General features: G+C 41.2%; 53 protein-coding genes (1 of these 53 cut by a window edge). 24 read left to right on the top strand and 29 right to left on the bottom strand.

Annotated elements, in window-relative coordinates:
* The 5 genes in view from parE to PSH48_RS16370 are tightly spaced (at most 26 nt apart) and all read right to left on the bottom strand, a layout consistent with a single transcriptional unit that may run on beyond the window.
* A protein-coding gene (parE, locus tag PSH48_RS16350; protein ID WP_055254871.1) for a DNA topoisomerase IV subunit B crosses the window boundary here: on the bottom strand, positions 1-1,442 show its 5' portion. It extends 448 nt beyond the left edge of the window; only the first 1,442 of its 1,890 coding nucleotides appear in the window; its start codon is at positions 1,440-1,442; its stop codon lies beyond the left edge, outside the window.
* Positions 1,443-1,468: 26 nt separating this feature from the next.
* Positions 1,469-2,038 (bottom strand): YqiA/YcfP family alpha/beta fold hydrolase, encoded by a 570-nt coding sequence (locus PSH48_RS16355; protein ID WP_004587965.1) that lies wholly within the window; start codon positions 2,036-2,038, stop codon positions 1,469-1,471.
* A complete protein-coding gene (locus tag PSH48_RS16360; protein WP_273611886.1) occupies positions 2,023-2,808 on the bottom strand; it encodes a metallophosphoesterase in 786 nt (261 codons plus the stop codon). The genes PSH48_RS16355 and PSH48_RS16360 overlap by 16 nt, the downstream gene beginning before the upstream one ends.
* The gene (locus PSH48_RS16365) at positions 2,795-3,253 is read right to left on the bottom strand and encodes a DUF1249 domain-containing protein (protein WP_024031550.1); all 459 of its coding nucleotides are present in this window, start codon (positions 3,251-3,253) and stop codon (positions 2,795-2,797) included. Before PSH48_RS16365 ends, PSH48_RS16360 begins: the two co-directional genes overlap by 14 nt.
* A 26-nt stretch (positions 3,254-3,279) precedes the next feature.
* Positions 3,280-3,906 (bottom strand): NUDIX domain-containing protein, encoded by a 627-nt coding sequence (locus tag PSH48_RS16370; RefSeq protein ID WP_004587962.1) that lies wholly within the window; start codon positions 3,904-3,906, stop codon positions 3,280-3,282.
* A gap of 150 nt (positions 3,907-4,056) precedes the next feature.
* Between PSH48_RS16370 and tolC the strand changes: the two genes are divergently transcribed.
* The 3 genes from tolC (at position 4,057) to PSH48_RS16385 (ending at position 7,050) form a co-directional block, all read left to right on the top strand.
* Positions 4,057-5,412 carry an outer membrane channel protein TolC gene (gene tolC, locus PSH48_RS16375; protein ID WP_273607814.1) on the top strand — a complete coding sequence of 452 codons (1,356 nt, stop codon included), beginning with the start codon at positions 4,057-4,059 and terminating at the stop codon, positions 5,410-5,412.
* A 97-nt stretch (positions 5,413-5,509) separates the two neighbouring features.
* A complete protein-coding gene (gene lpxL / locus PSH48_RS16380; RefSeq protein WP_273607813.1) occupies positions 5,510-6,439 on the top strand; it encodes an LpxL/LpxP family Kdo(2)-lipid IV(A) lauroyl/palmitoleoyl acyltransferase in 930 nt (309 codons plus the stop codon).
* Between the two features lie 38 nt (positions 6,440-6,477).
* On the top strand, positions 6,478-7,050 hold the full coding sequence (locus tag PSH48_RS16385) for a TcpQ domain-containing protein (RefSeq protein WP_273607812.1): 573 nt from the start codon (positions 6,478-6,480) through the stop codon (positions 7,048-7,050).
* A 382-nt stretch (positions 7,051-7,432) separates the two neighbouring features.
* On the opposite strand, the gene glnE is transcribed toward PSH48_RS16385, so the two are convergent.
* Complete coding sequence (gene glnE / locus PSH48_RS16390; protein ID WP_273607811.1) at positions 7,433-10,273, bottom strand: bifunctional [glutamate--ammonia ligase]-adenylyl-L-tyrosine phosphorylase/[glutamate--ammonia-ligase] adenylyltransferase; 2,841 nt, start codon at positions 10,271-10,273, stop codon at positions 7,433-7,435.
* Positions 10,274-10,351: 78 nt separating this feature from the next.
* Here glnE and PSH48_RS16395 point away from each other — a divergent pair, with 78 nt between their 5' ends.
* The 6 genes from PSH48_RS16395 (at position 10,352) to ruvX (ending at position 14,777) form a co-directional block, all read left to right on the top strand.
* Positions 10,352-11,245 (top strand): DUF350 domain-containing protein, encoded by an 894-nt coding sequence (locus PSH48_RS16395; RefSeq protein WP_004586847.1) that lies wholly within the window; start codon positions 10,352-10,354, stop codon positions 11,243-11,245.
* Between the two features lie 81 nt (positions 11,246-11,326).
* Positions 11,327-11,803, top strand: a complete 477-nt coding sequence (locus PSH48_RS16400) for a hypothetical protein (RefSeq protein WP_273611887.1) — start codon at positions 11,327-11,329, stop codon at positions 11,801-11,803.
* A 72-nt stretch (positions 11,804-11,875) separates the two neighbouring features.
* Positions 11,876-12,610 carry a 16S rRNA (uracil(1498)-N(3))-methyltransferase gene (gene rsmE / locus PSH48_RS16405; RefSeq protein WP_024031543.1) on the top strand — a complete coding sequence of 245 codons (735 nt, stop codon included), beginning with the start codon at positions 11,876-11,878 and terminating at the stop codon, positions 12,608-12,610.
* Positions 12,611-12,685: 75 nt separating this feature from the next.
* Complete coding sequence (gshB, locus tag PSH48_RS16410; protein WP_029772385.1) at positions 12,686-13,636, top strand: glutathione synthase; 951 nt, start codon at positions 12,686-12,688, stop codon at positions 13,634-13,636.
* A 124-nt stretch (positions 13,637-13,760) separates the two neighbouring features.
* Complete coding sequence (locus PSH48_RS16415; RefSeq protein WP_004586843.1) at positions 13,761-14,318, top strand: YqgE/AlgH family protein; 558 nt, start codon at positions 13,761-13,763, stop codon at positions 14,316-14,318.
* Between the two features lie 9 nt (positions 14,319-14,327).
* Positions 14,328-14,777: a Holliday junction resolvase RuvX gene (gene ruvX, locus PSH48_RS16420; RefSeq protein ID WP_273611888.1), complete on the top strand. Its 450-nt coding sequence runs from the start codon at positions 14,328-14,330 to the stop codon at positions 14,775-14,777.
* A gap of 133 nt (positions 14,778-14,910) precedes the next feature.
* Here ruvX and PSH48_RS16425 read toward each other — a convergent pair whose 3' ends face one another.
* Together PSH48_RS16425 and PSH48_RS16430 are read right to left on the bottom strand one after the other, a co-directional pair.
* On the bottom strand, positions 14,911-16,044 hold the full coding sequence (locus PSH48_RS16425; protein WP_029772387.1) for a PilT/PilU family type 4a pilus ATPase: 1,134 nt from the start codon (positions 16,042-16,044) through the stop codon (positions 14,911-14,913).
* A 9-nt stretch (positions 16,045-16,053) separates the two neighbouring features.
* Positions 16,054-17,094, bottom strand: coding sequence for a type IV pilus twitching motility protein PilT (locus PSH48_RS16430; RefSeq protein WP_004586840.1), 1,041 nt, complete (start codon positions 17,092-17,094; stop codon positions 16,054-16,056).
* A gap of 2 nt (positions 17,095-17,096) precedes the next feature.
* On the opposite strand from PSH48_RS16430, the gene PSH48_RS16435 reads away from it, so the two are divergent.
* The 8 genes from PSH48_RS16435 to PSH48_RS16470 all read left to right on the top strand — a co-directional run bounded on the left by PSH48_RS16435 (position 17,097) and on the right by PSH48_RS16470 (position 24,118).
* A complete protein-coding gene (locus PSH48_RS16435; protein ID WP_004586839.1) occupies positions 17,097-17,810 on the top strand; it encodes a YggS family pyridoxal phosphate-dependent enzyme in 714 nt (237 codons plus the stop codon).
* A gap of 17 nt (positions 17,811-17,827) precedes the next feature.
* A complete protein-coding gene (proC, locus tag PSH48_RS16440) occupies positions 17,828-18,649 on the top strand; it encodes a pyrroline-5-carboxylate reductase (protein ID WP_004586838.1) in 822 nt (273 codons plus the stop codon).
* 26 nt (positions 18,650-18,675) lie between these two features.
* Positions 18,676-19,209 (top strand): YggT family protein, encoded by a 534-nt coding sequence (locus tag PSH48_RS16445; protein ID WP_004586837.1) that lies wholly within the window; start codon positions 18,676-18,678, stop codon positions 19,207-19,209.
* Between the two features lie 57 nt (positions 19,210-19,266).
* The gene (locus PSH48_RS16450; protein ID WP_004586836.1) at positions 19,267-19,710 is read left to right on the top strand and encodes a DUF4426 domain-containing protein; all 444 of its coding nucleotides are present in this window, start codon (positions 19,267-19,269) and stop codon (positions 19,708-19,710) included.
* A gap of 4 nt (positions 19,711-19,714) precedes the next feature.
* Positions 19,715-20,314: an XTP/dITP diphosphatase gene (locus tag PSH48_RS16455; RefSeq protein ID WP_273611889.1), complete on the top strand. Its 600-nt coding sequence runs from the start codon at positions 19,715-19,717 to the stop codon at positions 20,312-20,314.
* Positions 20,311-21,447, top strand: a complete 1,137-nt coding sequence (gene hemW, locus PSH48_RS16460) for a radical SAM family heme chaperone HemW (protein WP_273611890.1) — start codon at positions 20,311-20,313, stop codon at positions 21,445-21,447. Before PSH48_RS16455 ends, hemW begins: the two co-directional genes overlap by 4 nt.
* Before the next feature lie 86 nt (positions 21,448-21,533).
* Positions 21,534-23,366 carry a DUF885 domain-containing protein gene (locus PSH48_RS16465; protein WP_273611891.1) on the top strand — a complete coding sequence of 611 codons (1,833 nt, stop codon included), beginning with the start codon at positions 21,534-21,536 and terminating at the stop codon, positions 23,364-23,366.
* Positions 23,367-23,449: 83 nt separating this feature from the next.
* Complete coding sequence (locus PSH48_RS16470) at positions 23,450-24,118, top strand: hypothetical protein (protein WP_273611892.1); 669 nt, start codon at positions 23,450-23,452, stop codon at positions 24,116-24,118.
* On the opposite strand, the gene PSH48_RS16475 is transcribed toward PSH48_RS16470, so the two are convergent.
* Positions 24,115-24,831 (bottom strand): SIMPL domain-containing protein, encoded by a 717-nt coding sequence (locus PSH48_RS16475; protein WP_004586831.1) that lies wholly within the window; start codon positions 24,829-24,831, stop codon positions 24,115-24,117. The two genes, PSH48_RS16470 and PSH48_RS16475, sit on opposite strands and share 4 nt — an antisense overlap.
* Before the next feature lie 114 nt (positions 24,832-24,945).
* Here PSH48_RS16475 and PSH48_RS16480 point away from each other — a divergent pair, with 114 nt between their 5' ends.
* Positions 24,946-27,618 carry a bifunctional acetate--CoA ligase family protein/GNAT family N-acetyltransferase gene (locus PSH48_RS16480; RefSeq protein ID WP_273611893.1) on the top strand — a complete coding sequence of 891 codons (2,673 nt, stop codon included), beginning with the start codon at positions 24,946-24,948 and terminating at the stop codon, positions 27,616-27,618.
* The gene (locus PSH48_RS16485) at positions 27,615-28,562 is read left to right on the top strand and encodes an ion transporter (RefSeq protein WP_273611894.1); all 948 of its coding nucleotides are present in this window, start codon (positions 27,615-27,617) and stop codon (positions 28,560-28,562) included. Before PSH48_RS16480 ends, PSH48_RS16485 begins: the two co-directional genes overlap by 4 nt.
* A gap of 8 nt (positions 28,563-28,570) precedes the next feature.
* Here the strand turns inward: PSH48_RS16485 and PSH48_RS16490 are convergent, their stop codons facing one another.
* Genes PSH48_RS16490 through PSH48_RS16500 form a run of 3 tightly spaced genes read right to left on the bottom strand, consistent with a single transcriptional unit; the run spans position 28,571 to position 33,705 of the window.
* Entirely contained in the window at positions 28,571-33,076 is a 4,506-nt protein-coding gene (locus PSH48_RS16490) for an EAL domain-containing protein (protein WP_273611895.1), read from the bottom strand.
* A 20-nt stretch (positions 33,077-33,096) separates the two neighbouring features.
* The gene (locus PSH48_RS16495) at positions 33,097-33,498 is read right to left on the bottom strand and encodes a GNAT family N-acetyltransferase (protein WP_004586827.1); all 402 of its coding nucleotides are present in this window, start codon (positions 33,496-33,498) and stop codon (positions 33,097-33,099) included.
* Positions 33,499-33,501: 3 nt separating this feature from the next.
* Complete coding sequence (locus tag PSH48_RS16500) at positions 33,502-33,705, bottom strand: DUF3283 family protein (RefSeq protein WP_004586826.1); 204 nt, start codon at positions 33,703-33,705, stop codon at positions 33,502-33,504.
* A gap of 156 nt (positions 33,706-33,861) precedes the next feature.
* Here PSH48_RS16500 and PSH48_RS16505 point away from each other — a divergent pair, with 156 nt between their 5' ends.
* Positions 33,862-34,560, top strand: a complete 699-nt coding sequence (locus PSH48_RS16505; RefSeq protein ID WP_024031530.1) for a substrate-binding periplasmic protein — start codon at positions 33,862-33,864, stop codon at positions 34,558-34,560.
* Positions 34,561-34,575: 15 nt separating this feature from the next.
* Here PSH48_RS16505 and PSH48_RS16510 read toward each other — a convergent pair whose 3' ends face one another.
* Together PSH48_RS16510 and PSH48_RS16515 are read right to left on the bottom strand one after the other, a co-directional pair.
* A complete protein-coding gene (locus PSH48_RS16510) occupies positions 34,576-34,821 on the bottom strand; it encodes a DUF1289 domain-containing protein (RefSeq protein ID WP_004586824.1) in 246 nt (81 codons plus the stop codon).
* Positions 34,822-34,929: 108 nt separating this feature from the next.
* Complete coding sequence (locus tag PSH48_RS16515; RefSeq protein ID WP_273588899.1) at positions 34,930-36,069, bottom strand: 1-acyl-sn-glycerol-3-phosphate acyltransferase; 1,140 nt, start codon at positions 36,067-36,069, stop codon at positions 34,930-34,932.
* Between the two features lie 430 nt (positions 36,070-36,499).
* Here PSH48_RS16515 and PSH48_RS16520 point away from each other — a divergent pair, with 430 nt between their 5' ends.
* The gene (locus tag PSH48_RS16520; RefSeq protein WP_264390075.1) at positions 36,500-37,444 is read left to right on the top strand and encodes a D-2-hydroxyacid dehydrogenase; all 945 of its coding nucleotides are present in this window, start codon (positions 36,500-36,502) and stop codon (positions 37,442-37,444) included.
* Between the two features lie 294 nt (positions 37,445-37,738).
* Complete coding sequence (locus PSH48_RS16525) at positions 37,739-38,119, top strand: DUF3192 domain-containing protein (protein ID WP_004585870.1); 381 nt, start codon at positions 37,739-37,741, stop codon at positions 38,117-38,119.
* Positions 38,120-38,207: 88 nt separating this feature from the next.
* Here PSH48_RS16525 and PSH48_RS16530 read toward each other — a convergent pair whose 3' ends face one another.
* From PSH48_RS16530 to PSH48_RS16540, 3 genes are all read right to left on the bottom strand, one after another.
* Positions 38,208-39,113 (bottom strand): diguanylate cyclase, encoded by a 906-nt coding sequence (locus tag PSH48_RS16530; RefSeq protein WP_024031527.1) that lies wholly within the window; start codon positions 39,111-39,113, stop codon positions 38,208-38,210.
* Positions 39,097-42,888 carry a PAS domain-containing hybrid sensor histidine kinase/response regulator gene (locus PSH48_RS16535; RefSeq protein ID WP_273611896.1) on the bottom strand — a complete coding sequence of 1,264 codons (3,792 nt, stop codon included), beginning with the start codon at positions 42,886-42,888 and terminating at the stop codon, positions 39,097-39,099. Before PSH48_RS16535 ends, PSH48_RS16530 begins: the two co-directional genes overlap by 17 nt.
* Positions 42,889-42,954: 66 nt before the next feature.
* On the bottom strand, positions 42,955-43,215 hold the full coding sequence (locus PSH48_RS16540; RefSeq protein WP_082874002.1) for a PhoH family protein: 261 nt from the start codon (positions 43,213-43,215) through the stop codon (positions 42,955-42,957).
* 261 nt (positions 43,216-43,476) lie between these two features.
* Here PSH48_RS16540 and PSH48_RS16545 point away from each other — a divergent pair, with 261 nt between their 5' ends.
* Together PSH48_RS16545 and PSH48_RS16550 are read left to right on the top strand one after the other, a co-directional pair.
* Positions 43,477-43,998 (top strand): DUF305 domain-containing protein, encoded by a 522-nt coding sequence (locus PSH48_RS16545; protein ID WP_138611346.1) that lies wholly within the window; start codon positions 43,477-43,479, stop codon positions 43,996-43,998.
* Position 43,999: 1 nt separating this feature from the next.
* Positions 44,000-44,731 carry a MauE/DoxX family redox-associated membrane protein gene (locus PSH48_RS16550; protein ID WP_008109669.1) on the top strand — a complete coding sequence of 244 codons (732 nt, stop codon included), beginning with the start codon at positions 44,000-44,002 and terminating at the stop codon, positions 44,729-44,731.
* A gap of 216 nt (positions 44,732-44,947) precedes the next feature.
* Here the strand turns inward: PSH48_RS16550 and PSH48_RS16555 are convergent, their stop codons facing one another.
* The 12 genes from PSH48_RS16555 to PSH48_RS16610 all read right to left on the bottom strand — a co-directional run.
* Positions 44,948-45,298 carry a hypothetical protein gene (locus tag PSH48_RS16555; RefSeq protein ID WP_248534681.1) on the bottom strand — a complete coding sequence of 117 codons (351 nt, stop codon included), beginning with the start codon at positions 45,296-45,298 and terminating at the stop codon, positions 44,948-44,950.
* A gap of 50 nt (positions 45,299-45,348) precedes the next feature.
* The gene (locus PSH48_RS16560; protein ID WP_273587772.1) at positions 45,349-45,720 is read right to left on the bottom strand and encodes a cation transporter; all 372 of its coding nucleotides are present in this window, start codon (positions 45,718-45,720) and stop codon (positions 45,349-45,351) included.
* Between the two features lie 10 nt (positions 45,721-45,730).
* The gene (locus PSH48_RS16565; protein WP_273587773.1) at positions 45,731-46,153 is read right to left on the bottom strand and encodes a hypothetical protein; all 423 of its coding nucleotides are present in this window, start codon (positions 46,151-46,153) and stop codon (positions 45,731-45,733) included.
* The gene (locus PSH48_RS16570; RefSeq protein WP_008467861.1) at positions 46,137-46,802 is read right to left on the bottom strand and encodes a methyltransferase family protein; all 666 of its coding nucleotides are present in this window, start codon (positions 46,800-46,802) and stop codon (positions 46,137-46,139) included. Before PSH48_RS16570 ends, PSH48_RS16565 begins: the two co-directional genes overlap by 17 nt.
* A complete protein-coding gene (locus tag PSH48_RS16575; protein ID WP_008467859.1) occupies positions 46,795-47,130 on the bottom strand; it encodes a DUF2933 domain-containing protein in 336 nt (111 codons plus the stop codon). The genes PSH48_RS16570 and PSH48_RS16575 overlap by 8 nt, the downstream gene beginning before the upstream one ends.
* Before the next feature lie 9 nt (positions 47,131-47,139).
* Positions 47,140-47,493 (bottom strand): cupredoxin domain-containing protein, encoded by a 354-nt coding sequence (locus tag PSH48_RS16580; protein WP_273587774.1) that lies wholly within the window; start codon positions 47,491-47,493, stop codon positions 47,140-47,142.
* An 11-nt stretch (positions 47,494-47,504) separates the two neighbouring features.
* Positions 47,505-49,748 carry a heavy metal translocating P-type ATPase gene (locus PSH48_RS16585; protein ID WP_273587775.1) on the bottom strand — a complete coding sequence of 748 codons (2,244 nt, stop codon included), beginning with the start codon at positions 49,746-49,748 and terminating at the stop codon, positions 47,505-47,507.
* 101 nt (positions 49,749-49,849) lie between these two features.
* A complete protein-coding gene (locus tag PSH48_RS16590) occupies positions 49,850-50,263 on the bottom strand; it encodes a MerR family transcriptional regulator (RefSeq protein WP_273587776.1) in 414 nt (137 codons plus the stop codon).
* 305 nt (positions 50,264-50,568) lie between these two features.
* Positions 50,569-50,991: a hypothetical protein gene (locus PSH48_RS16595; RefSeq protein WP_273587777.1), complete on the bottom strand. Its 423-nt coding sequence runs from the start codon at positions 50,989-50,991 to the stop codon at positions 50,569-50,571.
* 147 nt (positions 50,992-51,138) lie between these two features.
* Positions 51,139-51,990 (bottom strand): formyltransferase family protein, encoded by an 852-nt coding sequence (locus PSH48_RS16600; RefSeq protein ID WP_249364203.1) that lies wholly within the window; start codon positions 51,988-51,990, stop codon positions 51,139-51,141.
* Complete coding sequence (locus PSH48_RS16605) at positions 51,978-52,664, bottom strand: heparan-alpha-glucosaminide N-acetyltransferase (protein WP_138611682.1); 687 nt, start codon at positions 52,662-52,664, stop codon at positions 51,978-51,980. Before PSH48_RS16605 ends, PSH48_RS16600 begins: the two co-directional genes overlap by 13 nt.
* Positions 52,664-52,926, bottom strand: a 263-nt coding sequence (locus PSH48_RS16610; RefSeq protein WP_273611897.1) for a copper resistance protein B, incomplete at its 5' end; no start/stop codon positions are given. The genes PSH48_RS16605 and PSH48_RS16610, both read right to left, overlap by 1 nt.

Consider the following 52,926-nt stretch of genomic DNA (forward strand, 5'->3'; position numbering starts at 1 on the left):
AGGCCGGTTAAATCAGTTGAGTCTGGGTCAATACCCAGCGCCACCGAAATATCATGCACCTCTTGCGAGGCTAATATTTGCCCTGATTCAACTTCCCACGTATTCAAAATTTTACCGCGCAGTGGCATTATTGCCTGAAACTCACGATCGCGTGCCTGCTTAGCCGAGCCACCTGCTGAGTCACCCTCTACCAAAAATAGTTCTGTACGGTCGTTATCGGCGGCACTACAGTCGGTTAGTTTACCGGGTAACGCAGGGCCTGAGGTAACGCGTTTACGCACTACTTTTTTCGCCGCTCGCAATCGGCGCTGTGCATTTGAAATACACAGTTCAGCAAGCAATTCTGCAGTGTCTGTGTGCTCGTTTAACCATAAGCTAAATGAGTCTTTAACCACGCCCGATACAAACGCTGCACATGAGCGAGAAGAAAGCTTTTCTTTAGTTTGGCCGGCAAATTGTGGGTCTTGCATTTTTACCGATAACACGTAGCTACAGCGCTCCCAAATATCATCTGGGGTAAGCTTTACGCCACGCGGTAATAAGTTTCTAAATTCACAAAATTCGCGCATTGCTTCAAGTAAGCCTTGGCGCAAACCATTTACGTGTGTACCACCTTGTGCGGTAGGAATAAGGTTTACATAGCTCTCCGCAATCGACTCACCGCCCTCAGGTTGCCATACAACAGCCCAATCAGCCCCTTCAATCGAGCTTGAAAACTCGCCTACAAATGGGTCTTTTGGCAGTACTTCAAAGCCTTTAACAGCTTCAATTAAGTAATCCTTTAAGCCTGTTTCGTAAAACCATTCTTGCGTTTCTTTAGTTTGCTTATTAACAAACTTAATGCGCAAGCCTGGGCATAAAACCGCTTTAGCTTTTAATAGGTGGTTTAATTTAGTAATTGAAAAGTTAGCTGAGTCAAAGTAACTCGCATCGGGCCAAAATCGAACGGTTGTACCAGTGTTGCGCTTACCAACAGTGCCAATGACATTTAAGTCTTCAACTTTATCGCCGTTTTCAAAGGCCATTCTAAATTGTTGAGCGTCGCGCCTTACCGTTACTTCAACACGGTGCGATAACGCATTTACAACCGAAATACCTACCCCGTGTAAACCGCCCGAAAACTGATAGTTTTTGTTAGAGAATTTACCACCTGCATGCAGCTTGGTAAAAATCAGCTCCACCCCAGGAATACCTTCCTCAGGGTGAATATCTATAGGCATACCACGGCCATCGTCTATAACTTCAAGAGAGTTATCTTCGTGTAAGATCACATCAATTTTAGTGGCATGGCCCGCCATGGCTTCATCGACACTGTTATCGATAACCTCTTGGCCTAAATGGTTTGGACGTACCGTGTCGGTATACATACCAGGGCGGCGTTTTACCGGCTCTAATCCATTGAGAACCTCAATGGCTTCGGCGTTATAATTTTGCTGACTCATAATTTTTATCTTTATATGCGCTTAGGCTAATTTGTTTTAGGTAATTTAAGAAACTCTACAATACTATCTAAGGTGCGTTCAAAACCAACAAAGCTGTGATCGCCACCAAACTCAACTAACTGTTTGCATTGTGAAAAATAATTTACTGCGTGTTGATAATTTAACACTTCATCTCCCGTTTGCTGCAACAAATAGAGCAATTCGGGGGATGTTAATTTAGGCACATACAATGCTTTTAAAGCATCCATGTGGCTGGTATTTAACTCATAATGATAATCTTGATACGGATTATAATTGTGGCCAATAAGCGGCGCTAATAAGTTAAACGGTGCTACTGCTGGGTTTATTAATGCTGCTCGCAGGTTATAACGCTGCGACAAGTAGGTGGCATAAAACCCACCTAGTGAGCTCCCAAGTAACGCGGTATCTGGCGTTAATAAATGCTCAAGCTGTAAAATAGCTTGTAAGGGCTCGTGATTTAAACGCGGTACGCAATAGTCAACGTCATAGTTTGCCATAAGCTCGCCAAAGCGCACAGCTTTATATGATTTTTCAGAACTATTAAAGCCATGAATATAAATTACGCGTTTAACCATACAACATCCGTTTTAACTGTTAAAGCATTGTCCTGTGTAGTTAAATGCAACATTCGATAAGCGGGGCCGTGGTTTTCTTGCTGCCATTGCGGGCAATTTTTTGTAAATTGCACCGAACTGGCGGGCGTTGCATAAATACTCAGCTCTCTAAAAGTTTGCGTATAGTGATTATGCACATGACCGTGCAGCAACGCCGCTACATTAGCATTATTAACTAACACGTTTAATAATTGCGGGCCGTTTTCAAGCATGTGTTTATCAAGGTAGCCATTAATAGCAAGCGGGTTGTGATGACAAAACACCACATGCTGTGATTGCGAACTTGCTAAACAATCCGCGATTTCATTTAAGTGCTCACTAGACACCCACCCTGCAGGTGTAGGGCCTTTTGAATTTATAAGTAGCAGCTCAAATCCTTGTGCGATTATGCGTTTAGCCGACACTATTTGCCCACCACTGATGCGATTAAGCATGGCAATCTCATCATGATTGCCTGGTACCCAAAATACTGGGCAGGTCAAATCAGCGTTATTAATAAGCTCGGCAAATAATAAATAAGACTCAAAACTATGATCTTGTGTTAAATCACCACCAAATATAACCGCATCTAATGACTGCGAGGCCATGTGCGCTAATGCTTGTGCAAAATGTGCGGCGGTGTTTACGTTAAAGTACTCAGCGTTAGGGTCGGCAAATAAATGGCTATCGGTTATATGCGCAACACGCAGCGATAAGCGGTTAAAGTGATAATGCTCATCAAACCAAGCCATTGTTTATATCCCAGTTTAGTACTGCTCGGCCATGCTCTACACAGGCTACTAACCAGTCATATAAAAATGCATTAAGTTGATACTTTTCATCTTTTTGGTGCATTTTAGGATTTGGATAACCATAAGATGGCTTTATCCGTTGATGGTAATCGTGGTGAATAATTTCAGCCACTTTTGCATCTTGATAAAGCCTGACTGTTAAATACAAAGGAGAAACGCCTTTAACCATCCCTGTTAGCTGTTTGATAGAAATATCCAGTGTGTACTTAGCACTATCGTCAATGATAATGGCAAATTCACTATGACCTAATTTAACTTTACGCACACTATTAGCGCTGCGCTCTTTAGGTAATAGCTTTGAAAGACGTACGTAATTATGCTCGCAAAGCGTCATGTACTTTGGGAGGCTCTGAATATATCGTTGGGTTGCTAAAAGTGCTGTCAAAGTACCGCCGTATTAAAAAGTTAAAATTATGTCCACTTACTGCTTATTTTTTCACGATTTAACGCCAACCACTGTAAACAGATTACTGTTGCCGCGTTATCTATTTCACCGTTATTGAGGCGCGAAAGCGCATCATCAAGGCTTAATATATGGGTTTTAATGTCTTCACCTTCGCTTTCAAGGCCATATACACCACTTTGCACTTGGCTTAAATCTGCCCGCGCTAGGTATAAATGTAAGCGCTCAGTGGTACCGCCCGGACTTGAAAGGTAAGAGAGCATAAATTCAAGATCAGTAAGCTCAAGCCCAGCCTCTTCATAGGCTTCTTTTTTTACCACCCCTTCGTAATCGGTACTGCCATCGGTCATACCGGCAATACATTCTAGCAGCCAGGGCGAGTGTTTGCTGTTAATAGCGCCAATACGTATTTGCTCTATTAAAAGTACACTTTGCGTAGTTACATCATAAGGTAGAACAGCAATGGCATCGCCCCGCTCTAGTATTTCGCGCTTTATAAGTTGCGATGTACCACCATTAAACAGGCTATGCTCAAACTCATACATATCCACCTTAAAAAAGCCATTATACAGACTTTTAACTGCTTTTAAGCTCACATCTTTATGTGTAAATTGAACCAAGCTTTTATCTGCCATATTATACATCCCGCTTATTTAAACGATTAAAGTTTGTTAATATATTCTGTTACATTTGAACATACAGTTTTACTAATTTCTTTTTTAGTTATTTAGCAAAACACGTTACCATGCTTTTAGTACAAAATTTGTCTAAGGACTGAACCTAACATGAAAAAGAACATCCTTGCAGCGCTCGTTAGTTTGTCGTGCGCATTAGGCACAACCACAGCAAGTGCTGAAGATTTAATGCAAGTTTTTGAAATTGCTACTGCTAACGATCCCACTGTTTTAAAAGCAAAAGCCCAAGCAGATGCGCAATCTTACGAGAGCGATTTAGCAATGAGTGCATTATTGCCGCAAATTGGCGTAAGCATGGGCTATGAAAAAAGCGATTCTACCTCTTTTCAGAGCGTTGGTGATTTAGCTGACCAAGTTAAAATAAACAGCGATACCGACCAATTCACGCGTGGTGTTAGTTTAAGCCAAACCTTATTCGACTTAGGCGCATGGAATACACTTGATATTGCCGAAAAACAAGCGCTGCAAGCCAATGCGCAATACGATAACGCAAAACAAAACTTAATTGTGCGCGTTGCTGAAGGCTATTTTAACGTATTAAGCGCCATTGATAACCTTGAATTTGTGCAAGCCGAAAAGCGTGCTATTGAACGCCAGTTAGAGCAAACAAAACAGCGCTACGCAGTTGGCCTTACAGCGATTACAGATGTTCACGAAGCGCAAGCACAATACGATAACTCGGTAGCACAAGAAATTATTGCCAGTAATGCCGTTGAAACCGCACGCGAGCAACTGCGTGAAATAACCGGTAAGTACCACGCAAAACTTGATTTTTTAAACACCGAAACATTTTCAACAGTAAAACCGGTTAAAAAATCAACTGACTTTGTAAAAGTAGCTGAGAACAATAATATCAGCTTACAAGTGGCTAAAGTCACGGTTGATATTGCTAAAGATCAGATCACGCTTGCTAAAGCTGGCCACTACCCAAAGCTAACACTTGATGCCAGCTACGGTGATTCTTTAACTGACCAAAATATAAATGGTTTAAGCTTTAACGACCAACCACGCGCCGACTCAACCTCGGTTGGCGTTAATTTAAGTGTTCCTCTGTACACAGGCGGCGCAACCGTAGCTGCAACTAAACAAGCCCGTGCGTTTTATGTTTCAGCCAGCCAAGATTACGAAACAAATTACCGCGCCGTAACGCGTACCGTTATTACCTCATACAACCAGGTTGTATCAGACATCGCGACTTACAAAGCTCTAGAGCAAGCTGTGGTATCAGCGCAAAGTGCGCTTAAAGCAACAGAAGCTGGCTTTGAAGTAGGCACGCGTACTATTGTTGATGTGCTTGTAAGCACGCAAAACTTGTATGATGCTAAGCGTAACCTAGCTGATGTACGCTATCGTTATGTGTTATCTACGCTTCGCTTAAAGCAAGCTGCAGGTACACTAACAAGTGCCGATTTACTGGGTATTAACCAAGGCTTAAAAAAAGCCTAATAAGTTAAAAAGTAACGTTTAAAGCCAGCCATTGCTGGCTTTTTGTATTTTATAACACTAAGCGTTAAACTAGCGTTTTTATTTTAGAGAGTATTTTGTGGTCACCTCATCTCCTTTTAAAGCCTCGTTTTTAGGCCCTCGTTATTGGCTAACGTGGATTGGCGTTTTCTTTTTGTATTTGATTTCGTGGTTGCCACAAAAAATTCAGCTTAGCTTAGGTAAGTTATTAGGGCGCTTAGTACATAAATTTATGAAACGTCGTCGCCATATTGCCGAGGTTAATATAAAGCTGTGTTTTCCTGATATGAGCGAAGCCGAGCAACAACAGCTTGTGCTAAAAAACATGGAAAACACCGGAATAGCCATGGTTGAAACTGGCATGGCCTGGTGGTGGCCGCAGTGGCGCGTTAAAAAAGCGTATGGCTCTATCAAAGGATTAGAGCACTTTGAGCGCGTGCAGGCTCAAGGTAAAGGCGTATTGCTATTGGTGCCGCATATTTTACATTTAGAAATGGCGAGTCGTGTTATGGGCACCAAATGCCAAGGGCTTGGGTTTTACCGCCCACACAACAATGCACTCATGGAATACTTTACAACCAATGGTCGCCTTCGTTCTAACGAGTATTTAATTGGACGAAAAGACGTAAAAGGCTTGTTAAAGTCACTAAAAAATAAAAAGGTGTGTTATTACCTACCCGACCAAGACTACGGCCGTAACCGCTGTGAATTTGTGCCTTTTTACGCAGTACCAGATACAGCCACAACCACAGGTACATTACTTTTTGCAGCAAGTAAACACTGCGAAACCATGAGCCTAATTAGTCGTCGTGATGAGCACGGTAAATACCATTTAGAAATAGTACCTGAGCTTGAGAACTTCCCAAGCGGCGATGATAAAGCAGATGTAACACGTGTAAATAAGCGCGTTGAGCAATCAATTAACGCAGCGCCTGAGCAATACATGTGGCTGCACCGCCGTTTTAAAACACGCCCAGATAAAAATACTCCTTCTTTTTATAAAAAGTAGTGGTATAAATAAATAATGATAATAAATGAGCATGAGTTATGTGGTTTTGGGTTAAGCATTTAATACTAGCAGTTGCATTAATTTTACTGGCTATCTATGTGTTAGTCGGAGCGGGACCATTGTTTGACATAAAAGAGACTAAAAACGCAGCTGCCGAGGGGCTTTCTCGCTTTTATTCGTCTATCCGTAACCAAGTTAAATCCGATAAGGAGCGCGATAAGTTTGTACTGCAGCTTAAAAAGCCAGAGCAAACACTTGATCGTGTTTTAGCAGAGCGCGGCAGAGCCGTTGACCCGATGCCTGCTAGCTGGACAGGAACAAGTGAACCAAGACGCTTTGAAAACGGCTCAACGTTAAAAGACGTACTTAACCAATACGCTAAAAGCGAAGGTATTCAATTATATTGGTATTTGAGTAAAGACTACGTTGTAAAAGATTATTTTAGGGTTGATAGCAGTTTTACCTCAGCGCTTTACCAAGTTGGTAGTGCAATTAATGATGACTTTGAAAATGAAGTTTATACTTTTTTTTGCTTCAGACAGCGCGCAGCGGTGATCACTGAATTACCTTCTGAATTTGTGCGCAGCAATTGTTTAAAGCTTAATACTTAGCAGCGTAAATAAACCAAACCCACACATAATAAAAACCCAAGCCTGTGCTTGGGTTTTTAATGTTTATGTTTCGAGGGCGTGTTGAACTTTGATGGTTGAATTTGCAGCATCATGTTTGGTTTTTAGGCAAGACAGAGCCTATGAAGTGTGGTTATTCCACATAAATAGGCGATAACGCAGCATAAATGCCAAACATGCGCTGCCCTTCGGGTTCTGCCTAGGGGCGATAAACTCTTTGTTGCCTACATGGATGTAGGTAAGGGGCGTGAGCAGGACGCGGAAGCTTTGCTCAGTTTTTACTTATTCTTACAGGGATGTAAGTCATTAGAATAACGCAGGAGCAGTTATCGAGCCCACTAGGTTACAAACCTCGCGCCGCGATTTAATCGTCCCTAGATTGAACAAATTTCAATCCGCAAAGATCAACACGCCCTAGTTCAAATATTGCATTCCAGCATGCCGTTACACTTTCTATATCGGTTTGATACTCCTTACGCGACACCAAGCGACCTTGCTGATTTAGGCTTAAAACGTGGTAACGTGAGCGATAATCAATATACGCCTGGATTAACTGCTGCTTTTGGGCTTTAGTGATACACCCAATCGCGGCAGCGTCTGTAAGTATTCTTACATTATCGGAAAACACCGTTAGCTGGCTAAACTGATTTGCGTTTTTGAGCACTAGGTATTGAGTTATAAATTCAATGTCGGTCATGGCGCCTACATCTTGTTTTAAATCAAATTGCTCAGAGTTTCCCTTAGCTAAGTGCGTGCGCATTTTTTCGCGCATTTTAAGCACATCCTGTTTGAGTGTATCTACATCACGTGGGGCACATAATATCTCTTTACGAATTTGTGCAAAGCGCGCTCTTAGCTCATCTTGGCCTAATATAACGCGGGCGCGCACAAGCGCTTGGTGCTCCCAAGTCCATGCTTGGGTTTGCTGATAATGATTAAAGCTCTCTAAGTTAATAGCTAATAAACCAGAGGCGCCTTCAGGGCGCAGGCGTGTATCAAGCTCATACAATATGCCCGAGGCGGTACGGGTATTAAATAAATGCATTAAGCGCTGTGCAAGTTTTAAATAAAACTGTCGTGAGGTAATCGATTTATCGCCATTGGTGCTGCTATTACCGTCATGATTATGCACAAACACAAGGTCTAGGTCGGAGTCGTAGCCTACTTCAAAGCCGCCCGTTTTACCGTACGCAATAACGGCAAAGCCTTTGTGTTCATCATCTGTATTTGGTGGCATGCCAAAGCGCTTAACCGTGTTATACCACGCTATATTAACGGCTTGGTCTACCACAGCCTCGGCAAGAGCCGTTAAGTGATCGCTTACTTTCATAACATCAATCACACCAGTTGCATCGGCAGCCGCAATACGTAATTGATGCGTTTGCTTAAACTGCCTAAGCGCTTCCATTTGTAGCTCTAGGTCGTCGTGTTCTATACGTAAAAAATATTGCCGTATTTCATCTTTATAGGCGCTCAACGGCGTAGGTTTGTAAAGCGCAGCAGGGTCTATTAGCTCATCAAGCAAAATAGGATAACGGGAAATATGCTCCCCTATCCATTTACTATGGCAACATAATAAAACAAGCTGCTTTAGCGCACCTTGGTTTTCGTAAAGCAATTCAAGGTAAGCAGTACGCGATACAATTTTATTTAAAATTTGGCATACCAAGGTAAATGTTTCACCACTGGCATTAAAGTCACTGAGCTGTTTGAGCAATAAAGGCATTAGTTTGTCGAGAATATCTCGCCCGCGATTACCTATATTTACCTTACTCAAACGTTGTTTAAAATCATGAAGTGGTACTTGCCACTGATCTTTTATGTCGTTTAAAAAGCTAACATCACCATGATCCCAAGCACTTATAAACGCACCTTCGCAGGTATCAAGGGGAACGGTTTCCTCCCCTATCACCAATAAAAATTCATCGTGAATTTTGGCCATGACCTGCTCAATCTCGCTCATGGTATGGTCAAAGCTTTCAGACTCGAGTAAGTAATTTAAGCGCTCTTGATTAAGCTCATCATCGGGCAGAGTTTGTGTTTGTTGATCGTCAAACATTTGCAAGTATTGCTCTACTTTACGTAAGTGTAAGTAGTTGCGCTTTAGCTCATTCGCTTCTTGCTCATCCATCGCTTGGTTTAACGTTAACTGCTCTAAGGCGTACAGTAACGATTGGGTTTGTAAGTTAGCTTCTCGCCCACCACGCACCATTTGCAAAGCTTGTACAATAAATTCAACCTCGCGAATGCCACCAGCACCTAGTTTTATATTGTTGGTCAGGCGTTTTCGGCGAACCTCTTGAGCTATCATAAGCTTCATTTTTCTCAGCGATTCAATCACCGAAAAATCAATATATCGACGATAAACAAAGGGCTTTAAAAGTTGAATAAATTCATCCCAATATTGATTGGGTGTGCCAATTAGCCGCCCTTTTAACATGGCGTAACGCTCCCAATCGCGCCCTTGCTCTTGGTAGTAATCTTCTATGGCGTGAAAGCTCATCACTAAAGGCCCACTTTCACCAAATGGGCGCAAGCGCATATCAACCCTAAATACTTGGCCATCACCGGTTACTTGATTAAGTGCATTAATCAGTTTTTGCGCTACTTTGGTGTAAAACACTTGGGCTTCAATGCGTTTACGCCCACCTTGGGTCGGTACATTGCGCGGATAGGCAAAAATTAAATCTATATCTGATGAATAATTAAGCTCGTGGCCGCCCAATTTACCCATGCCTAAAACCATTAAAGGCAAAGAGTTACCTTGCTCATCTAATGGCTCCCCTGCTGTTTTTGCCGTTTGCGCATGAGCCCATCTATTTGCGCTATTAATTAGCATATCAGCTAATAGGCTTATGTATTTTATGCTGTCACTGATTGGGTTATCGCAACACAAATCGAGGTACGCTACTTTTAACCAGTATTTTTCTCGGTACTGTCTTAAAATCTTATTGCACTGGTTTTCATCTACCTGCTGCAAGTCAAGGCCGTCGAATGGCGCGGGCACATCTCGGCTAAATTGCTCATCGGGGTTTATTAACCAGTCTTTTAATTGAGGTTGCGACTCTAAACTACGAAAAGCAAAGTCGCTCAAAGCACATAATTTTACAACTTCTTCTTGTATAGGTTGCTGCGGATACAGCTGTGCAAAGCGTGTTGAGCCAAGTTTTTGTAATTGAATAGAAAGTTGCATTTTGTTACTCATCAATCCTCTCTTTTATATATGCGCTAACCATACTAGAATAACTAAAACCAAGAAAGGTTATCTCTACTTAGGATCAGCATGTCATATTTATCATTATCTAACACTAGTTTAGTTGCGATTGCCATTAGTTTTGCGGTTATATGCATTACTATTTTTAGTCTTAGAATTGTCGCTCAAATAAAAGCAAAACAGGCACTTAAAGATGAACTAGCGCAGCATGATAATTTTGCAATGGGGATTAGTTTCGCCTCAGAAATTACCGTGGTTATTGCCACTATGGCATTTTTATTTGATGAAATAAGTATGAGTACGGCACAACATAATCCATTAAAAGTGGTTATTTTAATTGTTCTATTATTTACATTTATAAAAGTCGGACATTTAATTCATAGAAAATGGATATTACACAGATTTAATGAAGAAGCTGCTATATTAAAGCAAAATGTATGCGCTGCATTGGTTGATTCTGGTATGTTATTAGCCAACTGTATTATTGCACTTGGCTTGTATACCTGGACTCATGCACAAGGGTTTAGTAACTTACTTATTGCTTTTGTTAGCTTTTTTACGCTACAAGGGATGTTTGCGCTAGATAGCAAAATCCGTGAATACCGCTTCGCTAAAGCAAACCAAGGTGCGTCACTGCAAAGTAACTTTAACCTAGAAAACACCTCTATCGGCATTAGATACGCAGGAAAATCAATAGGTTTAGCCCTAGCCGTGTATGCTGGATTATCTAGTGCGGCCTTTCAAAATGGAAAAATGGTCGAAAATATATTTACACTGGTAATGCATTGCGGTGTAATGTGGGTGTTATTATATTGTTTAAGTTTTGTAATAAAAGCAATTTCATTACCCAATATTGATGCCGCTTTAGAGGTCGACCATCAGGACAATATAGGCATAGCATGCATTGAGTTTGCTGTTTTTTGTGCTATAGGCTATTTACTTATTAGCATGTTTTCACTTTAACGCCACGCTATTAAATAAGTCGCCAAGCGCCCCGTATTTAGTTAACTGGCATAACACATTTGCATAAAGCAACGGGGCCCTATGTCATTTGAAGTAACTAACTATTTGTTAATTGATATAGATAACGAATTTAGTCGTACATTTGCCGAGTATTATTTTAAGCACGCGGCACCCAATACACCCAGCACCTTAATAGTTGCAGGCAGTAACACCCGTAAGCTGGTAAAAATGATGTTTGACGAACTCATTAAAGACTATTGCTATTGCGACCTAGAAAACGAAATTAGCGTATCTGAACTGGCCACTTACCTACACGAGCACCACGATATTCAGGGCGTGTTATTTAATAACACCGACTATCTACTTGCCGACGACAAACAACGTTTTATATATAACTCCCTGCATGAAAAACGCTACGTAGTTAGCTTGGACGACAACGGCTATACATTTAATCGTATTACTGACGAAGGCTTTAAAAATCACTTATCGTGCGATACCGATATTGCCGAAACACCTAAAGATTTAATCGCACTTGCCAAGGCACTTAAACAAAAATAAATAATTGCGTACAACGCCCTGCTTACTTACCATAGCGCTATACACCTTTACGCTATAAAATAAGTGACCCCCATGCGAGTACCTCATATTTATCAGGCATCGAGTATTGCCTTAAACACCCCGGTTTCTTTAAACGACGATGCAGCGGGCCATATTGGCCGCGTATTGCGCATGAAAGTAGGCGAACATGTGTCTATTTTTAATGGCGAAGGCGGTGAATACTTCAGTGAAATTATTGAGGTAACTAAAAAATCAGTTGTTGTTATGCCACAACGTTTTGATGAGCATGATGTCGAGTCGCCGCTTAAAATTCATTTAGGGCAATGCGTATCACGTGGCGACAAAATGGACTTTACCATCCAAAAATCTGTTGAGCTTGGTATTAGCGAAATCACCCCTATTTTTAGTCAGCGCTGTGGCGTTAAACTCAGTGGCGACCGGTTAGAAAAAAAACACCAACAATGGCAAAAAATTGCAATTTCAGCCGCCGAACAATCGGGGCGTAACTTTGTGCCAGTTGTTCACACACCGGTTGATTTAAAGCAATGGCTTGAACAACAAACAGACGCCATTAAGCTCACTTTGCACCCTCGTGCCGAGCACAGCATTAAAACAATAACCGTTCCAAGCGCCGGTGTACGCTTTTTAGTAGGCCCTGAAGGCGGCTTTACCGATGAAGAAATGCTGCAAACTAAAGATCAGCACTTTGTTGATATTCGCTTAGGGCCGCGCGTTTTACGAACAGAAACGGCCGCTTTAACGGTCTTAAGTGCATTACAATTACAATTTGGCGATTTAGCTAATTGAAATAGCTCAATGGCACCCTCATATTAAAACTATTAACACTCTAGTAGTCATTATAATTAGATTAAGGCACAGCGCATGGCGATAAAGTTAGGTATTATTTCTGATCCTATTAGTGGATTTAACATCAAAAAAGACACCGGTTTTGCAATGATGATGCAAGCGCAAAAACGTGGCTACGAAATTTACTACATGGAGATGGATGACTTATCGCTTCGCCAAGGTAAATCGTATGCAACCGCAGCAAAAGCGCAGGTATTTAACAACACCGAAAAGTGGTACGAACTTGAAGAAAAAACCACAATTGCGCTTGCCGACCTAGACGTTATTTTAATGCGAAAAGATCCACCGTTCGATACGGAGTACATCTACGCAACTTATATCTTAGAGCGTGCAGAGCAAGAAGGTACGTTAATTATTAATAAACCACAAAGCCTGCGCGATGCTAACGAAAAGCTATTTACAGCGTGGTTTAGCGAGCATACGCCAGATACGCTAGTAACACGCAGCCAAGCTCAAATACGCGCGTTTTTAGCTGAGCATAAAGACATTATTTTAAAACCACTTGATGGCATGGGCGGCGCATCTATTTTTCGTATTAAAGAAGATGATGCAAACATTGGCGTTATTTGCGAAACCTTAACTGAGCATGGTAGTCGCTTTGCCATGGTGCAAAATTACATTCCAGAGATCAAACAAGGTGATAAACGCGTATTGGTTGTTGATGGTGAAGTTATTCCGTATTGTTTAGCGCGTATTCCACAAAATGGTGAAACCCGCGGTAACTTAGCTGCGGGCGGCCGTGGTGAAGCCCGCCCCCTTAGCGAGTCAGACCTTAAAATAGCTCAAGCAGTTGCCCCTACGCTTAAAGAAAAAGGGTTAGTGTTTGTAGGGTTAGATATTATTGGCGACAAGCTCACCGAAATTAACGTAACAGCACCAACCTGCGTACGTGAAATTGAAGCCGCTTACGATATATCTATTACCGGTATTTTGTTTGACGCAATTGAGCGTAAGCTCGCTAAATAAAAACCATTTAAAAGTCCATTAATTTAAGTATTTCATACAATTAATGGACTTTTTATACGCTACGTATATATCTATGCCATACTCAAAGTTCAATAAGTATTCATAAACTAAAAGGGTGAAATCTATGCAATCATTAGAAAATCATTTTTTAATCGCTATGCCGTCGATGCAAGACCCTTTTTTTAAACGTGCCGTTACCTATATTTGTGAGCACAATGAAGATGGGGCTATGGGATTGGTGATCAACCAGCCTATTGATGTGACCGTTGGTGAGCTTTTAGATAAAATAGAAATAGACAACGACAAAACCCAACAAGCCGCGCAAGTCTCTGTGTTTGCAGGTGGTCCGGTTAAAACCGACCGAGGTTTTGTACTTCATTCACCTCAGCCAGGCTACTCTGCAAGCCAAAAGCTTAGCAGTGATATAATGATCACCACATCAAAAGACGTACTTGCCAACCTGACCACCGCCCACGCACCTGAGCAATTTATTATTACGCTTGGTTATTCGGGCTGGGAGCAAGGACAACTTGAGAAAGAGCTTTTAGATAACAGTTGGTTGATCATTAAAGCCGATCCGAAGATCATTTTTGATACACCGGTAGAAAAACGCTGGGAAAAAGCAGTTTCGATGCTGGGCTTTGATGTTAGCCAACTTTGCAGCGAAGCTGGACACGCTTAAAGAACGATAATGACGAAAAAAAACCTTAAGCCGCAAGGCCAGCGCACCGTAATGGGCTTTGACTTTGGCACCAAAAGCATTGGTATTGCCATAGGACAAGAACTAACAGGCAGTGCGTCTAGCCTAAAAGCGGTAAAAGCCCAAGATGGTATTCCTAATTGGGATCATATTGCGGTTCAAGTTAAAGAGTGGCAACCCGACTTAATGGTCGTCGGGTTACCCCTTAATATGGATGGTACTTCGCAAGAGGTAACCTTTAAGGCTAAAAAGTTTGCTAACCGCTTACACAATCATTTCGGCATACCGGTGCAAACACAAGATGAGCGACTCACAACCGCCGATGCTAAAGCGCGTTTATTTGAACACGGTGGCTATAAAAATGTAGGGAAAGGAAATGTCGATAATATGTCGGCAGTGATTATTTTAGAGAGTTTTTTTGAAGCCAGTTATGGTGAATAAGTAATGCCGACTCCTTTAATTACGTAATCTATTTTAAAGGTCGAAAAACACCGCAGTGGTATAAAACGTTATAAGTAATTTTATCCATAATAAAAGCGCCCAGCGGCGCTTTTTTTATGGATAAAATACAGTGTTAATTGCTGTTTTTATCATCTAGTCCATCAATGGTTACACCTTGTAAAAATCCTGCACCTTGTTGCTCGTTATTGCGCAGCTTAATCATTAAGCGTAAATCGTTTGGCGAATCAGCATGATGTAGTGCATCGGCGTAATTAATACGTTGCTGTTTGTATAGCTCAAATAAGGCTTGGTCAAAGGTTTGCATACCCATTTCTTTAGATTTAGACATGGCCTCTTTTATGCCACCAATATCCCCATTTTTAATTAGCTCTGCCACCATGGGTGAGTTTAATAATATTTCAATCGCGGCTACACGCCCTTCCCCATCAGAAGTGGGAATAAGTTGCTGGGCAACAATGGCGCGTAAATTTAGCGCTAAGTCGTACTTAAGCTTGTCGTGTTTTTCTTTAGGGACTAAGTGCATAATACGGTCAATGGCTTGGTTGGCATTATTAGCATGCAATGTAGCCACACATAAGTGACCCGTTTCGGCAAAGCTCAGAGCGTATTCCATGGTTTCTTGCGAGCGTATTTCACCAATTAAAATAACATCGGGAGCTTGGCGTAAAGAGCTTTTAAGTGCCGACTCAAAGCTGTCGGTATCAAGCCCTACTTCGCGCTGAGTAATAATACTTTTACGGTGCTCGTGTACAAACTCAATCGGATCTTCAATGGTGAGTATATGGCCACGCTGATGACGATTTCTGTAGCCAATTAAGGCAGCCAGTGAAGTTGATTTACCCGTGCCAGTACCACCAACAAACAGCACTAACCCGCGTTTTGACATAATCACATCGGTAAGGGTAGAGGGCAGCCCTAAATCACTTATATCTGGTATTTGCGTTACAATGCGGCGAATAACCATACCCGCTCTATCGCGCTGCCAAAAAGCCGATATACGAAAACGCCCTTCGTCTGTGGCTATCGCAAAGTTACACTCTTTAGTGGTATGAAATTCGTTTTTTTGTTTATCGCTCATCGCTGACTCTACAAGCGCAAGCGATTGCTCATCACTTAACTTATCGTCGCTAAGAGCGATAAGCTCACCATTAATTTTTGCACTGACTGGTAATTGGCTAGAGACAAATAAATCCGAGCCTTTTTTATCAATCATTATGTGTAAAAAGTGATTTAAAGATAAATTCATAATATGTCCTTAGCCACCAAACTGGGTTTTATCTTGGGCTTTTTCTTTTGCGGCTGCGGTTGTCACAATGCCGTGATTAACTAAATTATTTAAACATTGATCCATGGTTTGCATACCGTGTGATGCACCCGTTTGAATAGACGAATACATTTGTGCAATTTTATCTTCACGAATTAAGTTACGAATCGCCGGTACACCAATCATAATTTCGTGCGCGGCCACGCGTCCACCGCCAATTTTTTTAAGCAGTGTTTGCGAAATAACGGCGCGCAGTGACTCAGAAAGCATTGAGCGCACCATATCTTTTTCTTCACCTGGGAATACATCAATAATACGGTCAATCGTTTTTGGTGCCGAGGTGGTATGTAGCGTACCAAACACTAAGTGGCCGGTTTCAGCGGCGGTCATCGCAAGGCGAATGGTTTCTAAGTCACGTAGCTCACCAACGAGTATTACATCCGGGTCTTCACGCAGCGCGCTGCGCAGTGCATTAGAGAAGCTGTGCGTATCTCGGTGTACTTCACGTTGGTTAATAAGACTGAGTTTATTATCGTGTACAAATTCGATAGGATCTTCAATGGTGAGGATATGGTGATGTTTTGTTTGATTTATATAATCGACCATAGCCGCAAGCGTTGTTGATTTACCCGAACCAGTTGGGCCGGTAACCAATACTAAACCACGCGGGTTATCTGATATTGTTTTAAAAATATCTGGCGCACCTAAATCTTCAAGCGTCAGTACATCGCTAGGGATTGTACGAAACACCGCTGCAGGGCCGCGGTTTGAGTTAAATGCGTTAACACGAAATCGAGCAAGGTTAGGCACTTCAAACGAAAAATCCACTTCTAGATTTTGTTCGTAGTCCTTGCGCTGATTATCGTTCATAATGTCGTAAACAAGGCTGTTTACATCTTTGTCTGCAAGTGCAGGTATATTAATGCGGCGAACATCACCATCTACGCGTATCATAGGTGAAACACCTGACGATAAGTGTAAATCAGATGCTTTGTGTTGCACACTAAACGCTAATAATTCGGTAATATCCATTTATGACTCCACAACTAACTGATAAATATATGGTTACAATAGCAGAACGACTCACATCCGCCTACGCTAGAATTGCCAGCGCGGCTAAAAATGCTAAACGTAGTAGCGACGCTATTACGCTACTAGCAGTATCAAAAACAAAACCAAGCGACGATATTATTGCTGCCTACGAGCATGGCCAGCGCCAATTTGGTGAGTCTTATGTTCAAGAGGCTGTAGATAAAATAGCTCAACTACACACATTTAGCGACATCATTTGGCATTTCATTGGCCCTATTCAATCAAATAAAAGCGCCCTTGTTGCTGCACATTTTGATTGGGTACAAAGCGTAGATAGAATAAAAATAGCTAAGCGTTTAAACAGTCAACGTCCAGAAAACCTAGCGCCTTTAAATGTGCTTATTCAAGTAAATATAAGCGCCGAGGAGGCAAAGTCGGGCTGTAGCGTAGAGCAAATACCCGAACTAGCTGAGTTTATTGACCAATGTGAGCAACTCACTTTGCGTGGTTTAATGGCTATTCCGGCTAAAAGCGACGATCCGAGTGAGCAAAGTCAATCTTTTGAGCAATTACAAACTTGCTTTGATAAACTAAAGGCCCAATATCCTCATATAGATACGTTGTCGATGGGGATGAGCAATGATGTTGAAGCCGCCGTTAGCGCAGGTTCAACCATGGTGAGGATCGGCACAGATATTTTTGGAACTCGAACTTAAAAGGTGATAACAGACATATGTCAGATAAAACAATCGCATTTATAGGCACAGGTAACATGAGCTACGCCATTATTGGTGGCATGGTAAAAAACGGTTTTAATGCAAACAACATCATTGCTACAAACCGCAACCAAGAAAAGCTTGCCAAGGTAGCAGACGATTTCAAGGTGAAAACCACCAGCGACAATAACGAAGCCTTACGCGATGCTGATGTCATTGTATTGTCTGTTAAACCCCAAATGATGGGCGATTTATGTAAATCGTTTCAAGAATCGGGTATCGACTTTAGTGATAAACTGTTTATTTCGGTAGCGGCTGGCTTAACCGTTAAGCGTTTACGCGAAATGCTTGGCCAAAACGTTAAAATGGTACGTTGTATGCCAAACACGCCATCGCTACTAGGGCGTGGTGTATCGGGTTTATTTGGCGCAGATGAAACAGCCGAAGAGCACGACTTTGTACAACAAGTATTTGAGTGCACAGGTATTGTTGTTTGGGTAGAGCAAGAGTCGCAAATTAACGATGTCATTGCTGTGACAGGTTCATCGCCCGCTTACTTTTTCTTATTTATGGAAGCCATTGAAGAAAAAGCGAAAGCACTTGGCTTTAACGATGAAGATGCGCGCCGCTTAGTACAGCAAACTGCGCTGGGTGCAGCCGAAATGGCATTGAGCCAACCAGAGATAAGCATTTCGCAATTACGCGCTAATGTAACTTCTAAAGGCGGCACCACCCATGCTGCGGTTGAGCATTTAAAAGGCGAAGGCCTAGTGCAAACAGTTAGCGATGCAATGGATGCGTGTATTGCGCGTGCAATGCAAATGGAAAAAGAACTTTAAAATTACTTTTTATTGAAGGTTACACTATGAATGCCATGCAATTTTTGATCAGTACCCTGTTTGATTTGTTTTTAATGGTGGTACTACTGCGTTTTTGGCTACAGTGGGCAAAAGCCGACTTTTACAACCCAATGAGCCAATTTGTGGTTAAAGCAACGTCGTTTGCAGTTAACCCGTTACGTAAAATTATACCCGGGTTAGGTGGGCTTGATTTAGCCTCTCTATTGCTGGCATTTATTGTAGCCGTTGCCAAAATTAGTACTTTAATGCTGGTGATATACGGCGCATGGGCTGCGCAACCTGTGTTTATACAAGCACTTATTACCGTACTTAAAGAAGGCTTAAACCTTGTATTTTGGGTATTGATTATTCGCGCTATTTTAAGCTGGGTAAGTCAAGGTTATAACCCAATAGAAGCGGTTTTCCATCAGCTTACTGAGCCAATGCTCAAGCCACTTCGTAAAATTATTCCACCAATGGGTGGCTTAGATTTATCGGTGCTTGTACTAATTATTGGTATTCAGTTTTTACAAATGCTGCTAATGGACTTTTTAGCCTAAATTTTTTGTTATAAGCAAAAGAGGCCCTTTGGCCTCTTTTTTATATAGGACATCATAATGAACCGTTTAATTAAGTTTTGCTTTATTAGTTTTTTAGCCTTTGCTTTTAATGCCCACAGTGAAGACATGCAAGGCGCACAGTACAAAGAGCTGGGCCCTTGGCAAGTGCATTACATTGCTTTTCCATCTACCTTTATTCAGCCGCAAATAGCTAAAACATATGGCCTTGAGCGTAGTGGTTATAAAGGCATTGTTAATATTTCAGTACTGAAAAACAATAGCGATAAAACCGCGCAAACCGCTCAGCTCAGCGGTACGGCAAAAAACCTACTCGGCAATAAGCAAGCCCTTACTTTTAAAGAAGTAAAAGAAGGTGAATCAATTTATTACCTTGCGCAAGTAGACTACACCAACGAAGAGATTTTACGTTTTGAGATAAACATCCAGCAAGGTAGTCAATCTCAAAAACTCACGTTTCAGCAAAAATTTTACGTAGATTAAAAACATGACCAAAACATTAGTGCTTGCCACAGGCAACCCTGGCAAAGTTAACGAGCTGGCCAATATGCTTAGCCCGCTTAATATAAATGTGCTTCCGCAAAGCGATTTTAACGTAGGCGAAGTGGCCGAAACCGGCACCACCTTTGTAGAGAACGCGATAATTAAAGCCCGCCATGCTGCTAAAATTACCGGCATGCCAGCCATTGCAGATGACTCAGGCTTAGAGGTAGATGGCTTAAATGGTGCACCGGGTGTTTACTCAGCTCGCTTTGCCGGTGAAAGCGCCAGCGATCAAGACAACATAGATAAACTACTTAACGAATTAGCCGATAACCCAAATCGTAAAGCCCGCTTTTGGTGTGTGCTGGTATTAATGCGCCACGCCGATGACCCTACCCCGCTAATTTGTAGCGCAAGCTGGGAAGGCGAAATTACACAAACCCAAAATGGCGAAGGCGGCTTTGGTTACGATCCGGTATTTTTTGTAGTAGAGCAAAACTGTACCAGCGCCGAGCTCACCAAAGAGCAAAAAAATGCGGTGAGTCATCGCGGCCAAGCACTTAAAAAGTTATTACTAGAGCTACAAAGCAAAGGCGGCCTGTGAACCTTCCACCACTGAGCTTATATGTGCACGTACCTTGGTGCGTGCAAAAATGCCCCTATTGCGATTTTAATAGCCATGGGCAAAAAGGCGACATTCCTGAAGCTGAATATGTTCAGCATTTAATTGACGACTTAAAAGCCGATTTGGACTTGGTGCAAGGGCGTAAAATTCACAGTATTTTTATTGGCGGCGGTACACCAAGCTTATTAACTGGCGATGCATATACCCGCTTATTAAGCGAAGTCGATAACCTAATTGGCCTAAGCGACAACTGCGAAATAACCCTTGAGGCAAATCCTGGTACCGTAGAAACCGGGCGCTTTAAAGAGTACGTTAAAGCGGGTATTAACCGTATTTCTATTGGCGTGCAAAGCATGCAAAACGACAAGTTAAAAGCACTTGGCCGTATTCATGGTGCCGATGAAGCGCACTACGCTGCAGAGCAAGCTAAGCAAGCCGGGTTAAATAGCTTTAACCTTGATTTAATGCATGGCTTACCGGGGCAAAGCCTTGACGATGCGCTGAGCGATTTAAAAAAAATAATTGCTTTAAACCCGCCACATATTTCCTGGTATCAGCTCACTATTGAGCCTAATACACAATTTGCATCCAAGCCGCCAACTTTGCCACAAGATGAAACCCTATGGGATATTCAAGAGCAAGGCCAAGCACTACTTGCTCAAGCCGGTTACATACAATACGAAATATCGGGCTATGCCAAGCCAGGCTTTCAATGCCAACATAACTTGAATTATTGGCGTTTTGGCGATTATCTCGGTATTGGCTGTGGCGCTCATGGTAAGGTGACTGATGCAAAAACCGGCATTATTACCCGTACTGAAAAAATTAAGCATCCCCGCGGTTACATGGATATGCTTAAGCCGTACTTGTATAAAAGCTGGCAAGTAGAGCAAGACGATTTAGCCTTTGAATTTTTTATGAATCGCTTTCGCTTAGTCGAGCCTTGCCCTATTGATGATTACAGCGCGCTGACTAATCAGCCATTCCAAAGCCAACAAGCAGCGTTAACTAAAGCAATAAATGCAGGTTTGTTAATACAAGAAAACGGCCACTGGCAAGTTAGCCTCAAAGGGCATCGTTTTTTAAATGACCTGCTAGAATTGTTCGTGTAGTGGTTTTAACCACGCGCGATAAACATAAAATACAAGCAAATAAATATAATACACCCTAATGGGTTTCTAACAACAAAGGGAAAACAATGCGTAAACTTACCTTTATTGCAGCAGCCGTGAGCGTTGCTATTTTAGCCGGCTGCCAGCAGGCACCACAACAAACAACCCCGGCGCCTGCAGTGCAAGCGCAACCTGTGCAAAGCGAAATCGACAAAGCGAATGCGTTTTTTGAAGATACCTTTAACCGCGATGTAATGAACAGCCCGGTTTATCAAACTTACATGGGTATTAAAAAAGATTACGATAAATGGGATGACGGCAGCGAAGAGCAAAAACTAAAAGACCTTGCGCAAGCAAAAGAAGACTTAGTTACTTTAAATGCTATCAACCGCGACCTGCTTGATGATGCCACTAAAGTAAGTTACGACTTAAAAAAACAAGACCTAGAAAGCTCGATTGCTGATTTTAAATGGCGTTACCATAACTACCCGGTTAACCAAATGTTTGGTACTCACTCTATGGTGCCTGCGTTTTTAATTAACCAACATTCAATTAGTAATGTTAAAGAAGCTAAAGATTATATTGCGCGTTTAAACGGTGTACCTACTGTATTTGATCAGCTAATTACTGATTTAGAAACCCGTGCTGATAAAGGCATTATTGCGCCTAAATTTGTGTTCCCACATGTTATAGATTCGAGCAAAAACATCATTCATGGTGCGCCATTTGAAAAAGGTGAAGACTCAACACTATTAGCCGACTTTAAACGTAAAGTAAGCGCTCTTAAAATTAGCCAAGATGAAAAAGATGCCTTAATTAGCGATGCAACTGATGCATTAAAATCAGCCGTTAAGCCTTCTTACTCTAAGTTAATTAATTACTTAGCACAGCTAGAAAAACGTGCAGATAACCGCGATGGCGCATGGAAACTGCCTGACGGCGAAGCGTTTTACAATAACGCACTTAAGCGCACCACAACAACTGACTTAACCGCTAAAGAAATTCATGCCATTGGCCTTGCTGAAGTAAAACGTATTCATGATGAAATGCGTGAAATTAAAGACAAAGTAGGCTTTAAAGGCGATTTAAAAGCGTTTATGCAGTTTATGAAAACGGATAAACAATTTTATTATGCCAATGACGAGCAAGGTAAACAGCGTTATTTAGATGAAGCCACTGGCCTAATCAACACCATGAAAACTCGCCTAGATGAGTTATTTATTGTTAAGCCAAAGGCTGACCTTAAAGTTAAAGCCGTTGAAGCATTCCGCGAAAAAGCAGCAGGTAAAGCATTTTACCAACAACCTGCACCAGATGGCTCACGCCCTGGTATTTACTACGCAAACCTTTACGACATGGAAGCAATGCCAACGTACCAAATGGAAGCATTAGCGTACCATGAGGGTATTCCGGGTCACCACATGCAAATTGCTATCTCACAAGAGCTTGAAGGTGTGCCTAAGTTTCGTAAGTTTGGTGGCTACACCGCTTACATTGAAGGTTGGGGCTTATACTCAGAGTACATTCCTAAAGAAATGGGCCTTTACTCAGACCCATACTCAGACTTTGGTCGCCTTTCAATGGAATTATGGCGCGCATGTCGCCTAGTGGTTGATACCGGTATTCACGCAATGAAGTGGACTCGCCAAGAGGGTATTGATTACTACGTAAATAACACGCCTAATGCCACATCTGACGGTGTTAAAATGGTTGAGCGTCACATTGTAATGCCATCGCAAGCGACAGCTTATAAAGTGGGTATGCTTAAAATTTTAGAGCTGCGTGAAGATGCTAAAAAGCAACTAGGCGATAAGTTTGATATTCGTCAGTTCCACGACGTTATACTTAAAAATGGCCCTGTACCACTTAACGTACTAGAGAACTTTGTAAACGAGTGGGTAGCAAGTAAAAAAGCTTAATACTTGGTTATAAATAGAAAAAGGTCGCTGATGCGGCCTTTTTTGTTTTATAGTAATAAAAACGCTCAGAGGTAAAGTTAATAATGGATTTAAGCATACAATTACTTAATGCGCGCATTGCTAAGCATCAGCTAGGCGAGCTCGATAACGACTTTAAACAGTTAAGCCCGGCTCAGCAAACATTACAGCTAAACCACCTTTGTGAAACCGCTTTGCGGATGAGTATTAAATACGACTTTATGCAAAATGTGGCAACACGTATTTTAACAACCAACACCCCACCAGCACCTTTTATCAACCAATTAACAACGACTGATGCTTTAACGTTTTTTACACCCGCATTAAAAGAAAATAACGGCTTTTTAGCACAAGACAGCCAAGGAAATAATGTACTGCACAATGTATTTAAACACGCCAATGCTCAAAAGCTGGCGTTTAACTATGTGCGCTCATTAATGCTATTTGAATCTAACGATAATTTAGTAAAAGCCCTTGCACAAACAAATGCTCGTGGCCTTACCCCTGTTGCCTGTTATATCGCCTATGCTGATAAACCTAGCACACCAATAAAGCATGAATTTTCAGCATTATTAGCGCTTATGGAAATAGAGCAAAAGCAAAATCCAACCGCTAAACAGCAACTGGCAAATATATTAAAAGGCGCTGATATAAACGAAACCAGCATTTTACTTAGCGCTGCTTACCTACAGCGCTCAACCGCGCAAATTGCCCACTTAGTTAGAGCAATTTAGTCACTTAAGTAATATTCAACACTGGTGACCACCCTCACCTTTTTGATATGTGGCGTGTTTGAATCGCGATTGCTAATGCTAAATTGCCCTTGGCGAGCGGATTTTATTTTACCCAGCGTTGAGTTCGAATCTTTAGCAAATTTGTTGGCAACTTCACGGGCTTTTTCTGTAGCCTCTTGCACCATTGCAGGCTTTATATCGTTAAGGCCGGTAAATAAATACTCAACTTTGGTTTCGTAACTATTTTGCACAATGGCAATGCCCTGTTTAGCTAATTGACTCACTTTACTCAGCGCATTTTGTACTTTGTCGGGCGCGTTCGAATACACAATAATATTAGCGCGTACCAAGTAACGAAACTTTTGATTATCGTTAGCGTATTCACGGGCTTGCTTATCAATAATCGACTGGCTACCCGTGCTTATTTCGTCATCATCAAAGCCATGTAGCTTTAAAAATGCAATAACAGCATCGTTTTTTTGCTCAACCCGACTAACCAGTTTTTCTAAGTCGTTGTCTGCATCGCTGTATTGCAGCGGCCAAATTACCGTATCGGCGCTAACTTCACGCTCTGCTAACCCTTTAACCTGCACACTACGTTCCATGCTTTTTACATCTACTGCGGCACTTTTAATAATAAAGCCTAATAAAATTAAGCCTATACTTAGGCAAATTGCGGCTATAACGGTGTAAAAACCGGGTGTTTTATTCACAAAAAACTCCTTGATTGATATCAATAATAAGTATCTATGCGCTCGAAATAACACAGCAAACAGGGTACATTGAGACTATAAATAACGCAAAATATAATCAGCCAAGGATATGCCATGAGCTTAAAGCGCATCAGCCAATTTTTTAATCCGGCCTCAGTAGCCGTTATTGGCGCCTCGAATACCCCCACACGCGCGGGGTTTGTGGTTATGCGCAATTTATTGCAAGGTGGGTTTAAAGGGCCAATTATGCCCGTAACCCCTACCCATAGTGCGGTACACGGTGTGCTTGCCTACCCTGATATTGCCGCGCTGCCCAAAGTGCCCGACTTAGCCGTTATTTGTACAAATAAAAATACCTTACTGAGCATTATTGAGCAGCTAGGTGAACTTGGCTGTAAAAGTGCAATTGTGATTGCTGATGGGCTCTCATTGAGCCAAAAAACAGCCTTAAAGCGCGCTGCAAATGCCCATCACGTTACTTTGCTTGGGCCTAATTGTTTAGGGCTGCTTATTCCGCATATTGGCCTTAATGCCAGCTTTTCTCACACAGTTGCAGCACCAGGGAAACTGGCATTTATATCGCAATCCGCAGCGGTGTGTTCCACTATTTTAGATTGGGCTAAAAATAAAGAAATTGGCTTTTCGTATTTTGTTTCGGTCGGTGATTGCCTAGATATCGATTTTGACGAGCTGCTCGATTTTTTAGGCCGCGATGCTAAAACCAAAGCGATTTTGCTCTACATAGATAATATTGAGGATATCCGCGGGTTTATCTCGGCAGCGCGGGCAGCGGCCTTTAGTAAGCCGGTTATTGCCATTAAAACGGGCAAAACCGGAGCAGGCGCACTGGCTGCTGAAATTCATACCGGTGGCAAGCAAAGTTCTGATGCAGTGTACGATGCGCTTTTTCAACGCGCCGGTATGTTGCGTGTTAGTGATCTGCGCGAACTTTTTGCAGCCACGCAAACACTCGCTATCCACCCTAAATTACTAAAAGTTGAGCAGTTAACCATTTTAACCAACGGCGGCGGCCCTGGGGTTATGGCGGTAGATGAGCTTATTTTAAATTCGGGTAAACTTACCCAGCTTAGCGAGCAAACGCGATCCGCACTCAATAAAGTTATTCCGCAGTCAGATACTACATCTAACCCTGTCGATATTTTTGGCGACTCTGCTCCGGCGCGTTACAAGCAAGCATTAGAAATTTTACTTCGCGCCGAAGAAGTTAAAAACTTACTTATTATTCATACCCCTTCGGCACTGGCACCAAGTGAAGACTACGCCGATATGATAGTGCAAACCTTACAAAAAATACCAAAGATGGCGCGCCCTTATGTAATGACCAACTTTATGGGTGAAGATGCGGCTTATGCCGCGAGGCGTGTTTGCTCTAACCACACTATTCCAACCTATCGCACGCCTGAGGGTGCGGTTGGCGCATTTATGCATTTAGTTAGTTATCGTCGTAACCAAAAACATTTAACGCAAACACCCGAATCAAATACCGATGATGCAAAAATAAATAAATCAGCGGCCACTACGCTCATTAACGAATTTTTAGAAGAAGAGCAAAGCTACTTACCCACTCATCAAGCAAGCCAAATTCTTAGTCATTATGGTGTTGAGTGTATTCAAACAGAAGTAGCCTACACGCCCACAGAGGCGCGTGAGCAAGCAATTGAATTAGGCTTTCCGGTAGCGTTAAAGTTGATTAGCCCAAGTATTGCCTCAAAATCAGAAGTAGGGGGTGTGGTTCTTAACTTAAACGATGCAAACGAGGTTGAGCAAACCGCCTTTGCCATGCTGATACGAATTAAAAACACCTACCCAGATGCTGTTATTGAAGGGTTTTCATTGCAAAAAATGGCGCCGCGTACCGGCGCTAATGAGCTGCGAATCGCCATTAAAACTGAGCCTAATTTTGGCCCTGTTATATTACTTGGTGAAGCGGGTAATGGGTTAGAGTATGCCCAAGCAGCCGTTGCTTTGCCGCCGCTTAATATGAACTTAGCTAAATACCTCATTGCAGCAGCAAACGATAAAGGCGTATTAAAAGATCGTATTTTGCCAGAAAAAGTCGACAAATATCGCTTGTGCGCCCTGCTCACACGTATATCTCAACTTGTTGTCGATCAGCCCGATATAAGTGCCATGGAACTTAATCCTATTTTAGCCAGCAATGGGCAATTTTTAGTGCTTGATGCCACCATTAGTGTTAATCGCTATCAGGCACGCAGCGATCGTAAACGTTTGTGTATTCGCCCTTACCCTATTGATCTTGTAGAAGAAGTAACCCTTAAAAATAATACGCGAGCTACATTAAGGCCTATTCGTCCAGAGGATGAAAAAGCCCACCAAGAGTTTGATCAATCACTCAATAAAGAAGATCGTTACAAACGCTTTTTTGGTGAGCTGCCCCAGTTTAACCACGACCAGCTCGCAAAAATGACGCAAATAGATTACGACCGAGAAATGGCCTTTATTGTATGCCAGCGCTTTGAAGGTAAAAGCCGTACCCTAGGTGTAGCACGCGTTATTATGGACCCTGATAATTTACATGCTGAGTTTGCAACCGTGGTTCGCTCTGACTACCAAGGCTTAGGTCTTGGCAGGCTGCTTATGAGCGCTGCAATAAATCATTGTAAGCGCCAAGGCGTAGAAGTAATTGAAGGCATAACACTGCCTGAGAACACCGGCATGATTGAGCTTGCCCGTAAGTTAGGTTTTACAATTAGCCGCGATTTTGAAGAAGGCAGTATTAATATGCTGTTAAAGCTAAACACATGAGTAGCACAGCAAGACAAACGTTAGCGCAGGTATTTGAAGGGACTGGCGATTACCGCAAAGCGGGGCATATACTCGATACCGCGCTGATTGCTTTAATTATGCTTAACGTTATTGCCATTGTGTTGGAATCAGTACCGAGTATAAACAAAGTATATTACCCGCAGTTTTTACTTTTAGAAGTTATTTCGGTGGCTATTTTTAGCCTTGAATACCTTGCAAGGCTTTGGGCCTGTGTCGATAAAAGCAAATACGCAACTATAAAAGGTTCAAATGCAAAACGCCGGCTGCATTATTTTTTATCACCTTTGGCTCTCATCGATTTAATAGCCATTTTACCCAGCTTGTTAATGTTTGTGTTTCCTCTGGATTTGCGTTTTTTACGTGTATTAAGGCTTTTAAGAGTATTTAAACTTACTCGTTATTCACGTGCAATGCAGTTGTTATTACAAGCATTTAAAGACGAAGCGAGCTCGTTACTGGCCGCGTTTTTTATTATGTCGGTACTGCTAATACTTGCCTCCTGCGGTATTTATTTATTGGAGCACGATATTCAGCCAGATAAATTTGGCTCTATTCCTGCGGCTATGTGGTGGGCTATGGCGACCCTCACTACGGTTGGGTATGGTGATGTTGTACCGCTAACGCCACTTGGTAAACTATTTGGTGGTGTAGTTACTTTGGTGAGCATGGGAATGGTGGCAATTCCTACAGGCTTGCTTGCCTCAAGTTTTTCGGAGCAAATACGTAAACGCCGGCAATTTTTTGAAGATGCCGTACATGAGCAAATTCACCAAGGCAGTTTAGATGACTCACAGCGTTTGCACTTAGAGGAGCTGCGCTACAAGTTAGGTTTAAGTAAGCTTGAGGCCAATAAAGCAATTAAAACGCAGCTTAATCAACGCAACAGCCATTTATTTTGCCGCCACTGTGGTAAACGCCAATAAGCTTATTTTTACTGGTTAAATATGTTGCCCCAATCTTGTTTGATCAGTGCGGGAACAGCTTCTTTAGGTACTGGCTTACTAAATAAATAGCCCTGAAAATGCTTACACCCTAACTGCTTTAAAAACTGCAGCTGTTGTTTGTTTTCAATGCCCTCAGCCACGCACTCTTTACCTAAGCTATGAGCTAAGGTAAGCGTTGATTGAATAATGGCTTCATCATCCGAGTCCACGCCAATATCTTGCACAAAGCTTCTATCTATTTTTAGTACATCGATAGGAAAACGCTTTAAATACGTTAATGAGGCATAGCCTGTTCCAAAGTCATCCATGTAGAGCTTACAGCCAAGCTTTTTCAGCATTTCCATACTGTGCAGCGCATGTTTAGAGTCGCGCATTAAAATAGACTCGGTGATTTCAAACACTATGGCTTCTGAGGGCACATTAGCGTGGCTCAGCGCTTTATGTATGTCGGTTACAAGCTCTTCGTATTCAAAATCAAGTGCTGAGAGGTTTATCGACAAGTACAGCTGAGGTGAAATCTCACGCCATTGTTTAAGGGCTTGCAACGCACGGGCAAAGGTTTGCAGCATAATTTTTGTTATTAACCCTATGCTCTCAGCCGCTAAAGAAAACTCTTGCGTGGGCACTAAAGTGTTTTCTGGCCAGCGTAACAACACTTCAAAACCTTCGGTTTTTTGAGTGTGCGCATTCACTATAGGCTGGTAGTAATTGCAAAACTCTTGCTCTTGATACGCTTTAGTTAGCAAAGACTCTAAATGCAGGGCTTTTTGTACATGCTGATTCATCTCCTGCTTGTAAAACTTATAACTGCTTTCGAGCGACTCTTTTGCATGGTACAAAGCTATACTGGCAGCTTTTATCAGCGCAGCATGATCTGCGGCGTCATCAGGCGCTATTGCTACCCCGATACTTAAATTAACGTTTACCACCTGGCCATTAAATTCCATATTTTGGCTTACAGAGTCTATTAATTTAGAGCAAATAAGTAATACTTCTTCAATTTGCTGCACATCTTCCACCAGCACCACAAATTCATCGCCACCAAAGCGCGCAACACTTGCAGAAGGACGCAAAGAGCGCTTAATGCGCTTAGCCACTTGCTTTATTAGCTCATCAGCCGCTTCACGTCCAAATGAGTCGTTAAAGTATTTAAACCGCTTAATGTTTATGTGCAGCATAGCTACTTTACATTGATGATTTTGCGCTTGCTCAATCGCATGCTCAACCCTGTCGTTAAACAGCATACGGTTAGGCAAACCGGTTAATGAGTCATAGTTGGCTAAAATATGAAGCTCATTTTCAGCCAATTTTTGCGCATGAATGTCGGTTAAAATAATAACGTAGCTGCTTAAACGGTGTTCAGTGTCGGCCACTGCACTTATTTTTACTAACACATGACGCTGCTCACCATTGGCTAGGGTGACTAAGTCTTCACAGGAAAAATGCTCACCCACATTTAGCTTTTGCATTATCCGTAAGTAGTCAAAGCGATTACTTCGCGATATACCTAAATTAAGGGCGCGGCTAGAGCGTGGCTCACTAGGAAAGTTAAAGGCCGTTTGCAACGATTTGTTAGAGGCGCGAACCGTAAAGTTTTTATCAAGAATAAATACCCAATCACGGGTTTGCTCAAACGCAGCGGTAAATAAACGGGCATGCTCTTCAAACACCATTTCGCGGGTCATATTGGTGTAAGTACCCGCTACTTTTTTAGGAAGTTGTCCGCTCCATTCCACCACTTTGCCAAAGTCTTTATACCAACGCCAATAGCCTTTAGCATGGCGTAACCGATAAGTGCAATTAAAGTAGCCTTTATCGGTCGATAAAAATTCTAACCATTCTAATCTGAAAAGCGCTTTATCTTGCGGGTGAATTTTAGCTAGGTAGTCATCTAGGCTCACGCTTTCTTGATCATACCCCAGTTCATTACATAAGCGCGGCTGGTAAATACTACTCGATGTAGACTGCCAATCCCACATGCCCGACTCGCTGCCCTCTAAGGCTAGTTTTAATCGCGCTTCACTTTCTTTACTTTCCTTATTAGCGGCCAGTAATATGCGCTGAATTTTGTTACGGCGCATTACCCAAAAAGCAATAAATGCGATAAACAAAACACCATAAAGCACCATAAAATATGGCGCTCGCCACAGGGGATACTTAACACGAATTTTTAGCGCTGCTGGCGGCGTGTACTCGCCGGTTAACGGATCTTTAGCCCATACTTTGAGCTGGTAATTACCTGGATTTAATTTAGGGAATAACACCCGATTATTATTACGGGTGTAGGTTTTTTGGCCGTTATCAAGCTGGTACTCATAAATTATGCGCTCTTGATAGCTAAACGCCATCGCCGAAAACGCCACCTCTAAACCGATATCATCATGGTTGAGGACTATTTCATTTAATGGCTGTTTTAAATCGATAGATAAGTCGCGCGACATTAAATCAACTCGCGTTATATTTACATGATCAATTAATGAGTGGTAATTTTGATTTTCCATCGGATGAAAATATGTAATGCCCTTTAAGCTGCCATAGGCAATACGCCCATCGCTTAAATGCGCCATGGCACTGCTGTTAAACTCAGCAGAAAGCAGCCCCTCAGATGTAGTAAACTGCTGAAAATGAAGTGTTTCTGGGTTTAGTCGCCATATGCCTTTATGGCTACTCATCCAAATCATGCCATTATCATCAAGCACCATGTCATAAAGTAAGGTACCTAACTTATTTTTTTCTAAGTCAATCGTGTGTACCAATTTGTAACTGGCTGCATCAAGCCCAATCAAGCCAAAATTAGATAGTGAAATCCATAAAATATTGTTGTTATCGACCACGTAAGAAAGCACATTAATAGCCACGTTATCGTGCTGTTTTGGCACTTTATAAATGGTGTTTAACGCTAATGTGGTTGGGTTTACCTGGTATAAAATACCCGCATTAAAAAACAGGGGCATATCAGGCTTGGTTGCCAGCGCTGGCGAAAAACCATGCGCCAAAAACGGCTCTATTTTGCTAAAGGCCCCTTCTAATCGGGTGATCTGCTGAGTATCAATATTATATACAAACATACCGTGATCTGAGTGCACATAGTACAAATCACCGTTAGGCATTAAGGTTACGCCGTGTACCCAGCCTTCTATGTAGGCTCTATTGTTGGGGTTTGTTATTGTTGGCTCGTTAATTTGATGCGTTATGGGGTCAAACTCAAACAGCCCACGGTTTGTATGTAACCAAAGCTTTTGTTTATAAGGAATAATTTCATACACGCTAAATTCGGTAGTCAGTAAGTCTACTTTGTGGTTTTTTAAGTAAACTTGGCTGGTGTTAGTGGCTAAATCAATTTCGGTTAAGCCATTATGCGTTGCCAGCCATAGGCTGTTGCCATACTCCGTAATGCCCCAAACCGAAGGATGAGAAAGGCCATCGCCACCCAGTTTACTACCATCTATATTGCTAAAGTGATAGGTATTATTAGACAGATAAAATGCACCATCGGTTTTAGTAGCGAGCCAATACCCCCCCGATTTATCTTTTACCATGTCTATCATACTGGTATCAGATAGGCTGTATTTACTTTGTGTAATACGTGTGTTTTTTACCAACTCTTTGGTATTTAAATCAAATTTAAAGAGCCCTTTATTAGTCGCCAGATCTAGCTTTTCGCCTTCGTTAATGATGCGCCATACATTTAAATCGGCAATAACGGCTTGGTTTTTAAATGCTATGTCGGGGCGTTCAAACATGCCTGGCAAGTCGCTAATATCAACTTGATACAAGCCTTTAACGGTGCCTACTAACAACTGATTATTTTTAATGACCGAAAACGATTTAACGTTGTTTTGATAAATATGCTCAGCTTTGCTTTTTAAATGCTGCAGCGGCCTAATTTGCTCAGAGGCGATATCAAATACAAACGCCCCATGGCTTGTGCCTATAAAAATATACCCATTGTAATGAAAAAGCTCTCTGACTAAGGTGTTTTCGTATTCTTTAGGCAGCTCAAATAGGCTGGTTATTTTACCTGTTTCAATATCTAATTTAGCAAAGTCGCGACCACGCCCAATCCATAAGGTTTTGTCATCAACCGCTGCCATACTAAATACCGACTGGCTTAAAATTTGTTTTTCGCTGGTAGGTTGAGAAATAAATTGCTGGTAGGTGTCGGTACTTGGGTCGTATTTAAATAAGCCGGCAAGTAACGAGGCTATCCAAATATTGCCTGCGGGGTCTTGGTAAATACAATCAATTATGGCTTCTTCAAGCTCGCCATTAGGGCCATTAATTGAAACAACTTGATAACCATCATAACGGTTTAACCCCCCTTCGGTAGAGAGCCATAGGTAACCGTTATCATCAAGCAGCATAGTGTTCACATAGCTTTGCGACAGGCCTTCACTGGGGGATAAACGTTTAACCTGTGCGCCAACATGGCAACTAAATATAGCGATTAAAGCTATACAGCAACTAATGATCCAATGAACGCCTTTACTCATGGCTTGATCCGTTGTTTTTGTTATAAGTATTCGAGAGCGACTATATTTCGATGCGTATAAATATCAAAAAGTGCTTTTAAACCAGGAGTATATGTTAATACTTGGTTAAAACCAAGACTCGTATATAAAGCTGTAATATTTTTATAAGCAAAGGTGTAAAGCGGCATGCTTTGCTGTTTTATAGCGGCGCATACAAGTTGCTTTGCCAGCCCTTTCGCACGGTGCTGCGGGGCAACAAATACGGTCGATAAAAATAAAAAGTCGTGTTTATTTTGTATTCGACACGCCGCAACTATCTGCATTTCACTGTAAACAACCCAAACCTGATCTTGCTTATTAGCACGTCCTCTTACGCTATACAGTGCATAAAACTTATTAACTAAAGGAATCTTAAGTGTGTCTAACTTTTGTACTGTGTACATATATTAGCTTAGCATTAACGCCAAATACTGCTCAAACTGTTGCTTTAAAAACGTTTGCTCTGCCACTGGGCGGCTATGAATCGTGTTATAAACTTGCTCACGTGTCTTTTTATTACGTTTAATTTGATAAGCCCAAAATGAGGCTTCGTAATCTAATTGAATCTGGTATTTTTGCTCTCGGGGTAAAGCACATAAATTAAAACTCACAACCACTCCTAAGTACGGTTAGTTATCCGCATTTATTATACGTATATTTGAAACCATTTACTGTTTAAAAAGCAACAAACATGGGCAAAAACCAGACTATTTTGGTATTATTCGCTGCGTTCATTTGCCCTGTCCTCATTTTAAACGGAAGTAACCTTGCAGATACAGCTCAATGCTTTGTTTTTATTAGTCGTTTTATTTTTTAGTAAAATTACACTCGCCAATCACAATAGCGTTATATTTAACCGCCCGGCCGACTCAGCTCAAGCAAGCTATGCGCTCGCTTTACTCACATTAGCCTATAAAGAACTTAATTATGAAGTACACATAATTGATTTTAATCGCCAAAATGCCTTATTAGCAGCCAATAATGGGGTATTAGATGGCCAACTTGGCCGCGATATAAGTATAGAGGCGGACAATAAAAACCTGATCAGAATTAACTACCCACTGTTTGACTATAAGCTTTTACTGTTTAAAAACTGCCAACCCAATACACTCGATAAGCTCGATAGTATTGCGGTTTTATCAGGCTATCCAGTTCAGCACCATTACTTAAATGAGCATAAGTTTAACGGCAATATTATTGAAGTAAAAAATATTACGACCCAACTTAACTTACTAGCCCAGCATAAAGTTGATGGGGCAATTATGCTCGACTTTGTGCTTAAAGCCGATAACTTTTCCCTGCCAGAGACCTGTATGCAAACCCAGCTGCTAAGTACGTTTTCGCTCTATCACTATGTACATAAAAAGCACGCGGCTTTGGTAAGTAAATTATTGAATGCTTTAAATAAACTACACGATAACGGCACTAGCCGCGCATTGCGCGCAAAATACAATTTAAAACTCTAGCATGTACAACAAGGTTTAAAATTCAAAGCCTTGTTGTTTATCTAAAGTGGCTTGTGATTGCGCAGCTTGGCGCTTTTGTAAATACCGTTTGTAACGTTGCTGGCATAAGCTAAGTACTTTCTTTTTTTGCGCATTGCTTAACGCATTCCAATTAAAACGCTCATCCCGGCTTCGGTAGCAGCCTTTGCAATAACCTCGGTTGTTTACTTGGCAAATACTTTTACAGGGGCTTGGAATATCAAATATTTCAATTTGTTGCATTGCACCCCCTAAGTAGATTAATTGCTTTGTATGAGTATAGCGTTATTTATGCACAAAAAAAAAGCAGCGTTTACGCTGCTTTATTACGCTATTTGCCAACGCAGATGCCTAATGGCTTTGCTCACATACTTTGTTTGTGATTTCAGTTTTGCGTTGAAATGGCTTTGCATACATAGCTAAAACAAGTGGCTTTAGCTCTTCTGGCACTAAGGCTAAACGCTGCTCAAAAGTGGCGGTATCGGGCTCATCAATAACTGCTTGCTTGCACCCACCGGCAATGTAATTTCCTGGGTGTAAGTAAAAAGACTCAACAATGTGCTTATCAATTGTTTGCGCCAGCTCATCAGCATCATCGCAACCGCTTTCAACCGGTTGTCCAAATGCTAAATGCACATGCCCTTTAGCAGAGCTAAATCCTTCAACAATACTTGCTATGTCTTCGCCTGCTGATTTTACGTATTCACCGTGCTGCTGTTTATGATAAAGCTCTTTTGCTTTAGAAATTGCACAAGGCTCATACTGATAAGAAATAGACACCGGAACAATTTTTAACTCTTTAATGTACTCGCCAAATTCTTTCTTTTGTTTACGACCATTAAGTTGCAGCATTTTTAAAAGCGCCGGATCTGTTTGATCAAAGCCGTCTTTTGCACGCCCTTCTTTTTGCGCAATCCAAATAGAATTTCCTGCTGTTAACGAGTCATAAATATACGACGACAACTGCGTAAGCGCCTTAAGCATCTCTTTAGGTGCTTTGGCTGAGCGCTTAACGATAAAGCTTTTATTTAAACGCATCAGCTCGGTTATATACGGTATTTGCAATAAGTTATCACCAATTGCTATACGCACCGTCTTCATTTTATATTGATACAAACCCCAATTAACAAGTGCAGGGTCCAGCACTATGTCGCGGTGGTTTGATATAAATAAATACGCCTGCTGCGGGTCTAATTTGTCTAAACCCGAAAAGGTAACTTTTGAGGTAGTGCGTTTTATAAGTTTATCTAAATACTTTGCAACTTCGTTTTGTACATCTTCAACGCTCGTAAATTTACCCCATTTTTTTCGTAACTGGCTTCTCACCAGTGTACGAGCAATAAAAGGCATAGCGGATATAAAGCGCGGTAAGTTGTACTTTGCTATTACATCTATAAACGCATTATCGTTAATTAAACGCGCTAGCGAGGCCGCAACTTCATCGTCGTTGTAAGGTCTTATGTCTGCGTACTTATCTTCTAATTCACTCATTACTGCATCTACAATGTTAAAAAAACGGCACGCAAAACGTACCGTTTATATATAATTTTGATTATAACTCAGCCACTCTTAAATAAGAAATAGCCATTTGGTTATGCTTATTTGCGAGCCATTTCAGTCTATGACCACACAAAAAGGGGTTGGTGCATTGTTTTTTAGTTTTATCAACGTTAATAAGGCTTGTTGACCTTTCACAGGAAAGTGAGTTCAACCTCAATTGATAAACAGGCCCCAGCGATATAGCCCGCTAAAATATCATGTTATTTATATTTGAGTGGGCAGACCAGCCAATTTAAACTTTTATCAGCAACCTGACTTTTTGTACTAAGCATTTGGTAGTAATAGCATTAACAAAGGTGTGTATTCGTAGTACCTTAAACGCTCTTGCCATTTTACGGTACGCATTTAGATAGGACACACAATGAAAATCACCATTCTCGATAACGCTACTTTAGCTAAAACCTCGTTAACTTGCATTGAAGAACTAGGTGAGCTAACTACTTACGAACTTACGTCACCTGAGCAAGTTGTTGCTCACAGCCAAGGCGCGGACGTCCTTATTACCAACAAGGTTGTGCTAAATCGCGATACGATAAGCCAACTTAAAACGCTTAAGCTTATTTGTGTAAGTGCAACAGGCACTAATAATGTTGATTTAAACGCCGCTGAAGAATTTGGTATTGCCGTTACCAACGTAGCAGGCTACTCAACCCCTTCGGTTGTACAGCACACGTTTTCGTTAGTGACTAATTTATTAGGTAATACACACCGCTACCAGCGCGACTGCCAGCAAGGCGCTTGGCAAAAAAGTGAGATGTTTTGCAGATTAGATTACAGCTTTAATGATTTACAAGGTAAAACATTTGCCATTATAGGTGGCGGAACGCTAGGTAAAGGTGTGGCGACAGTAGCGCAAGCTTTTGGAGCCAATGTAGTGGTTGCAGAGCGTAAAGGCGCCTCTTGTAGAGAAGGCCGTACACCTTTTGAAGAAGTATTAAAAACCGCTGATATAATTAGCGTGCACTGCCCGCTTACTGATGAAACACGTGATTTAATTTCGTTAGATGAGCTAAAAATGATGAAACCCAGCAGTATTATTATCAATACCGCCCGTGGTGGCATTATAAATGAAGCCGACTTAGCCACAGCCCTAGAGCAAAATTTAATTGCCGGTGCGGGAGTGGATGTACTTACTAAAGAGCCGGCAGAGCCTTCTAACCCGCTAGCTAATTACACAGGCGAAAACTTGCTTCTTACACCTCACATTGCATGGGCCAGCACAGAGTCTATCGTGCGCTTAATTAATGAGGTAAGTCTAAATATTGCAGCCTTTACTAACGGCGAGTCTCGTAACCGCTTGGTATAATAGCAATTTGCAATAATAATTAGCGCATTGAGGCTAGGTTTTACCTGCCTCAAAGTCGCTCATCCTATTTAGTAAATAGCTGTAACGTGTTTTCGCTATGCTAAATAAACGCAGGCTAGCTTAATCGTTAAAAAACCTAAAAAGTGGCTGTTTTTGCTAATGATTTTTATAATTAATCACTTAAAAACAGCCATCACAATCTAACCCTATGAATTTTATAACTTTGTTATATTGGCCTATTACTTGCTCCTGATAAGTAAATAATTAAATTAAAACTCATCAAGGACTATAACAATGAAAAAATCACTTTTAGCTGCTGCACTTATTGCTCCGTTTTTAACAGGCTGTGTTATTGCCGTATCAGATGGCGAAGCAGAAACGCACTGGGCAGGTAACGACTCATCAAGCTGGCAACATCAGCATAAAAAAAACCGCGAAGCGATTGCAGATTTAACAATGGATAGCAGCTACCAATCTGTTTTAGCGCAATTAAAAACGCCAAACTTTACCGAGCTATTGAAAAAAGACGATGATGTGTATCAGGTACTGTTTTACGTGACTAACAGCATTCACTCTGATGGCAAAACAACAAAAGATGAATGCACGCCATTGGTATTTAAAAATGATAAATTGGTGGGTATTGGTGAAAGCGCACTGGGCATGATCACAAAATAATCGCTAGTAGCGTAAAGCAGCCCTACTTGGTAATAACATTAACGTGTGGGGCCGATTTAAATAACGCTTTAATATAAACACAGCCACATTATAAGTTAAGCGCAACCACCTGATCTCGCCCTGCATCTTTTGCGGCATATAGCCCTAGGTCAGCTTGTTCGAGTAAGGCTTGTTCGGCACTTGCATTGCCGTTTTCCATACTGGCAATGCCAATACTGATTGTTATGTGATCTGCATTTAACGAAGCTTTGTGCTCTATATTGAGGCTGTTTACTGCTTTTCTTAACTTTTGGGCAAATGCTAATGCCTGTTGTTTATTAACATCGGGTAATACCGCAGCAAACTCTTCCCCCCCGTAGCGGGCAATAAAGTCAGTACTACGCTCACATTGCGCTGCTAACGCCTGGGCAACCTGCTTTAAACACTCATCCCCCGCTCGGTGGCCATAGCAATCGTTGTAACGCTTAAAGTGATCTATATCCATTAATAAAACAGACAAACACGAGCCATTACGTTTACTTCTGCGCCATTCACGAGAGAGGTTTTCATCTAAATAACGCCTGTTGGGTATTTCCGTTAAACCATCAATTGAGGCAAGCATTTCTAACAAATCATTTTTTTGCTTGATCAGTAATTGGTTGCGTACCCTCACTTTGACTATAGACGCATTAAAGGGTTTAGTGATGTAATCCATTGCACCTAACTCAAGGCCTTTTGCTTCATCGGTGTGGCTATTATTAGCCGATATAAACACAATAGGAATAGACTGAGTAATAGGGTTTTCTTTAAGCTGTACAAGCACTTCATAACCATCAATGCCTGGCATCACCACATCTAAAATAATTAAATCGACCTGATTAGATTTAATAAAGGTGAGCGCTTTTTCGCCGCTTTCGACTAAAAATACGTCATGCTCCGTGCCCAGTGTTTTTTCAAGCACCAGCCGGTTAAGGGGATCATCATCCACAATCAGTATTTTAGCTTTTTTCGACATCCCGTCCCCCTAAGGTTTCAATAAATATAATCACTTGCTTTAGCTGAATGATTAGCTCTTTTAAAGTGTGCTGAAGCGGCTCGTTAGTTGTTTTAAGGTGCGTTTCACATTGTTTTGCACACAATGAAAGCCTAATAAAACCTAAGTTACCCGCCACGCCTTTAATGCTATGCACTAAGCGTACCACTTCATCTCGCTGGGTGTTTTCTTCAATTTGTTCTAACTGCGTTTCACACAGCTTCGCAAACTTTCCGACCATGGTTGCCAGTAAATTTTCATCAAAATTAAACTGGGTGAGCGCAAAGCTTTGGTCATAAAACTTAGGTTTTATAAAGTCTACGTCTCTAATTGCATCTAACAGCACAGCTGCAACCACAGGTTTAGTCAAATGCTTATTCATGCCGCTACTAAGTGAGCGCTCAACATCTGCAGGTTCACAATGTGCTGTTAAAGCAAAAATAGGCAGCTGGCGCGCGTCAAACTGTTGGCGAATCAATTGCGTTGCTTGGCAACCATCAATATGCGGCATTTGCACGTCCATCAAAATTAAATCTGGCTTTAATATTTGTAGCAGCTCTATTGCATCTGGCGCATTGGTAACCGTTATTACATTTATATGGGCCTGTTTTAGCACACTACTAATAATATCTAAATTAAGCGGGTTATCATCAACCGCCATGATAAGTAGACCCGATATATCTTTTTTTACTTCTTCATTATTTTCAGCGGCTTTTGGTGGCTCCGCCCCCGCATTAGCATTTAAGCTAATCAAGCGCTGAGCTAACGCCGTAGCTTTAACATGTTGTGCGTTAATTTGCGTAGTACAAGGCAATGCTAAAGTGTGTTCGTGATTCACCACAACCACAGTGGATGAGTTGCCGCTGAGCGTTTCGTGTATAGATTCAACCTTTAATAAATCGTTCAATGTGGTTTCATCAATAATCAGTTGCTGTGCATCAGCAAGCTTTATTGGGTAGCGAAGCGCCTCTTCTAAATCAATAGCTACCACTTGTGAGTAGGCATTAACCACTTCATTTAGCTGTACAGTGTCATCGCTGACAATGGCTAATGTATTAGGTATAAATGCACTATTTTTAGCCGTATCTACCGCAAGCGCTAGAGTAAAGAAAAACTCACATCCACGGCCTTTGTCGCTATTAATTGCAATTTCGCCGCCCATTAAGGCTACACCATGTTTAACTATAGCAAGTCCAAGCCCGACCCCTTGGTGAATACGCGTAGAAGATTCATCGCCTTGAGTAAAAGCATCAAACAGTCGTCGTTGGTCAGCCTTAGCAATACCTACACCACTGTCTATTACGTGAAAACAAATACGTTGCTGATCTAAAAGGTCATTTTCTTCAAGCACCATTTTTAAGGTAATACTGCCTTTATTAGTAAACTTAACGGCATTGGTAAGTAAGTTACCTAATATTTGTTGCAAACGTATTGAATCCCCCACCAGCGCGGGGTTAATGAGTGGATCTATTTCAATATTAAAGCTTAACCCTTTGTTTTGGCACAATGGCGCTGTTAAGCTCTCGCAAATATCAATCAGTTCAACTAAGCAAAAAGGCACCGGTTTTATTTGCGCTTGCGCACTTTCTACACGGGCAAAATCGAGCATTCTGTTTAGCATCAGCAACAAGCTTTGAGCTGCGTTTTTAGCTTGCTTAGTTTGTTGCAGCTGCTTATTTTTTAAGCCTTGCTCTACTATCATATCTAACAGCCCTAACACAGCGTTAAGAGGGGTGCGGATCTCATGGCTTAGATTAGCAATAAAGCGGCTTTTAGCTATTGTTGCGCGTTCTGCGTCATGCTTAGCTTTAGTCAGCGCACTTACATCTTGAATATGAATAACATAATAAGAGGGATCACGGTTTTCATCCCACACCAGCGACACACTCAGCTGCAGCCAACTTGTTAGTTTTCCTTGTGAGAGCGTTAAATGATAAACCCGTTTTTTATCATCTAATAAGTGACAAAGCGCATTTTTTATTTCTTGCCACTGCGCCTCATCAAACAGCATTTTTAGTGGCTCACCAGTTAAAATATCTTGCTGTGAAAATAACTTACGAGCCGCTTTGTTAACTTGTAATATGGTGTGCTCAAGCGAAAGTAACACCACACTGTTTGCTGCAAACTCTATTGCACTTCTAAATTTAGATTCTGACGCTTTTAACGCTGATAGAGTTTGCTGCTGCTCAGTAATGTCTCGCCCAATTCCCATAGTGCCTAATAAGTGCTGGTGCTCGTTATAAAATGGGGCAATCGTTAATTGATACGATTTGTCGGTGCTATCTATGCGTTGCTCAATGCTACTTTTGGTTTGTAAAACTTGCTTTTCTAGTAGGCTTAACTGTAAATCGTCGCTGTCTAAATCTTCAATACGCTTACCGACTAGGATGGCTTGCTCTTTGCCTACATAGGCTTCAAATGCTTTATTACAACCTAAAAAAGAGCCATCAATATTTTTAAAGTAAATAAGATCAGGCACACTATTTAGCATTGTATTTAATAGCGCTAGGTGTCGCTCTTTTGCTTCGTAGCTGCGTTTTAGCTTTTGAGATTGCAGCTGTAACTGCTCATCAAGTTCTTTATTAGCTTCTTGGAGCGACTCAACTAACTGTGCATTTTTATCAAATACATATTTAACGCGAGAAAACCAAGGCTGCCAATTTAAAGGAATGGGGTAATTAGAAAGCGCGGCTTTAGGGGCTTCATTTTGTTCAAAGTATTGCATTAAATGAGTCATTGGCCTAACAAAAATACGTTGGCTTAACCAAAAAAATACCGCAAACATTAAGCTTAAAAATAACGTTAAAAACGCAAACTCTAAAAGAACCTCATACCTAATTGGCGTGATCACTTTTATTTGCGGCTCATAAAAGGCGGCATGAATGGGCAGGTTCCCCATTGCTTGCATAAAAAACTGCGCATTTGTGTTATTGACTAAGTTTATTTTTTCATTGTCATGGGCTAATTCAGGCCAATAATCTTTTAAGGCTGTTGCTTCATTTAACTGTTTAACAGAGCTGGCTATCACTTGATGCGACTGGTTCATAAACACATATTCGCCTTCGCTTGGTGCCACCTTTTTAAGCCAGCTAGACATGGCCTCTAAATCGTATATTAAAATGATGTAGTCTGACGAATTAGGTTGTTTTTTACGGCCAATAGCAAAATAAGCGCTATCGCGTATTTTAACAATGGCGCTTGAGGTAAGCTGGCCAGGTATAAATGTGGGCTTAAAATTACCATTTAAAATTTTATTAAGCATAGTGCTTTGGCTTTTATTACGCCTTACCACATAGGCAAACCCCGAATCATCAACATAGGCAACAGCCGACAACGATTGCATAAGCGATAACGCGGTATTAAACGTTGGGCTTAGGGTTGTAGCTTGCTGCCATTGGATCAACGCGCGGTTAGAAAAAGCAAACTGCCCTTTACCGACTATTTCGCCTTGGCGCTTGCTAAAGTGGCGGTAGTAGTAATTGTCGTATTGATTAATACCTTCTAGTAAGTTGCGATTGAACTGCTCAACACTAGGCTGCTGATACGATATAAAGGCATTGTCAAAAAAGTCATTTACCGAGCTCATTATATGGCTAACTTGAGCCGACACTTGCTCAAAATCGGCTTGACGTTTTTCTATGGCGCGCTCAACTTTTATATTATACAAGTGCAAACACAGTAAAAATGCCACAAATAAGGGAACAAATAATGCTACAAATAAAGAGCGGTAATAGTCTTTTAGAGGTAAAAATTTCAACGTTTTGCCTAAGTTTTAGCCCGATAGTCAGCCACTAGACTATCGAGCCAAATTGTTCTGCGCAAGTTATAAATTTTCTTCTGCAAAGGAGGCTAAACGGCTGCGCACTACCCCGTTTAAATTAACTGTTGCACTGCCTTCAAAGTCTTTAAAACGCTCAACAATATAAGTAAGGCCGGAGGTAACGGGGGTTAAGTAGTTACTATCTATTTGCGCTAAATTACCGCTACAAATTAGTTTTGTTCCCTCGCCACAACGGGTAATAATAGTTTTAAGCTGAGATGCCGTTAAGTTTTGGCTCTCATCCAAAATCACCCCCGAATTGATATAATATTTGCCATTTGTTGAAGCTCAGCTTGTAGTGCTTTGAGTTCTCCCATTAGATTGTTAACTAAAGCCAATTTAGCCTGTGTCTATCATAAGTTCAAAACTTAAACTCTAGATATAAGCTGAAATTGAGTCAATCGTATTACAAATACTCTTATTGATACTGGCTCATTACTTGCACTTTTTCGAGAACATGACCACATGTAGAGAATAATAGGCTAACAGTGGGAAATATTTACACTATCAATGTAAGGATTACTTATGAAATACTCAAGATTTGCTGCAATGATCATCACCTCAACCATTGCTATGTTTGTAATGATGTATCTCAACACTTACGCAGTATCACATATATGGTTTAGTGAAACGCGTATCTATATGGCGTTGTATATGGGAGCAGGTATGGCAATGATCATGCTGGCCTTTATGCTTGGCATGTACAGTAACAAGAAGCTCAACATGGCTATTTTTCTATTGGCGACAATACTGTTTGCCATATGTCTTTATCTTGTTCGCTCTCAAAGCACAATTTCTGACAGTGCCTACATGAAAGCGATGATTCCTCATCACTCCATTGCTATTCTTACTAGTGAGCATTCAACTTTGGAGGATGTACGCGTGCGTGAATTGGCAAATGGTATTATTAAAGCCCAACGAAAAGAAATAAAAGAAATGGAATGGCTGATTAAAGATATTTCTGAAAATGGAAAGGTCAGCTCACAAGCTCAGGCTGAGCAACGACCGCTCCCAAAGTTTGAAGGCACACTGAACAAAGGAGACTAAGATGACTAAGACAGCTACCCTGTACAGAATGGTCACTGACGAACATATCTGCCCCTATGGTTTAAGGTCGAAAGATTTGCTGGAGAGGCAAGGGTATGATGTAGAAGATCATAAGCTCACGTCTAGACAACAAGCTGATGACTTCAAAGCTAAGCATGATGTCAAAACTACGCCACAAACCTTTATTGAAGGAAAGCGTGTCGGAGGATACGATGACTTAAGAGAGTATTTTGGTAAAGATGAAGCAGGTCAAACTGGCACAACCTACACGCCCGTTGTAGCCATTTTCTCGATAGCTGCACTTCTTGCTGTCGCATCTCAACATTTTGCTTCCGGCTCATTTATCTCCATCAGAACACTGATGCTATTTATAGCTTTTTCAATGACGCTCTTAGCGGTGCAAAAACTGAAAGACCTATACAGTTTCACAAATTCGTTTATTACTTATGATTTACTAGCGATGAGATGGATAAGATATGGTTATATTTATCCCTTCATTGAAGCATATGCAGGTATTGGTATGGTTGCCCAACTACAGCCTCTCGCAGTGGCACCATTTTCATTGTTTATCGGCACAGTTGGAGCAATTTCAGTTTTCAAAGCCGTTTACATCGACAAACGCCAGTTAAAGTGTGCCTGTGTAGGCGGCGATAGCAGTGTGCCACTTGGATTTGTATCACTATCTGAAAACTTATTTATGATCGCGGGAGCATTGATTATGCTGCTGATGTAAAGGTATAGCTCTATTCGGCGGCCCCTTAACTGTTAAGATTAGACCTAGGATGCCAGCCCACACCTTTCTAATTCATATGTAACATTTTTTCTGTCGTACTGGCATCAAGATAACCAGAACTGAGCAAACAATCTCAAAGGTTGTACAAAATAACACTAAAGTTTTTTCATTAAGTTTTATTGTTATGCTCTTGTGGTGGCTTTCGCCACCACTTTATTAGTTTTCAAGTTCCACCATATCTTTCGCTGCAATGTCACCAGACACTAGCTTTACAGTTGCGAAATGATCATTCACAATTTTAGTAATTTGTACCGTTCCTACCTTTTCGATAGTGTAGGGATCTTCACCTTCACTCAATACTATTCTTTCATGGAATCTAATAACACTGTATTTTTGCCCAACCTCTGCGCCATGCTTAGCACCAATACAGATTAGAGTTCGATTATCAGAACTTTCTACTACCTGACCTCTCATCATGTATTTATGATAAGAAGTGGTATTGGAACAACCCACTAAATATAAACCGAATGTAAGCAATAAAAGAGCTTTTATATAGGGTGTTTTCATCACTGTTACCTCATTTGACTAACTAATTATCTATACACTTTTTTATGAATTCATTTGTTTTTCCGGCCAGCCCCCGAAGGTGCTTGATGACAACTCCAAGGCTTATGAACAGAGTTATCTTTGATGTTCTGATCAACAAATTTATAGTAACTTTCTTTAGTATGTGTCCACCAATCATCATGAACATCTGCGCCATACTTACGGATTACCTCCTCAATCCCATCAAGGCTTACGTTTGCGGCATCATAGGCAAGGTGTATTTCACCTTCTTTGATGTTGTAACTAACTTCATCTATACCAAAAAGCTGATCTATTTCTTTTACTAACTCGTCACAGCTTTCTTCTGTGACATTGCTAAGCTTTAGATTTCGAACAACTAAATTTTGCTCTCTAACGCCAACTCTATGATTTAAATCGCTCATGATTTTTCTCCTAATGTTTGTGTGAATGCTGTTGATTGCTATCTTTCATTTTTTCCATTTTGCGGTTCATCTGCGGCATCATGTTCCCCATCATTTCTAAATGATGTTCAGCCATCTTGATTTGTTGATGCATTGGCATTTCTTCCATGTTTTTATGCATGGATTGCATCATCTTCATCATTGAACGGTGATGTTCAACCATCATCTGCTGTTGCTTTTCAGGATCTTTTTCAGTTTTAATGGCATGGACTTCCTTTTTCATTTCCATCATCTTTTTGTGCATTTCTCCCATGTTCTCATGTGGTATTGCCATGCCTTGATGCATATCAGCTTTGTTCGCACCTTCATGTTTATGCTCATTGTTTTGGGCAAATGAGCTAGTAGTTATCAGTAGTGAACTAATAAATAAAATTGATTTAGTTAACGTTTTCATGATTTTTACCTTCTACACTTTTATTAAAATTTGGGATCCAACTTGGTGTCGATTCCATATACCTGTGGTACTCCGAACCAAACTCAGCAATCGCTTGTGCTTCTTCGCGTTTCGCTAGCTTGACGTAAACAACGACTAAGATCGGAAACATCGCAAGTGTTGGGATTGTCGGCCACTGCAATAAAAAGCCGAACATGATTAGAATGAAAGCTACATACTGTGGGTGGCGACACCTTGCATACCATCCAGTTGTAGCCAATTGATGATGTTTTTGCGCGTGATGCAATACATTCCATGCTGAAGACAACATAAAGAAACCTGCAACAATTAACACCATACTCACTATATGAAATGGGTCCCAATGGGCATCACCTTGAAATCCAAAGAAAGTATGTAATAAATGCCCATTTTCATGCGCAAAGAAATTTACTTCTGGATAGGTCTCCGTCAGCCACCCCGACAGAAAATAGATAGTTAAAGGAAAGCCATACATTTCAGTAAATAGGGCAACAATAAAGGCAGAGAACGCGCTTAGACTTCTCCAATCAGTTGATGTTTTTGGTTTGACAAAACTAAAGGCAAAAAAGATAAAAATTGCTGAGTTCAGTATCACCATTGACCATAAGCCATAATCATATGTTTCATTCATCACTGCTCTCCTTTTTATGTGATTCCTTACGTGCCTTTTCTAACCCTTGTATGTAGCCATCGCGATAGGCTGCATTTTTATCCGTGAGTTCTTGAAAGCTCTCTTCCTTTTTTTCATCAGGCGCATGTGAATGATCGTGACCATGTTTACCATGACTGCCATGCATAAATACGTGCATCAAGGGGCATAGCAATAAAATCAAGTAGGGAAGAAATTGCAGCATATGTTGACCATGCTCAAGCACTAAGAAGTAGGTCACTGCGGCAATAAGTGCCAGTGCAGCCCAGCCTGTAGGTGTTGACCAAAAATTAGGGTGTTGATTTTTCATATTGCCCTCCTAAACGACTTTTAAGACACCGCGATACATTTGCATCTGACAGTGAAACTCATGCTCTCCCGGTGATAAGTTCAATAGGGTAATTTGAGTAATTTCATTTAATTTAAGCTGTTCGCTTATATCCAATGAAGGAATAAGCATTATTTCAGCGCAGGGGGATTGATCTTTGCGCATAAACTTCAGAGTGACAGGTTGGCTAGCAGACACCTGAATTGAGGATGGGGAATACACGCCACCCCTCACTTCAATGAGTACTTCATTACCTTGAACGATTGTTTTATTGGGTTTATATAGCCAAAACCACCAAACAATCAGCGCGATTAACATTAAGCCTAATAAGTTAATAACCATCATTGTGATTCTCCTTAATGCTCTTTTGCTTTAAAAAAGCGAAGTCGATTTGCATTTGACACTACAGTCAATGACGAAAACGCCATTGCAGCACCTGCAATTACAGGGCTAAGCAGAATGCCAAAGAAGGGATATAGAACCCCCGCAGCAAAAGGAATCCCGGCTACGTTATAGACAAACGCGCCAAACAAGTTTTGTTTGATATTTCGTAAAGTAGCTTTGCTAACCGCTATGGCATCAGCAAGGCCATGAAGTGAACCACGCATTAGGGTAATGTCAGCACTTTCGATAGCTACATCAGTCCCTGTGCCTATGGCGAAGCCAACATCGGCTAACGCTAGCGCAGGAGCATCGTTGATGCCATCTCCTGTCATACCAACAATTTCGCCGCCTTCTTGTAGCTCTTTCACCTTGTTGGCTTTATCTTCTGGCAGCACTTCAGCAAGAAACTCACTAATACCCGCTTTTTTAGCTACGGCGGCAGAGGTTTCCTTGTTATCACCCGTTAACATGATGACGCGTATACCATTAGCCTGAAGCCGTTTGATAGCAGAGATTGAGTCTGACTTGATAGGATCTGCAACAGCAATGATTGCTGCAAGTTCACCATCTACAGCAAAGTACATAGGTGTTTTGGCTTCTTTGGCTAAAGACTGTGCTTGTTCAACAAAGCCTGTGAGGTCTATGCCTTTTAACTTCATTAGTTTATCGTTTCCGAAAAGCAGGGCTTTGTTGTTGCAGCTTGCTTCTACACCAAAACCCGTAATGGCGTTAAAGGCTTCAATTTTTAGTAACTCAATATCCTGATCTAACGCACTTTCAACAATCGCTTGCGCTAAAGGATGCTCTGAGCCGCTTTCTAAACTTGCTGCAAGCTGTAGTACGTCTTTTTCGTCAGTAGCTTTTGCTAAAATAATATCGGTTACCTTAGGTGCCCCTTCAGTAATAGTGCCCGTTTTATCTAAAATCATGGCAGTGATTTTAGAGGCGGTTTGCAGTGCCTCACCGTTGCGAATAAGCACTCCGGCTTCTGCTGCTTTTCCTACTCCCACCATGACAGACATGGGTGTTGCCAAGCCTAAAGCACACGGGCAGGCAATAATAAGCACAGTAGTTGCTGAAACGATGGCAAAAGCAATGGCTGGCTCAGGTCCAAAGTTAAGCCATGCTAGCGCACTTAACACAGAGGTGATCATCACGACAGGCACGAAAAAAGCTGAAATAACATCGGCCAAACGGCCAATCGGCGGTTTTGAATTTTGTGCTCGTTTCACCATATTGATGATCTGTGCAAGCGCCGTGTCTTTACCAACGCGTGTGGCTCTAAATAAAATCATGCCTGATTTGTTCAAAGTACCTGCGACAACCTCATCTTCTTCAGCTTTTTCAGCAGGCATAGGTTCGCCTGTCAGCATGGACTCATCAATAGAGGTGTGTCCTTCCAATACCACGCCATCGACGGGAATTTTTTCACCCGGTTTTACCTTCACAATATCGTTAAATAAAACCTGCTCAATACCTATCTGAACTTCTTTGTTGTCACGAACCACGGTTGCTGTTTTGGCTTGCAAGCCGATAAGACGTTTAATGGCCTCAGAGGTTTTACCTCTGGCTTTGATTTCTAATGCTAAACCTAAATCAATTAAGCCAATGATCATGGCGGTAGCTTCAAAATAAACATGCCGTGCCATCAATGGAACAGCGTCAGGTGCAAACACGACAACCATCGAATACAACCAAGCTGTACTTGTTCCTAAAGCTATTAGAGTGTCCATATTAGCGGAGTGGTTTTTAAAGCTCTTCCATGCTCCTACATAAAAATGCTTGCCTGAAAAATACATAACACCAAAAGTTAAAATGCCTACAACCAACCAAGAAATTCGTTCAAGGTTTGTTTCAACCGTCATTTCTCCAACTACAATGCTGTAGATCATCAAAGGAACGCCGAGTGAAAGGGCAATAAACGTATCGCGCATTAGCTTCTTATAATATGCCCAATCAGCCGCCTCTTTCTCGTCAAGCGCATCTGTTGCTGAGCTATCATCAATTGGCTTCGCGTTATACCCCACTGACTCAACAGCTTTGACCAATTCTTCTGTCTTAGCTGTCCCAGAAACTGTTACAGTCCTATCAGCAAAATTCATTTCTGCACTGACTACACCAAGAGTTGCCTTTAACGCCCCTTCAATTTTGCCAACACAACTGGCGCATCCAGCACCTTCAATGATGAGTTGTTGGCTTTGTGATATTTTTTCCAACGTGTTCTCCTTACTTTTGCACGAAGAGGATTGAGCTTTTGCCTGACAACAACAGCCTGATTCGGTTTTTATATTTGTGTTAGTAGCCACCCTTTTTCCTCCTATGTTTTTTTAATTTGCTCAAAATTTTCGATGAGATGACAAACCATGTTTGCAGTCGGTGCTTTGTCTTCCATTTCTTCCCATTGAGAAAGCGCAGAAGACATTTTTCCTCGAAGTGCCAACATTGCTTGAAACTGTTTTTCTGTTTCTTCAAGCCGCTCTTTGATCAGGCTTCTGACTAATGGGCACGCACTTTTACCATCTTCAGATTCATTAATAATTTCCTTGATATCTGCAACGGAAAAACCAAGGTTTCTGGCACTTAAAATGAATTTAAGTCTCGATACTTCTTTATTCGAGTATGACTTGTAGCCGTTCACTGACTTGGCAGGTTTTAACAGTCCCAATCGCGAGTAATAGCGCACCGTATCAGCAGTCGTTCCAAGGCTTTTTGCCAGCTCTGCAACTTTCATGTTCACTCCTTAGTTCTTCACCTAAGTTTGTAATCTCACCTACAGCTTAGACCTGTGTCTAAGACACAGGTCAAGTGATTATTCGTGATTAATAATGCAAAAGCTAAAAACTAATTTTTGGTAAAAAGAGGAATCTCGGCCAAAATCGACAGTATTAATTACTGTAAATGGCAATAACTTGAGCATTTTCATAATGCCTTTCCAAATATCGTACTAATCGTTCAAAACAATTGGTTATTTAAACCAATGAAAAAATCATTCTATTTTGATGGGAGTGGCGAAAAAAAGACGCACTGTTCCCGTGATTAGCCAATAATTGGTGGACGATAAGGTAAGAGATGGATGCCAGAGGCTGGCGGGGGTATCCGTTGAATAATTAAGTCTAAGTTACTATTGTTGCTACTTTCTTCTTCCACTTGCACAAGATAGGCATTTAAATGAAAGCTTGCACAAAAACCACCTTCGCAGCAAAGACAATCACCAGCTTTACATTTTTCACATTCCTCATCAGCATGATTGTGCTTAGCATCTTGTGAATTTTCAGCGTGATGGTGACTATTGCTATCCTTTGTTTGATGATGTATATCTTTGCTTGGTTGCATAATATGCGTATCGGATGAGCCATTATGGTGTTCTTCACAATTCATTGGTTTGGCAACGGTAAATCCGTGCTGCGTAAGCAACACAGTTATCATCACTATTTTAAACCACTTGAAAAGTCCAAACATTTTAATTCCTTATTTATCACCTACAATATTAGCCACTTTATAAAAATAATTTTATGATCTTGATCAAAGTTTGAACTAAAACCTACGTTCTAACCTAGCCCTTAAAGTCTGCTTCAAAACATTTTATACACACTTTTAATATACGAATTACTCTAGTACTGCTGAGTTTACTAGCACCATAGAACTTTTAAAAACAACAGCAAAGCCACCATTGATAGCCACGCTAATCAGCGCTTGGTCTTCAAAAATTATGCTGCCTAGCTTGTAGTCATGTTTGAAATCGGCCACCTCTAATTGGCTGACAATAAAAAGCTCTTCATAAATTGTTATTAAGATGCCAAAATGCCCATATTGACGTATTGCTTGCCTAAATTGTTGAGTATCATTGAGCCACGACATGATTCTCCTTTCTATACTAGGTTGCTTCCAATAAGTAGCTAATCGTTTTTGTTGTGGCGTAGCACTCTCATAGATAGTTTCGAGATCATTTAACAAGGTTTGCAGTAAAGATTCCGCAAGTAAGCTTGACTTCACCATTAAGGAGGAAATGGATTCATTTTGTCCTACTTCAAATTGTTCTTGGAGTAAGATATCTCCGCCATCAAGCATATATGTGACTTTGTGTATGCTTACACCTGCAAATTCTGGTAGATCCACAATGTAAGTTAATGGCGTAGGGCCTCTACCTTTAGGTAAAAGTGAGGGATGAATATTAAAGGCATATTTTATATCTGTTATGGGCAGTCTATATCCATAGTCAGCAACGACAAAAAGAGTTACTCCAGATTTTATATATTCATCAAGTTCTTCTTTAGTCGGTCTTAAAGAATGTGTCATTATCTTATGTATGCCACAAATTCGTTTAACGATACTTGCGTTTTCCTCTACATCATTAATATAAACAGCTTCAACACTAAAGCCTTGGTTAACCATAAATGTTAAACAGTTTGAAAAGAGATTATTTCCGAAATAGAGGACTTTCATATTCAATTGATCCATTCGATAGCGCTAAAGCCAGCAAAAAGCAAAGGTTGGTGAAGTAAATAAATCAGTAAAGAGTGTTGACTAAGCAATGTCAAATAAGGGTTTATCGCATGTTGATTGGCGGGAGCCAGACGAAAGATTCGGAAATTTGCAGCCCAGATACCGAGCAAGGGCAAAGCCAACCAAGGAAAAAGAGTAACCAAGTCACTAGGATGTTTTGAAATATATTGTTCAATATAGCTAAAAGGCCAATTCCACGGTATTTCTATCGCTATGTATGCGCTAAAAATAAATAAAGATAGCAGCAAAGCAAGTTTAGGTTTCCCCACCAACCAAACTAATAGAAGTGTTGCAACTGCTATGAAGTGTAAAATACCAAAGTAAATCCAATGTTCTGGCAAGGTAAATAGTGAGGATAAAGTCACTAGTAACGCAGCACTAGATATCTTAACCGTTCGCCAAGCTAATTTCTTCGCTGATATACCACCTTGATAGGAATAAACCAGACTGGCACCAACAGAAAACAAGAACAAACTTACAATTATTGCTCTTAGCTCTTTCCAGAAAAAGCCGTTAGGTATGTCTGTTCTAATATAACCAAAATAGTTTAAATCCCAGACAAAATGAAAAGCTACCATCAATATAATTGCGGTAGCTCTCATTAAATCAATGTAGTTATTTCTTCGCATTAAAGCCAAAACTTGATACCAGCAACAAATGCAGTATCACGAGTACTTTGCCCATTTAACTTCGCAAAGTCGGCTGTATTACCAAATTTATTTGTCCACTCAACGCCAACATAGGGAGCAAACTGGCGGGTAAACTCATAACGAACCCTAAAGCCAATCGCGCTGCTTGATAGGCCACTTCCAAGTTCGTTTTGTTTATCGTTTTTGCCATAAAGTGTAATTTCGGCTCGCGGTTGTATAATTAGCTTTTGCGTGAGTAATA

The organism is Pseudoalteromonas sp. Angola-4 (assembly GCF_028599265.1).
Lineage (GTDB): Bacteria > Pseudomonadota > Gammaproteobacteria > Enterobacterales > Alteromonadaceae > Pseudoalteromonas > Pseudoalteromonas atlantica.

Excerpts from the sequence above, each read along its gene's own strand:
- PSH48_RS16355 (WP_004587965.1), bottom strand. The coding sequence starts at position 2,038 with ATGGTTAAACGCGTAATTTATATTCATGGCTTTAATAGTTCTGAAAAA.
- PSH48_RS16360 (WP_273611886.1), bottom strand. The coding sequence starts at position 2,808 with ATGGCTTGGTTTGATGAGCATTATCACTTTAACCGCTTATCGCTGCGT.
- PSH48_RS16370 (WP_004587962.1), bottom strand. The coding sequence starts at position 3,906 with ATGGCAGATAAAAGCTTGGTTCAATTTACACATAAAGATGTGAGCTTA.
- tolC (WP_273607814.1), top strand. The coding sequence starts at position 4,057 with ATGAAAAAGAACATCCTTGCAGCGCTCGTTAGTTTGTCGTGCGCATTA.
- PSH48_RS16385 (WP_273607812.1), top strand. The coding sequence starts at position 6,478 with ATGTGGTTTTGGGTTAAGCATTTAATACTAGCAGTTGCATTAATTTTA.
- glnE (WP_273607811.1), bottom strand. The coding sequence starts at position 10,273 with ATGAGTAACAAAATGCAACTTTCTATTCAATTACAAAAACTTGGCTCA.
- PSH48_RS16395 (WP_004586847.1), top strand. The coding sequence starts at position 10,352 with ATGTCATATTTATCATTATCTAACACTAGTTTAGTTGCGATTGCCATT.
- PSH48_RS16400 (WP_273611887.1), top strand. The coding sequence starts at position 11,327 with ATGTCATTTGAAGTAACTAACTATTTGTTAATTGATATAGATAACGAA.
- rsmE (WP_024031543.1), top strand. The coding sequence starts at position 11,876 with ATGCGAGTACCTCATATTTATCAGGCATCGAGTATTGCCTTAAACACC.
- gshB (WP_029772385.1), top strand. The coding sequence starts at position 12,686 with ATGGCGATAAAGTTAGGTATTATTTCTGATCCTATTAGTGGATTTAAC.
- PSH48_RS16415 (WP_004586843.1), top strand. The coding sequence starts at position 13,761 with ATGCAATCATTAGAAAATCATTTTTTAATCGCTATGCCGTCGATGCAA.
- ruvX (WP_273611888.1), top strand. The coding sequence starts at position 14,328 with ATGACGAAAAAAAACCTTAAGCCGCAAGGCCAGCGCACCGTAATGGGC.
- PSH48_RS16425 (WP_029772387.1), bottom strand. The coding sequence starts at position 16,044 with ATGAATTTATCTTTAAATCACTTTTTACACATAATGATTGATAAAAAA.
- PSH48_RS16430 (WP_004586840.1), bottom strand. The coding sequence starts at position 17,094 with ATGGATATTACCGAATTATTAGCGTTTAGTGTGCAACACAAAGCATCT.
- PSH48_RS16435 (WP_004586839.1), top strand. The coding sequence starts at position 17,097 with ATGACTCCACAACTAACTGATAAATATATGGTTACAATAGCAGAACGA.
- proC (WP_004586838.1), top strand. The coding sequence starts at position 17,828 with ATGTCAGATAAAACAATCGCATTTATAGGCACAGGTAACATGAGCTAC.
- PSH48_RS16445 (WP_004586837.1), top strand. The coding sequence starts at position 18,676 with ATGAATGCCATGCAATTTTTGATCAGTACCCTGTTTGATTTGTTTTTA.
- PSH48_RS16450 (WP_004586836.1), top strand. The coding sequence starts at position 19,267 with ATGAACCGTTTAATTAAGTTTTGCTTTATTAGTTTTTTAGCCTTTGCT.
- PSH48_RS16455 (WP_273611889.1), top strand. The coding sequence starts at position 19,715 with ATGACCAAAACATTAGTGCTTGCCACAGGCAACCCTGGCAAAGTTAAC.
- PSH48_RS16465 (WP_273611891.1), top strand. The coding sequence starts at position 21,534 with ATGCGTAAACTTACCTTTATTGCAGCAGCCGTGAGCGTTGCTATTTTA.
- PSH48_RS16470 (WP_273611892.1), top strand. The coding sequence starts at position 23,450 with ATGGATTTAAGCATACAATTACTTAATGCGCGCATTGCTAAGCATCAG.
- PSH48_RS16480 (WP_273611893.1), top strand. The coding sequence starts at position 24,946 with ATGAGCTTAAAGCGCATCAGCCAATTTTTTAATCCGGCCTCAGTAGCC.
- PSH48_RS16485 (WP_273611894.1), top strand. The coding sequence starts at position 27,615 with ATGAGTAGCACAGCAAGACAAACGTTAGCGCAGGTATTTGAAGGGACT.
- PSH48_RS16490 (WP_273611895.1), bottom strand. The coding sequence starts at position 33,076 with ATGAGTAAAGGCGTTCATTGGATCATTAGTTGCTGTATAGCTTTAATC.
- PSH48_RS16495 (WP_004586827.1), bottom strand. The coding sequence starts at position 33,498 with ATGTACACAGTACAAAAGTTAGACACACTTAAGATTCCTTTAGTTAAT.
- PSH48_RS16510 (WP_004586824.1), bottom strand. The coding sequence starts at position 34,821 with ATGCAACAAATTGAAATATTTGATATTCCAAGCCCCTGTAAAAGTATT.
- PSH48_RS16515 (WP_273588899.1), bottom strand. The coding sequence starts at position 36,069 with ATGAGTGAATTAGAAGATAAGTACGCAGACATAAGACCTTACAACGAC.
- PSH48_RS16520 (WP_264390075.1), top strand. The coding sequence starts at position 36,500 with ATGAAAATCACCATTCTCGATAACGCTACTTTAGCTAAAACCTCGTTA.
- PSH48_RS16525 (WP_004585870.1), top strand. The coding sequence starts at position 37,739 with ATGAAAAAATCACTTTTAGCTGCTGCACTTATTGCTCCGTTTTTAACA.
- PSH48_RS16530 (WP_024031527.1), bottom strand. The coding sequence starts at position 39,113 with ATGTCGAAAAAAGCTAAAATACTGATTGTGGATGATGATCCCCTTAAC.
- PSH48_RS16545 (WP_138611346.1), top strand. The coding sequence starts at position 43,477 with ATGAAATACTCAAGATTTGCTGCAATGATCATCACCTCAACCATTGCT.
- PSH48_RS16550 (WP_008109669.1), top strand. The coding sequence starts at position 44,000 with ATGACTAAGACAGCTACCCTGTACAGAATGGTCACTGACGAACATATC.
- PSH48_RS16555 (WP_248534681.1), bottom strand. The coding sequence starts at position 45,298 with ATGAAAACACCCTATATAAAAGCTCTTTTATTGCTTACATTCGGTTTA.
- PSH48_RS16560 (WP_273587772.1), bottom strand. The coding sequence starts at position 45,720 with ATGAGCGATTTAAATCATAGAGTTGGCGTTAGAGAGCAAAATTTAGTT.
- PSH48_RS16565 (WP_273587773.1), bottom strand. The coding sequence starts at position 46,153 with ATGAAAACGTTAACTAAATCAATTTTATTTATTAGTTCACTACTGATA.
- PSH48_RS16570 (WP_008467861.1), bottom strand. The coding sequence starts at position 46,802 with ATGAATGAAACATATGATTATGGCTTATGGTCAATGGTGATACTGAAC.
- PSH48_RS16575 (WP_008467859.1), bottom strand. The coding sequence starts at position 47,130 with ATGAAAAATCAACACCCTAATTTTTGGTCAACACCTACAGGCTGGGCT.
- PSH48_RS16580 (WP_273587774.1), bottom strand. The coding sequence starts at position 47,493 with ATGATGGTTATTAACTTATTAGGCTTAATGTTAATCGCGCTGATTGTT.
- PSH48_RS16590 (WP_273587776.1), bottom strand. The coding sequence starts at position 50,263 with ATGAAAGTTGCAGAGCTGGCAAAAAGCCTTGGAACGACTGCTGATACG.
- PSH48_RS16595 (WP_273587777.1), bottom strand. The coding sequence starts at position 50,991 with ATGTTTGGACTTTTCAAGTGGTTTAAAATAGTGATGATAACTGTGTTG.
- PSH48_RS16600 (WP_249364203.1), bottom strand. The coding sequence starts at position 51,990 with ATGGATCAATTGAATATGAAAGTCCTCTATTTCGGAAATAATCTCTTT.
- PSH48_RS16605 (WP_138611682.1), bottom strand. The coding sequence starts at position 52,664 with ATGCGAAGAAATAACTACATTGATTTAATGAGAGCTACCGCAATTATA.